The 55831-nt window shown below is 47.4% G+C and carries 66 protein-coding genes and 2 riboswitches (2 of these 68 only partly in view); of the genes, 54 read left to right on the plus strand and 12 right to left on the minus strand.

What is annotated here, in order from left to right; translation table 11 throughout:
* The 9 genes from comGC to gcvPB all read left to right on the plus strand — a co-directional run.
* On the plus strand, nucleotides 1-188 hold the 3' portion of the coding sequence (gene comGC, locus ERX35_RS03735) for a competence type IV pilus major pilin ComGC (protein ID WP_149458576.1). The gene continues 148 nt to the left of window position 1, outside the view; only the last 188 of its 336 coding nucleotides appear in the window; the start codon falls outside the window, past its left edge; it ends in the stop codon at nucleotides 186-188.
* Nucleotides 163-609, plus strand: a complete 447-nt coding sequence (locus ERX35_RS03740) for a hypothetical protein (RefSeq protein ID WP_149458577.1) — start codon at nucleotides 163-165, stop codon at nucleotides 607-609. The genes comGC and ERX35_RS03740 overlap by 26 nt, the downstream gene beginning before the upstream one ends.
* On the plus strand, nucleotides 596-838 hold the full coding sequence (locus ERX35_RS03745; protein ID WP_149458578.1) for a hypothetical protein: 243 nt from the start codon (nucleotides 596-598) through the stop codon (nucleotides 836-838). Before ERX35_RS03740 ends, ERX35_RS03745 begins: the two co-directional genes overlap by 14 nt.
* Complete coding sequence (locus tag ERX35_RS03750; RefSeq protein ID WP_149458579.1) at nucleotides 777-1244, plus strand: ComGF family competence protein; 468 nt, start codon at nucleotides 777-779, stop codon at nucleotides 1242-1244. The genes ERX35_RS03745 and ERX35_RS03750 overlap by 62 nt, the downstream gene beginning before the upstream one ends.
* A complete protein-coding gene (locus tag ERX35_RS11395) occupies nucleotides 1222-1398 on the plus strand; it encodes a hypothetical protein (protein WP_170234528.1) in 177 nt (58 codons plus the stop codon). Before ERX35_RS03750 ends, ERX35_RS11395 begins: the two co-directional genes overlap by 23 nt.
* Before the next feature lies 1 nt (nucleotide 1399).
* Nucleotides 1400-1903, plus strand: a complete 504-nt coding sequence (locus tag ERX35_RS03755) for a shikimate kinase (protein ID WP_246143110.1) — start codon at nucleotides 1400-1402, stop codon at nucleotides 1901-1903.
* Nucleotides 1893-1979, plus strand: a riboswitch (glycine riboswitch). It overlaps the preceding gene by 11 nt.
* 70 nt (nucleotides 1980-2049) lie before the next feature.
* Nucleotides 2050-3132 (plus strand): glycine cleavage system aminomethyltransferase GcvT, encoded by a 1083-nt coding sequence (gene gcvT / locus ERX35_RS03760; RefSeq protein WP_149458580.1) that lies wholly within the window; start codon nucleotides 2050-2052, stop codon nucleotides 3130-3132.
* Nucleotides 3133-3143: 11 nt separating this feature from the next.
* Nucleotides 3144-4487 carry an aminomethyl-transferring glycine dehydrogenase subunit GcvPA gene (gene gcvPA / locus ERX35_RS03765; protein WP_149458581.1) on the plus strand — a complete coding sequence of 448 codons (1344 nt, stop codon included), beginning with the start codon at nucleotides 3144-3146 and terminating at the stop codon, nucleotides 4485-4487.
* The gene (gcvPB, locus tag ERX35_RS03770) at nucleotides 4480-5949 is read left to right on the plus strand and encodes an aminomethyl-transferring glycine dehydrogenase subunit GcvPB (protein ID WP_149458582.1); all 1470 of its coding nucleotides are present in this window, start codon (nucleotides 4480-4482) and stop codon (nucleotides 5947-5949) included. Before gcvPA ends, gcvPB begins: the two co-directional genes overlap by 8 nt.
* 31 nt (nucleotides 5950-5980) lie before the next feature.
* Here gcvPB and ERX35_RS03775 read toward each other — a convergent pair whose 3' ends face one another.
* Complete coding sequence (locus ERX35_RS03775; protein ID WP_149458583.1) at nucleotides 5981-6364, minus strand: rhodanese-like domain-containing protein; 384 nt, start codon at nucleotides 6362-6364, stop codon at nucleotides 5981-5983.
* A 96-nt stretch (nucleotides 6365-6460) separates the two neighbouring features.
* Here ERX35_RS03775 and ERX35_RS03780 point away from each other — a divergent pair, with 96 nt between their 5' ends.
* Entirely contained in the window at nucleotides 6461-7291 is an 831-nt protein-coding gene (locus ERX35_RS03780; protein ID WP_149458584.1) for a lipoate--protein ligase family protein, read from the plus strand.
* Between the two features lie 53 nt (nucleotides 7292-7344).
* On the opposite strand, the gene ERX35_RS03785 is transcribed toward ERX35_RS03780, so the two are convergent.
* A complete protein-coding gene (locus ERX35_RS03785; RefSeq protein ID WP_149458585.1) occupies nucleotides 7345-7935 on the minus strand; it encodes a hypothetical protein in 591 nt (196 codons plus the stop codon).
* An 83-nt stretch (nucleotides 7936-8018) separates the two neighbouring features.
* On the opposite strand from ERX35_RS03785, the gene ERX35_RS03790 reads away from it, so the two are divergent.
* The 15 genes from ERX35_RS03790 (at nucleotide 8019) to ERX35_RS03860 (ending at nucleotide 21280) form a co-directional block, all read left to right on the plus strand.
* Nucleotides 8019-9071 carry a M24 family metallopeptidase gene (locus ERX35_RS03790; RefSeq protein ID WP_149458586.1) on the plus strand — a complete coding sequence of 351 codons (1053 nt, stop codon included), beginning with the start codon at nucleotides 8019-8021 and terminating at the stop codon, nucleotides 9069-9071.
* Nucleotides 9072-9096: 25 nt separating this feature from the next.
* Nucleotides 9097-9654: an elongation factor P gene (gene efp, locus ERX35_RS03795; protein ID WP_149458587.1), complete on the plus strand. Its 558-nt coding sequence runs from the start codon at nucleotides 9097-9099 to the stop codon at nucleotides 9652-9654.
* A gap of 108 nt (nucleotides 9655-9762) precedes the next feature.
* On the plus strand, nucleotides 9763-10203 hold the full coding sequence (gene accB / locus ERX35_RS03800) for an acetyl-CoA carboxylase biotin carboxyl carrier protein (protein ID WP_149458588.1): 441 nt from the start codon (nucleotides 9763-9765) through the stop codon (nucleotides 10201-10203).
* Nucleotides 10203-11552 (plus strand): acetyl-CoA carboxylase biotin carboxylase subunit, encoded by a 1350-nt coding sequence (gene accC / locus ERX35_RS03805; RefSeq protein ID WP_149458589.1) that lies wholly within the window; start codon nucleotides 10203-10205, stop codon nucleotides 11550-11552. Before accB ends, accC begins: the two co-directional genes overlap by 1 nt.
* Nucleotides 11553-11731: 179 nt before the next feature.
* The gene (locus ERX35_RS03810) at nucleotides 11732-12079 is read left to right on the plus strand and encodes an Asp23/Gls24 family envelope stress response protein (protein ID WP_149458590.1); all 348 of its coding nucleotides are present in this window, start codon (nucleotides 11732-11734) and stop codon (nucleotides 12077-12079) included.
* Between the two features lie 41 nt (nucleotides 12080-12120).
* Nucleotides 12121-12513 carry a transcription antitermination factor NusB gene (nusB, locus tag ERX35_RS03815; RefSeq protein WP_149458591.1) on the plus strand — a complete coding sequence of 131 codons (393 nt, stop codon included), beginning with the start codon at nucleotides 12121-12123 and terminating at the stop codon, nucleotides 12511-12513.
* Nucleotides 12510-13841, plus strand: a complete 1332-nt coding sequence (gene xseA, locus ERX35_RS03820; protein WP_149458592.1) for an exodeoxyribonuclease VII large subunit — start codon at nucleotides 12510-12512, stop codon at nucleotides 13839-13841. The genes nusB and xseA overlap by 4 nt, the downstream gene beginning before the upstream one ends.
* Before the next feature lies 1 nt (nucleotide 13842).
* Nucleotides 13843-14043 carry an exodeoxyribonuclease VII small subunit gene (xseB, locus tag ERX35_RS03825; RefSeq protein WP_149458593.1) on the plus strand — a complete coding sequence of 67 codons (201 nt, stop codon included), beginning with the start codon at nucleotides 13843-13845 and terminating at the stop codon, nucleotides 14041-14043.
* Nucleotides 14033-14893, plus strand: a complete 861-nt coding sequence (locus ERX35_RS03830; protein WP_149458594.1) for a polyprenyl synthetase family protein — start codon at nucleotides 14033-14035, stop codon at nucleotides 14891-14893. Before xseB ends, ERX35_RS03830 begins: the two co-directional genes overlap by 11 nt.
* Before the next feature lie 104 nt (nucleotides 14894-14997).
* Complete coding sequence (gene dxs / locus ERX35_RS03835; RefSeq protein ID WP_149458595.1) at nucleotides 14998-16890, plus strand: 1-deoxy-D-xylulose-5-phosphate synthase; 1893 nt, start codon at nucleotides 14998-15000, stop codon at nucleotides 16888-16890.
* A complete protein-coding gene (locus ERX35_RS03840; RefSeq protein ID WP_149458596.1) occupies nucleotides 16871-17659 on the plus strand; it encodes a TlyA family RNA methyltransferase in 789 nt (262 codons plus the stop codon). Before dxs ends, ERX35_RS03840 begins: the two co-directional genes overlap by 20 nt.
* Before the next feature lie 105 nt (nucleotides 17660-17764).
* Entirely contained in the window at nucleotides 17765-18217 is a 453-nt protein-coding gene (gene ahrC / locus ERX35_RS03845; RefSeq protein ID WP_149458597.1) for a transcriptional regulator AhrC/ArgR, read from the plus strand.
* 13 nt (nucleotides 18218-18230) lie between these two features.
* Nucleotides 18231-19901, plus strand: a complete 1671-nt coding sequence (gene recN / locus ERX35_RS03850; RefSeq protein ID WP_149458598.1) for a DNA repair protein RecN — start codon at nucleotides 18231-18233, stop codon at nucleotides 19899-19901.
* A gap of 14 nt (nucleotides 19902-19915) precedes the next feature.
* Complete coding sequence (locus tag ERX35_RS03855) at nucleotides 19916-20566, plus strand: response regulator (RefSeq protein WP_149458599.1); 651 nt, start codon at nucleotides 19916-19918, stop codon at nucleotides 20564-20566.
* Between the two features lie 3 nt (nucleotides 20567-20569).
* The gene (locus ERX35_RS03860) at nucleotides 20570-21280 is read left to right on the plus strand and encodes a glycerophosphodiester phosphodiesterase family protein (protein ID WP_149458600.1); all 711 of its coding nucleotides are present in this window, start codon (nucleotides 20570-20572) and stop codon (nucleotides 21278-21280) included.
* Nucleotides 21281-21286: 6 nt separating this feature from the next.
* Here ERX35_RS03860 and ERX35_RS03865 read toward each other — a convergent pair whose 3' ends face one another.
* Entirely contained in the window at nucleotides 21287-21532 is a 246-nt protein-coding gene (locus ERX35_RS03865; RefSeq protein WP_149458601.1) for a DUF2627 domain-containing protein, read from the minus strand.
* Between the two features lie 101 nt (nucleotides 21533-21633).
* On the opposite strand from ERX35_RS03865, the gene ERX35_RS03870 reads away from it, so the two are divergent.
* From ERX35_RS03870 to ERX35_RS03910, 9 genes are all read left to right on the plus strand, one after another.
* Complete coding sequence (locus tag ERX35_RS03870) at nucleotides 21634-22524, plus strand: bifunctional enoyl-CoA hydratase/phosphate acetyltransferase (RefSeq protein WP_149458602.1); 891 nt, start codon at nucleotides 21634-21636, stop codon at nucleotides 22522-22524.
* A gap of 238 nt (nucleotides 22525-22762) precedes the next feature.
* Nucleotides 22763-23860: a Glu/Leu/Phe/Val dehydrogenase dimerization domain-containing protein gene (locus ERX35_RS03875; protein ID WP_149458603.1), complete on the plus strand. Its 1098-nt coding sequence runs from the start codon at nucleotides 22763-22765 to the stop codon at nucleotides 23858-23860.
* The gene (buk, locus tag ERX35_RS03880; RefSeq protein ID WP_149458604.1) at nucleotides 23860-24915 is read left to right on the plus strand and encodes a butyrate kinase; all 1056 of its coding nucleotides are present in this window, start codon (nucleotides 23860-23862) and stop codon (nucleotides 24913-24915) included. The genes ERX35_RS03875 and buk overlap by 1 nt, the downstream gene beginning before the upstream one ends.
* Before the next feature lie 11 nt (nucleotides 24916-24926).
* On the plus strand, nucleotides 24927-26333 hold the full coding sequence (gene lpdA / locus ERX35_RS03885; protein ID WP_149458605.1) for a dihydrolipoyl dehydrogenase: 1407 nt from the start codon (nucleotides 24927-24929) through the stop codon (nucleotides 26331-26333).
* Between the two features lie 12 nt (nucleotides 26334-26345).
* Nucleotides 26346-27326, plus strand: a complete 981-nt coding sequence (locus ERX35_RS03890) for a thiamine pyrophosphate-dependent dehydrogenase E1 component subunit alpha (protein ID WP_149458606.1) — start codon at nucleotides 26346-26348, stop codon at nucleotides 27324-27326.
* Nucleotides 27327-27328: 2 nt separating this feature from the next.
* Nucleotides 27329-28312, plus strand: coding sequence for an alpha-ketoacid dehydrogenase subunit beta (locus ERX35_RS03895; protein WP_149458607.1), 984 nt, complete (start codon nucleotides 27329-27331; stop codon nucleotides 28310-28312).
* A 12-nt stretch (nucleotides 28313-28324) separates the two neighbouring features.
* Nucleotides 28325-29590: a dihydrolipoamide acetyltransferase family protein gene (locus ERX35_RS03900; RefSeq protein ID WP_149458608.1), complete on the plus strand. Its 1266-nt coding sequence runs from the start codon at nucleotides 28325-28327 to the stop codon at nucleotides 29588-29590.
* Nucleotides 29591-29663: 73 nt separating this feature from the next.
* Complete coding sequence (locus tag ERX35_RS03905) at nucleotides 29664-30101, plus strand: BrxA/BrxB family bacilliredoxin (protein ID WP_149458609.1); 438 nt, start codon at nucleotides 29664-29666, stop codon at nucleotides 30099-30101.
* A 33-nt stretch (nucleotides 30102-30134) separates the two neighbouring features.
* Entirely contained in the window at nucleotides 30135-31112 is a 978-nt protein-coding gene (locus ERX35_RS03910) for an aromatic acid exporter family protein (RefSeq protein WP_149458610.1), read from the plus strand.
* Between the two features lie 23 nt (nucleotides 31113-31135).
* On the opposite strand, the gene prli42 is transcribed toward ERX35_RS03910, so the two are convergent.
* Nucleotides 31136-31237 (minus strand): stressosome-associated protein Prli42, encoded by a 102-nt coding sequence (gene prli42 / locus ERX35_RS03915; RefSeq protein ID WP_149458611.1) that lies wholly within the window; start codon nucleotides 31235-31237, stop codon nucleotides 31136-31138.
* Nucleotides 31238-31302: 65 nt separating this feature from the next.
* On the opposite strand from prli42, the gene ERX35_RS03920 reads away from it, so the two are divergent.
* Nucleotides 31303-32412 (plus strand): M20/M25/M40 family metallo-hydrolase, encoded by a 1110-nt coding sequence (locus ERX35_RS03920; RefSeq protein WP_149458612.1) that lies wholly within the window; start codon nucleotides 31303-31305, stop codon nucleotides 32410-32412.
* A gap of 149 nt (nucleotides 32413-32561) precedes the next feature.
* Nucleotides 32562-33965 (plus strand): NADP-dependent phosphogluconate dehydrogenase, encoded by a 1404-nt coding sequence (gene gndA / locus ERX35_RS03925; protein ID WP_149458613.1) that lies wholly within the window; start codon nucleotides 32562-32564, stop codon nucleotides 33963-33965.
* A gap of 33 nt (nucleotides 33966-33998) precedes the next feature.
* Here the strand turns inward: gndA and ERX35_RS03930 are convergent, their stop codons facing one another.
* From ERX35_RS03930 to zwf, 3 genes are read right to left on the minus strand one after another with little or no spacing between them, the layout of a single operon-like run.
* Complete coding sequence (locus ERX35_RS03930; RefSeq protein WP_149458614.1) at nucleotides 33999-34832, minus strand: helix-turn-helix transcriptional regulator; 834 nt, start codon at nucleotides 34830-34832, stop codon at nucleotides 33999-34001.
* Between the two features lie 23 nt (nucleotides 34833-34855).
* A complete protein-coding gene (locus tag ERX35_RS03935; RefSeq protein WP_149458615.1) occupies nucleotides 34856-35452 on the minus strand; it encodes a hypothetical protein in 597 nt (198 codons plus the stop codon).
* 48 nt (nucleotides 35453-35500) lie between these two features.
* A complete protein-coding gene (zwf, locus tag ERX35_RS03940) occupies nucleotides 35501-36979 on the minus strand; it encodes a glucose-6-phosphate dehydrogenase (protein ID WP_149458616.1) in 1479 nt (492 codons plus the stop codon).
* A gap of 107 nt (nucleotides 36980-37086) precedes the next feature.
* Between zwf and rnz the strand changes: the two genes are divergently transcribed.
* A complete protein-coding gene (gene rnz, locus ERX35_RS03945; RefSeq protein ID WP_149458617.1) occupies nucleotides 37087-38010 on the plus strand; it encodes a ribonuclease Z in 924 nt (307 codons plus the stop codon).
* A 37-nt stretch (nucleotides 38011-38047) separates the two neighbouring features.
* Here rnz and ERX35_RS03950 read toward each other — a convergent pair whose 3' ends face one another.
* The gene (locus ERX35_RS03950; RefSeq protein ID WP_149458618.1) at nucleotides 38048-38395 is read right to left on the minus strand and encodes a pyrroline-5-carboxylate reductase family protein; all 348 of its coding nucleotides are present in this window, start codon (nucleotides 38393-38395) and stop codon (nucleotides 38048-38050) included.
* A gap of 236 nt (nucleotides 38396-38631) precedes the next feature.
* On the opposite strand from ERX35_RS03950, the gene ERX35_RS03955 reads away from it, so the two are divergent.
* Nucleotides 38632-39399, plus strand: coding sequence for an SDR family NAD(P)-dependent oxidoreductase (locus tag ERX35_RS03955; protein WP_149458619.1), 768 nt, complete (start codon nucleotides 38632-38634; stop codon nucleotides 39397-39399).
* A gap of 46 nt (nucleotides 39400-39445) precedes the next feature.
* On the opposite strand, the gene ERX35_RS03960 is transcribed toward ERX35_RS03955, so the two are convergent.
* Nucleotides 39446-40378 (minus strand): alpha/beta hydrolase, encoded by a 933-nt coding sequence (locus ERX35_RS03960; RefSeq protein ID WP_149458620.1) that lies wholly within the window; start codon nucleotides 40376-40378, stop codon nucleotides 39446-39448.
* A complete protein-coding gene (locus ERX35_RS03965) occupies nucleotides 40375-41232 on the minus strand; it encodes an aldo/keto reductase (protein WP_149458846.1) in 858 nt (285 codons plus the stop codon). The genes ERX35_RS03960 and ERX35_RS03965 overlap by 4 nt, the downstream gene beginning before the upstream one ends.
* A gap of 105 nt (nucleotides 41233-41337) precedes the next feature.
* Here ERX35_RS03965 and ERX35_RS03970 point away from each other — a divergent pair, with 105 nt between their 5' ends.
* The 3 genes from ERX35_RS03970 (at nucleotide 41338) to xerD (ending at nucleotide 43358) form a co-directional block, all read left to right on the plus strand.
* The gene (locus tag ERX35_RS03970) at nucleotides 41338-41880 is read left to right on the plus strand and encodes an NUDIX hydrolase (RefSeq protein WP_149458621.1); all 543 of its coding nucleotides are present in this window, start codon (nucleotides 41338-41340) and stop codon (nucleotides 41878-41880) included.
* Nucleotides 41881-41959: 79 nt separating this feature from the next.
* Nucleotides 41960-42397: a ferric iron uptake transcriptional regulator gene (fur, locus tag ERX35_RS03975; RefSeq protein WP_149458622.1), complete on the plus strand. Its 438-nt coding sequence runs from the start codon at nucleotides 41960-41962 to the stop codon at nucleotides 42395-42397.
* A gap of 73 nt (nucleotides 42398-42470) precedes the next feature.
* Complete coding sequence (xerD, locus tag ERX35_RS03980; protein ID WP_149458847.1) at nucleotides 42471-43358, plus strand: site-specific tyrosine recombinase XerD; 888 nt, start codon at nucleotides 42471-42473, stop codon at nucleotides 43356-43358.
* A gap of 49 nt (nucleotides 43359-43407) precedes the next feature.
* Here the strand turns inward: xerD and ERX35_RS03985 are convergent, their stop codons facing one another.
* A complete protein-coding gene (locus ERX35_RS03985; RefSeq protein WP_149458623.1) occupies nucleotides 43408-43923 on the minus strand; it encodes a DUF309 domain-containing protein in 516 nt (171 codons plus the stop codon).
* A gap of 29 nt (nucleotides 43924-43952) precedes the next feature.
* Between ERX35_RS03985 and ERX35_RS03990 the strand changes: the two genes are divergently transcribed.
* The 11 genes from ERX35_RS03990 to ERX35_RS04040 all read left to right on the plus strand — a co-directional run bounded on the left by ERX35_RS03990 (nucleotide 43953) and on the right by ERX35_RS04040 (nucleotide 54093).
* Nucleotides 43953-44663, plus strand: coding sequence for a segregation and condensation protein A (locus tag ERX35_RS03990; protein WP_149458624.1), 711 nt, complete (start codon nucleotides 43953-43955; stop codon nucleotides 44661-44663).
* Nucleotides 44657-45202 (plus strand): SMC-Scp complex subunit ScpB, encoded by a 546-nt coding sequence (scpB, locus tag ERX35_RS03995; RefSeq protein WP_149458625.1) that lies wholly within the window; start codon nucleotides 44657-44659, stop codon nucleotides 45200-45202. The genes ERX35_RS03990 and scpB overlap by 7 nt, the downstream gene beginning before the upstream one ends.
* A complete protein-coding gene (locus tag ERX35_RS04000; protein ID WP_149458626.1) occupies nucleotides 45195-45932 on the plus strand; it encodes a pseudouridine synthase in 738 nt (245 codons plus the stop codon). Before scpB ends, ERX35_RS04000 begins: the two co-directional genes overlap by 8 nt.
* Nucleotides 45933-46009: 77 nt before the next feature.
* Nucleotides 46010-46543, plus strand: coding sequence for a thiol-disulfide oxidoreductase ResA (gene resA / locus ERX35_RS04005; protein WP_149458627.1), 534 nt, complete (start codon nucleotides 46010-46012; stop codon nucleotides 46541-46543).
* 14 nt (nucleotides 46544-46557) lie between these two features.
* Nucleotides 46558-48189 (plus strand): cytochrome c biogenesis protein ResB, encoded by a 1632-nt coding sequence (gene resB, locus ERX35_RS04010; RefSeq protein ID WP_149458628.1) that lies wholly within the window; start codon nucleotides 46558-46560, stop codon nucleotides 48187-48189.
* Nucleotides 48186-49388, plus strand: coding sequence for a c-type cytochrome biogenesis protein CcsB (gene ccsB, locus ERX35_RS04015; RefSeq protein ID WP_149458629.1), 1203 nt, complete (start codon nucleotides 48186-48188; stop codon nucleotides 49386-49388). Before resB ends, ccsB begins: the two co-directional genes overlap by 4 nt.
* A gap of 15 nt (nucleotides 49389-49403) precedes the next feature.
* A complete protein-coding gene (locus ERX35_RS04020; RefSeq protein WP_149458630.1) occupies nucleotides 49404-50114 on the plus strand; it encodes a response regulator transcription factor in 711 nt (236 codons plus the stop codon).
* 50 nt (nucleotides 50115-50164) lie between these two features.
* Nucleotides 50165-51832 carry an ATP-binding protein gene (locus ERX35_RS04025; RefSeq protein WP_246143112.1) on the plus strand — a complete coding sequence of 556 codons (1668 nt, stop codon included), beginning with the start codon at nucleotides 50165-50167 and terminating at the stop codon, nucleotides 51830-51832.
* 56 nt (nucleotides 51833-51888) lie between these two features.
* Nucleotides 51889-52014: riboswitch (FMN riboswitch) on the plus strand.
* Nucleotides 52015-52096: 82 nt separating this feature from the next.
* Complete coding sequence (locus tag ERX35_RS04030; RefSeq protein WP_246143122.1) at nucleotides 52097-52633, plus strand: ECF transporter S component; 537 nt, start codon at nucleotides 52097-52099, stop codon at nucleotides 52631-52633.
* Between the two features lie 143 nt (nucleotides 52634-52776).
* Nucleotides 52777-53850: a YeeE/YedE family protein gene (locus tag ERX35_RS04035; protein ID WP_149458633.1), complete on the plus strand. Its 1074-nt coding sequence runs from the start codon at nucleotides 52777-52779 to the stop codon at nucleotides 53848-53850.
* Nucleotides 53851-53868: 18 nt separating this feature from the next.
* Nucleotides 53869-54093 carry a sulfurtransferase TusA family protein gene (locus ERX35_RS04040; protein WP_149458634.1) on the plus strand — a complete coding sequence of 75 codons (225 nt, stop codon included), beginning with the start codon at nucleotides 53869-53871 and terminating at the stop codon, nucleotides 54091-54093.
* Between the two features lie 64 nt (nucleotides 54094-54157).
* On the opposite strand, the gene ERX35_RS04045 is transcribed toward ERX35_RS04040, so the two are convergent.
* Complete coding sequence (locus tag ERX35_RS04045; RefSeq protein ID WP_149458848.1) at nucleotides 54158-54382, minus strand: ferredoxin; 225 nt, start codon at nucleotides 54380-54382, stop codon at nucleotides 54158-54160.
* Nucleotides 54383-54507: 125 nt separating this feature from the next.
* Between ERX35_RS04045 and ERX35_RS04050 the strand changes: the two genes are divergently transcribed.
* Together ERX35_RS04050 and ERX35_RS04055 are read left to right on the plus strand one after the other, a co-directional pair.
* Nucleotides 54508-55440 (plus strand): helix-turn-helix domain-containing protein, encoded by a 933-nt coding sequence (locus ERX35_RS04050; protein WP_170234529.1) that lies wholly within the window; start codon nucleotides 54508-54510, stop codon nucleotides 55438-55440.
* A protein-coding gene (locus ERX35_RS04055) for a RecQ family ATP-dependent DNA helicase (protein WP_149458636.1) crosses the window boundary here: on the plus strand, nucleotides 55418-55831 show its beginning. The gene runs 948 nt beyond the window's last position; only the first 414 of its 1362 coding nucleotides appear in the window; its start codon is at nucleotides 55418-55420; the stop codon falls past the right edge of the window. Before ERX35_RS04050 ends, ERX35_RS04055 begins: the two co-directional genes overlap by 23 nt.

Genomic DNA, 55831 nt, shown 5'->3' on the forward strand with positions numbered 1-55831 from the left:
AGCAGACAGGCTGTCAGGCCCAGGTGAAGATGGTGCAGGGGCAGATTGAGGCTTATAGACTGCAGAACGGGACAACGCCTGCTTCTATTCAGGAACTGGTACCTGAATTTTTGAAATCCAATCAGACCACATGTAAAAATGGCAGCCAGATTACAATTGTTAATGGCGAAGCGACAGCCGGCAAGTAATTCGGCGTTCAGTTACATTGAAATGCTGCTTGTGATGTTGATGATGCTCATCATGATTCATATGATGAGCTATCATCCGTTTGACTACAAGCAGGCTGACGTAGCTGAAGTCAATAATGAGCTGCTGGCGGTAGTGACTTATTATCAGACACTTGCGCTGTCGACGGGGCAGTCGGTCACGCTCGAGTTTCTGCCTGGTCAGACAGCCATTAATATATCTTCGTCCAAACTCGGCATAAAGACGAGCTATCGTCTTAGGAACGGCTATATATACACAGGTAACAGCCGTAATGCGTCTGCCATCACCTTTTCGGGTGACAGCATCAATCACGGGGCGACAGTGACTTATTTTGTCAATAATAAACGATTTGAACTTATCTTTCAGCTTGTTAGAGGGAGGGTCAGAATTGTACAGGGATGATGCATTTCTGCTTATCGATGCTATACTCAGCCTTTCCATTATTACATTGATCTGTGCAGTGCTGATTCCGCTTCTGCATCAGATGAATAGCACGTATGCGGTATCAATTAAGGAACTGGAAGATTACCGTGAATTTTATGTCTATGTGAAATCGGGAGGAGCCGTTATTGAACAAGGAGGCGCACTATGCCGCAAAGATTCTGAGACAGTGTGCATTCAGAGGAGATGATGCCTTTACACTTCTTGAGATGCTGCTGAATTTCAGTATAGCGCTGGTCATTTGCGCGTTATTTCCGCTGATCATCCAGAATATCAAGATGTTTCAATCGATTGCTTCTGACAACTATGATATTAACTTTGAGCTTTGTCTGAGAGATATACTCAGTGAGATAGAAGGTAAAGAAGTGACTGTCATAGACGGCGATCTTGCGGCAAAAGACACCGCATCAGGGAAGCGCTACAGCTATATGTATCATCAAGGCAGAATCGTCAGGACACTCAATCAGACGGGCTATGTCATCCTGCTTGAACAGGTCAGACAGGCACGCTTCTATGAACAGAGCGGCCATATTTTTTTAGCGGTTAAATGGCATGATGCGAGGAGAGTCAAAAATGAGATCGTTCAAATCACATGAAGGGATGATGTTTCCTTTTGCACTGATCCTGCTGATGATTGTTATTTTTTACGTCAGTAGTTATAGTGTAAGATATATGATCAAACTGAATTCAATCGATAATATCGAAGACTATTACTATAACCGGATTATCCAGGAACTAAAGGAGCATTGACTTGGCGATTACACTAGTAGGTTTTATGGGCGCAGGGAAAACTACATTAGGACAACGACTGGCGGCAGAATTAAATCTGCCGTTTATTGATATTGATACATATATTGAAGACGAGGAGCAGATGGCCATCAGTGAAATTTTCGCACAGCATGGTGAGTCTGCCTTCAGAGCGCTCGAAGCGGCCGCGCTCAAAAAATTTATCGATGGCAATTACATCATCGCGACCGGTGGCGGTATTGTTGAAAATACGAACAATATTGAGACGCTAAATAAAAATAAACTTAATATTTGGGTAGATACGAACATTAATACAATGTATAATAGGATTGTTGGTGATTATGCACGCCCTAATGCAGCTTCCCGATCCTATTCTTCCATTAAACAGTTGTATATCTCACGGTGTTCACGATATAATGAAATCGCATTCATAAAAGTCGATAGTGAAGATACTATAGATGCATGCATCTCATATATTAAACAATATATAACAGCGGAAGAACAGTGATAGAGAGAATGATAATATCATCGCCGAAGGGGCAAACTAACGTGAAACTCTCAGGCAAAAGGATATCACTCGGACGCTTACCTGAAGAAATCGACAGGATAGTCTATCAGCTATCCTGTTTTTTTATATTTTAAATGGAGGTATTAATGATGGAATTAAAGAAGACACCGTTATACGACAGCTATATCGAAGCCGGAGCGAAAGTCATTGATTTTTCCGGCTGGGCGCTGCCTGTCCAGTTTTCGAGCATTAAAGAGGAACACAATGCGGTAAGAGAACATGCAGGGATGTTCGACGTCAGCCATATGGGGGAAATCATCGTCAAAGGTGAGAAAGCTTCGGAATACCTGCAGTCAGTGCTGACTAACGATGTCACGAAAGTGACACAGAATAAGGCGCAGTATTCTATGCTCTGTAATGAGCAGGGCGGCGTCATCGATGATCTGGTCGTCTATCAGCTTGAGGCGGATAAGTATTTGCTTGTAGTCAATGCCGGCAATACGGATATTGATTACAGCTGGCTGAAGCAGCATGAGATCGACGGCGCAGAAGTGATGAACGTCTCTCATGAATACGGCCAGCTTGCTGTGCAGGGTCCTGATTCGGAGAAAATCATGGCATCTTTAGTAGCTGAGGATATCAGCGGGCTGAAACTGTTTGAATATATTCAGGACGTAGAACTGTTCGGTGAAAAGGTGATTCTGTCACAGTCCGGCTATACCGGAGAACATGGCTACGAGATCTACTGCGAGGCACCGGTCACAGAAAAAATCTGGGACGGCCTTCTTGCTGCAGGTGTCACACCATGCGGTCTTGGTGCGCGTGACACACTTCGTCTGGAAGCTGCACTGCCGCTTCACGGACAGGATTTGTCGACCGATATCTCGCCTTACGAAGCAAACATGGGCTTCAGTGTAAAACTGAATAAAGGAGACTTCATCGGGCGTGAAGCACTGGCGGCGCAAAAAGAGCAGGGGCTGTCACGCAAGTCTGCGGGACTTGAGATGCAGGAACGCGGCATTGCCCGGACGGACTACGAAGTCTTCAACAGCAATGACGAAAAAATCGGTTATGTCACAAGCGGCACACAATCACCATCGACTGGCCGCTCCATCGCACTCGCATTAATTGAAACAAGTGAAACAGAGCCCGGTAATGACGTGTACGTGCAGATCAGAAAAAATAAAGTGCCGGCGAAAATCGTTATAACACCATTCCATAAAAATTAAGGGGAGAAATTATGAGCCATCGTTATATTCCATTAACAGAAACTGATAAGCAGGACATGATGAAGACCATCGGGATTCAGTCGATTGATGAATTGTTTGCGGATATACCTGAGAAAGTCCGTTTTGACCGGCCGTTAAACATTAAGGAGCGCAAAGCTGAAACACCGCTGCTGCGTGAACTGGGTCAGATTGCAGCTAAAAATATGACAAGTGACACGCATGTGTCATTTCTTGGGGCAGGCGTCTATGACCACTACATTCCGACCGTTGTGGATCACGTCATCTCAAGGTCTGAGTTCTATACGGCATATACACCGTATCAGCCGGAAATTTCGCAGGGTGAACTGCAGGCTATCTTTGAATTTCAGACGATGATTGCTGAACTGACAGGGATGGATGTAGCGAACTCTTCCATGTATGACGGCGGCACATCATTCGCTGAAGCGGCCATGCTTGCCTGCGGCCACACTAAAAAGAAGAAGATCCTTGTCTCTAAAGCGGTGAACAATGAATCACGCGAAGTGCTGCACATGTACGCAAAAGGTCAGAACTTAGAAGTCGTGGAAATTGACTTAAAAGACACGGTGACAGATCTTGATAAGCTGAAAGCAGCGGTCGATGCTGACACAGCATGTATTATGGTGCAGTATCCTAACTTCTTCGGCAGCATTGAAGATTTAGAAGCGATAAAAGCGATGACAGCAGGGACAAAAGCACTGTTCATCGTCTCAAGCAATCCGATGGCGCTTGGTCTATTGACACCTCCTGGTGAGTTCGGTGCAGATATCGTCGTTGGTGACGCTCAAGTGTTCGGCATCCCGGCGCAGTTCGGTGGACCGCACTGCGGCTACTTCGCGGCGACAAAAGCATTGATGCGCAAAATGCCGGGCCGGCTTGTCGGACAGACGCAGGACGACGAAGGCCAGCGCGGCTTCGTACTGACACTTCAGGCACGTGAACAGCACATCCGACGCGACAAAGCGACATCAAACATCTGTTCCAACCAGGCATTAAATGCACTGGCAGCATCTGTAGCGATGAGCGCACTCGGTAAAAATGGTGTCTATGAAATGGCACAGCAGAACCTTTATAAGACGAACTATATGAAAGACAAAATGACTCAGGAAGGCTTCACGGTGCTTCCGGGCACATCATTCAATGAATTTGTTGTTAAGTTCAATCAGCCGGTCGCTGACATTAATGACAAGCTGCTCACAGATGGCTTTATCGGCGGCTTCGACCTTGGCCGTGTAGACGCTGCATTCAACAATCATATGCTGATTGCGGTGACTGAGCTGAGAACAAAAGAAGAGATTGATACATTTATTGCGAAGGTTGGTGTCTATAATGCTTAAAGGATCAAGCCCGTTAATTTTTGAACGCTCCAAAGAAAACCGCTTTGCATACTCTCTGCCGCCGGTGGAAGTAGATAATCAGAATGTCGAAGATATTCTTGAGGAGAAATTCATCCGCAAACAGTCACCGATGCTGCCTGAAATAGCAGAGCTTGACTTGATGCGTCACTATACAGAGCTTTCCAACAAAAACCACGGTGTCGATTCCGGCTTCTATCCGCTTGGTTCATGTACGATGAAATATAATCCTAAGATCAACGAGAAAGTGGCGCGTATGTCAGGATTTGCTGCTGCGCACCCGCTGCAGGACGAAAAGACCGTTCAAGGGTCACTTGAGGTTATTTATGACCTGCAGGAGCATTTAAAAGAGATTACTGGCATGGACGAAGTGACGCTGCAGCCCGCTGCAGGTGCTCACGGTGAATGGACGGCATTGATGATGATCCGTGCGTATCACGAAGCAAACGGTGACCATGCACGGACGAAAGTCATCGTCCCGGATTCGGCGCACGGCACGAACCCGGCATCTGCAACTGTTGCCGGCTTTGAAACCATCACGGTGAAGTCCAATGAAGAAGGACTGGTAGATATTGACGACTTGAAACGCGTTGTTGGGCCGGATACGGCAGCGATCATGCTGACAAATCCTAACACACTCGGCCTGTTCGAGGAGGATATTCTTGAAATCCGTGAAATCGTCCATGCTGCCGGTGGGAAACTTTATTATGACGGTGCTAACTTGAATGCCATTATGAGTAAAGTCCGTCCGGGAGACATGGGATTTGATGCGGTTCACTTGAACCTTCACAAAACGTTCACCGGTCCTCACGGCGGCGGCGGACCTGGTTCCGGTCCTGTCGGTGTGAAAGCTGACTTAATCCCGTTCCTGCCGAAACCACATATCATTAAAACAGAATCCGGCTATCAGTTTGACCATGATATGCCGCAGTCAATCGGGCGTGTCAAACCATTTTACGGTAACTTCGGCATCTATCTGCGGGCGTATACTTACATTCGGACGATGGGGCCGGACGGGCTGAAGGAAGCTTCTGAGACCGCAGTGCTGAACGCCAACTACATGATGCGTCGTCTCGAACCTTATTTCGAGCTGCCGTACAACAGACATTGTAAGCATGAATTTGTCATCAGTGGTGTGAGACAGAAAAAACTCGGCGTCAGAACGCTGGACATGGCGAAACGACTGCTCGACTTCAATTTCCATCCGCCGACAATCTACTTCCCGCTGAACGTTGAGGAATGTATGATGATTGAACCGACGGAGACGGAATCAAAAGAAACGCTCGACAGCTTCTGTGACACGATGATCCAGATCGCTAAAGAAGCAGAAGAGAATCCGGATATCGTCCTTGAGGCGCCGCATCACACAGTGATCCGTCGACTCGATGAAACGACAGCTGCCAGAAAACCGGTCCTTAAATACGAAGGAACGATTGAAGCATAAAAAAAGAAGCTTGAGGATATCCTCAAGCTTCTTAATGTTTGGCTTTAATTCGGCCCTTCCACTCTTTATAGCCGCCTTTTAGCATGTAAAGGTTGCTGTAACCTTTCTTCTTCAGCATTCTCGCTGCACGGTAGCACTGGATGCCGTTTTTATCAATAAAGTAAATCGGCTGGTCTTTACGTAGTCCAAGCATACGTGTTCTGAATATGCTCATCGGTATATTTCTTGCGCCGACAATATGGCCGTAATCATAATCCGCTTTCTCTCTTAAGTCGATGACCTGTGCACGGCGGAGCCCTGACTGAAAGTCATCTTGACTTAATTCTACGACAGCTTTACGATTAATAAAGTAATTGACTGCAATATAGACAATCAGCGCAAGAAGGATGAGTCCAAGGATGATCCATGTGTTCATTAACTATTCCTCCTAAAATACATATACTTCATTATAATGATTAACGGCATTGATTTCAAAGTAATTTTCACTAAACTCTCTATAAGGATGATCAACATGACAGAACAATGGCTATTTATCAATACGAAAAAACAGAATCCCTACTTTAATATGGCGCTGGACGAAGCACTGATGAACTGGGTATCGGAAGGACAGCTGCAGCCGGTCGTGCGTTTCTACGGCTGGAATCCGAAGACGCTGTCAATCGGCTACTTCCAGCAGCTTGAGAAAGAAATAGATATCGATAAAGTGAAGGAAAACCATATCGGGCTTGTACGCCGTGCAACAGGCGGCCGTGGCGTGCTGCATGACCACGAACTGACCTATTCCGTCATCGTCCCGGAAAGTCATCCGGATATGCCGAAGACTGTGACTGAAGCTTACCGTGTCATCTCCACAGGGCTGCTGGAAGGCTTCAGAAATTTAGGGCTGGACGCTTATTTTGCGATACCGCGGACAGAAGAGCAACGCGCGAAACTGAAAGACCCGAGAAGCTCGGTCTGCTTTGATGCACCGAGCTGGTACGAGCTGGTCGTCGAAGGCAGAAAGATTGCCGGCAGTGCCCAGACAAGACAAAAGGGAGTGATCCTGCAGCACGGCTCTATTCTGCAGAAAATCGATGTGGATGAACTGTTCGGCCTGTTCAAGTTCAAAAATGAGCGGCTGATGACTAAAATGAAGGATGCCTTTCATGACAAAGCAGTAGCGATCAATGAGCTGACCGATAAAGAAGTGACGATTGAGGAGATGGAAGATGCCTTTTACCGCGGCTTCCAGCAGGGGCTTAATATTCAGCTTATTCCTTACGAACTGACAGCCGAGCAGCTGGCTGAAGTGCATGAACTGTCGAAGAAATATATGAGCGATGACTGGACATATAGAAGATAAGCTGGCATATGATCAAGACGCCCGGGTGAAGTTTTTCACCCGGGCGTCTTAATTTATGACTGAAACTGAATGCTGTCTATTTTGTTGATGCCTTCATTCAAGGCGGCGCTGCCTTTATTGAAAGTCTTCCGGTCGGAAGCAGCATAGCCTTTTACGATTTTATTCATTCCAGCTATAAATTCTTTGTTGGCTTCGGTCACCTGACTATGAATATCCTCGTAGGAAGCAGGCAGGCTTTTGCCTTCCAGCTGTGCATTGAAAGCGTCGGTGGAACTTTTAATCTTCGTCTGAATAGCCGACAGCTGCGCCCGGACAGCCGCATCATCTTTTAGGGCGGAGGCTTCACTGTCGATGGCGGAATATTCACTGAAGGCATCAGCCATCGCCTGCGTATATGTGTTGAAATAGCCGGCATAATCTTCACTGGAAATAGTACTGCTTGTATCGTTTGTCAAGTCGAGCTCTTTGTTCAGAGCTGACAGTGTATTGCTATTGGAAATCTTTTTCGTTTTTTCATCGCTTATTTTTTCTTTAAGTGTTTTAATAGATGCTTTCAGCTCAGTCTGTTTGTTCTGCAGCTGCTCTGTTTCGTTGCTGCACGCAGCAAGCAGGAGCGTCGCTGCAATAACTAATTGTTTTTTCATAAACGTTCTCCTTATCCGGTCGTTCTTATTCTATGGTAACATGATAATAGAAGATTTTAAAACAACAAGAGAAGGGGTATACTATGAAATTCGAAAAAATCACGCAACTGCTGGAAGACAAAAATCTTGATGCCATCGTTGTGCTGTCGCCTTACAACCGCCGTTATTTATCGCTGTTCACGGGGTCCAGCGGTGCACTGGTCATCACGAAAGAGCAGCGCTACTTAATCACTGACTTCAGATATACAGCGCAGGCAACTGAACAGGCTGCTGATTTCGAGGTCGTCAAGCAGCCAGGGGGACTGCTGGATTGTGTCGCGGATCTGATTAAAGAGCTGCATGCTGAAACAGTCGGTTTTGAAGGAGATCTGATCACTTATCAGCAGTATGCGAAGCTGAAAGAGACGATGGAACTGGTCGATATCGGAGGTGCCATCGAAAGAATCCGGATGATCAAGGAATCCTATGAAATCCATCTTATTCAGCAGGCCGCAGATATTGCCGACCTTACATATGAGCATATTCTTAAATTCGTGAAACCCGGCATGACTGAGATGGAGGTGAACAATGAGCTTGAAATGTTCATGAGAAAGAACGGCGCATCAAGTTCTTCTTTTGACACGATTGTCGCTTCCGGACATCGGGGTGCCCTGCCGCATGGTGTGGCTTCTGGCAAGGTCATCCAGCAGGGGGAGATGGTCACGCTTGACTACGGTGCCATCTATCAAGGCTATATTTCTGATATCACCCGGACATTTGCAGTCGGAGATCCTGGTGAAGACATGAAGAAGATCTATGACATCGTGCTGAAGGCACAGGTGACAGCGCTGGAAACGATTAAACCGGGCATGACAGGTGCGGAAGCAGATGCGATTGCGCGCCGTATTATTGAGGACGAAGGATACGGCGCGCACTTCGGTCATTCGCTGGGTCACGGCATCGGACTTGAAGTACACGAAGGGCCGGGTCTGTCTGCCGCATCGCACATTGAGCTTGAGCCGAATATGTGTGTGACGCTTGAACCCGGTATTTATGTGGACGGGCTCGGCGGTGTCCGCATTGAAGATGATGTCCTTGTCACTGAAAGTGGGCTAAAGCGCTTTACACATTCTACAAAAGACCTTATTATTTTATAGACAGCAAAATTAGGAGGATTATTAAATGATCTCAGTAAATGATTTTAAGACCGGTTTAACGATTGAAGTAGATAACGGCATCTGGCGTGTTCTGGAATTCCAGCATGTTAAACCTGGTAAAGGGGCAGCATTTGTCCGTTCAAAATTAAGAAACTTAAGAACAGGTGCCATCCAGGAGAAAACGTTCCGTGCGGGTGAAAAAGTAGGCCGTGCGCAGATCGACAACCGTAAAATGCAGTATTTATATGCGAGCGGTGATGTTCATGTCTTCATGGACACTGAAACGTATGATCAGACAGAGATCCCTGAAACAGCATTGACTCATGAACTGAAGTTCCTGAAAGAAAACATGGATGTTCATATTCAAAGCTACCAGGGTGAAACGTTAGGTGTTGAATTACCGAACACGGTCACACTGGAAGTCACTGAAACAGAACCGGGCATTAAAGGCGATACAGCGCAAGGTGCTACTAAGCAGGCGACAGTAGAGACAGGTTACTCATTGAACGTGCCGCTGTTTGTCAACAACGGCGACAAATTGATTATTAACACAACAGACGGCTCATACGTCTCACGTGGTTAATCGGAGACATGCTCAGGCATGTCTTTTTTTAATACTTGAATTGGTCTGACCACTCAAGTAAAATGGGTTAGGTAGCTAGTATGAATATGAAGTATAAAGGAGAACATCATGAATTTTGAAGAACTTAAAGAACTGATCGACTTACTCGATCAGTCATCACTCACAATGATAGAAGTAGAAGAAGATAACCACAAAATCAAACTGAAAAAAGAGACGATTGTACAAGTCGCTCAGACAGCACCTGTTCAGGCGGTGCCGCAAGTTCAGGCACCGGCAGCGGAAGTTGAACGCCCGCAGGAAGAACCAGCAGCTGAGGGCCGTACAATCAATGCCCCGATGGTCGGAACATTCTATAAATCACCGACACCTGAAAGCGGTGCTTATGTTAAAGTCGGTGACCAAGTATCTGCTGAATCGGTTGTATGTATTTTGGAAGCGATGAAACTCTTCAATGAAATTCAGGCTGAACTCTCAGGCGAAATCGTTGAGATTCTTGTTGAAGATGGACAAATGGTGGAATACGGTCAGCCTTTATTCCGGGTGAAGTAATGAAGAAAGTATTGATTGCCAACCGCGGTGAAATTGCTGTGCGTATCATCCGTGCACTGAAAGAACTGAACATCCAGTCAGTCGCTATCTACTCTGAAGCCGACAAAGAAGCATTACATACTCAGCTGGCTGACGAAGCATACTGCGTCGGCCCTAAATATTCCAAAGACTCTTATTTGAACATACCGAACATATTGACGATTGCCAGTGCCACCGGCTGTGAAGGGATTCATCCAGGCTACGGGTTCCTCGCTGAGAACGCAGACTTTGCGGAAATGTGCGAAGCGTGCAACATCAAGTTCATCGGACCGAGTCATGAATCTATCACGAAGATGGGTATTAAAGACCTCGCTAAAAAAGAGATGATCAAAGCGAATGTGCCGGTCGTGCCGGGCAGTGATGGTCTTGTTGAAACGATTGACATCGCGAAGCGGGAAGCCGAAAGAATCGGCTACCCGGTCATCATTAAAGCGACAGCAGGCGGCGGCGGGAAAGGAATCCGTATCGCCCGCAATGAAGAAGAGCTCGTAACCGGCTACCGGATGACTGAGCAGGAAGCAGAAGTGGCATTCGGTAATAAAGGGTTATACATCGAGAAATTCATTGAGAACTTCCGTCATATTGAGATTCAGGTTCTTGCGGATTCTTACGGTCATGTCATTCATCTTGGTGAACGTGACTGCACGATTCAGCGCCGTATGCAGAAGCTTGTCGAAGAATCACCGAGCCCGACTATCAGTGAAGAGACGCGTGCCGCGATGGGACAGGCAGCTGTCAGAGCAGCCGAAACCGTCAACTACGAAGGTGCAGGGACGATTGAATTTATTTATGACTTGAACGAAAATAAATATTACTTCATGGAAATGAATACGCGTATTCAAGTGGAACATCCTGTCACAGAAATGGTGACCGGCATTGACCTCGTGAAGTGGCAGATTAGAATCGCGTCAGGCGAAAGGCTGGATATTCAGCAGGAAGATGTTCAGTTCAATGGCCACGCGCTGGAACTCAGAATCAATGCTGAGAACCCGCTGAAAAACTTCATGCCGTCAGCAGGTCAGATCACGCAGTATTTAGTGCCGGGCGGCTATGGCGTCAGAGTAGACTCTGCATGCTATAACCAGTACACGATTCCGCCGTACTACGATTCTATGGTGGCGAAGCTGATTGTCTTCCAGCCGACACGTGAAGAAGCGATCAGCTGTGCGCAGCGTGCCCTCGATGAATATATTATTCACGGCATCGACACAACGATTCCGTTCCATCAGGCATTACTGAAGCACCCCGTGTTCCTGAGCAAAGAATACAGCACGAATTTCCTGAAAGAAAACACACTGCAGTACGACTGAACGACCGGCCGCGGCATTTAAATGGCAGGGCTTGCGACAGTCGGACAGCTTAAACGGATGGAAGATCACTTCTATCCGTTTTTTGCCTTTTATTTTTGAGCTTGAATTCTATTCAATCTAGTTAATATTACCGCTGAATAATGGTATGATGTAAGTATGATACGATGGGAGGCAATAGCATGGTTGAATCGATGTCTAAAGAGAACTTAGGTACAGTGGAAATTTCGCCTAATGTCATTGAAGTAATCGCGACTATCGCGGTCAGCGAAGTCAAAGGTGTCACTTTACTGCAGAAAAATAAATCCCTCGATAAATTAGGTGTTAAAAATGCCCGGGGCGTCAATGTTGAAATTAAAGAAGATGACATTTATATCGATGCATACTGCACCTTTGAGTACGGCACTAAAATTTCTGCAACTGCTAAGCAAGTTCAACAGAACATTAAATATGCGCTGGAAAATATGACAGCGCTGAACCCTAAACAGGTCAATGTCCATATCATCAATATTAAATTTAAAGATAACTAAGAGGATGCCTGCATCCTCTCACTTTTTGAAGGAGAACAATTATGAGTCGTAGCGAATCGAGAGAACTGGCATTAAAAGTATTATTTCAGATGGAAACGAAGGAACCAATCACATTAACAGAAGCGAAGTCATTTGTTCTGGAACCGAATGAACGCGATGCATTCATGGATACGCTCACTGAAAGTGTCAAAGAACATGAGGAAGCGATTGATAGAGCGATCCGCCCACATCTGAAGCAGTGGACACTGGAGCGTCTGAGCAAAGTCGACCGCATTATTCTGCGCATGTCGGTCTATGAAGTGCTGTACACAGACGTCCCGGAAAAAGTAGCCGTCAATGAAGCGGTAAACCTGGCGAAAACTTATGGAGATGATGACAGCTACAAGTTCATCAATGGTGTGCTGAGCGAAGTCATTAAGCAGAAGCTGCAATGACAGAATATTTGTCCATCAGCGCGCTGACTAAATATATCAAAGTAAAGTTTGAACGGGATCCCTATCTTGAGAATGTCTACATTAAAGGTGAACTTTCTAATGTCAAGCATCATTCAAGCGGTCATCTTTATTTTGCGCTGAAAGACGGCGGAGCGGTATTAAATGGCATGATGTTCAAACGCGACGCGGTAAAGACGACGTTCACTCCGAAAGAAGGAGACCAGGTACTGATTACAGGGCGCGTGTCAGTATATGAAGCCCGCGGGAGCTACCAGCTCTACGTCAATGAGATGTCGCTTGATGGTGTGGGCCAGCTTTATGAGCGGTTTGAAGCATTGAAGAAGGAGCTGGAAGCAAAAGGCTGGTTCAACGCAGCGCATAAGAAGAAGCTGTCGAGATATCCGCAGCGTATCGCTGTCCTTACAGCATCGACCGGTGCTGCTATCCGTGACATCGAGTCGACGCTGACAAGACGCTATCCGCTGGCAGACGTCCATTATATTTCAACGCTAGTCCAGGGGGCAGGGGCAGTTGAAGATATCGTGAAGAATATCAAGCAGGCCGATACACTGGGTGTTGATGTCATGATCGTCGGTCGTGGCGGCGGCTCTATCGAAGATCTCTGGGCATTCAATGAACGGGCTGTCGTGCAGGCGATTTACGAGGCAGAGACGCCTATTATTTCTGCAGTAGGTCATGAGACGGATACGACGCTCAGTGACTTTGCGGCTGATTTAAGGGCGCCGACGCCGACTGCAGCAGCTGTTATGGCGACGCCGGACCAGTCTGAGCTGATGAATCAGCTTAAATCGACGGATGTTTTTCTGCGGCAGCAGCTGACGCAGCGGCTGAAGTATGAGCAGCAGCGCGTCCAGCGGCTGAGCAGTCATCCGGTCTTCCGCAATCCTGATCTGTTGATTGAACAGCAGGTGCAGCGTAAGGATGAACTGGAACAAAAGATGTTCTATCTGCTGAAGGACAAGTTCGCCGGGGCAAAGGAGCGGTTTGTCAGACTGGACAGTAGATTATCCGGTGACCGGCTGCAATCGCATATAGCGCTCAGTCAGCAGCAGCTCTCGCAATATGCACGGCAGCTGGATCAGTCGGTCAATAGGCAGCACGAGTCGCTTGCCAGAGCGCTGGAGTTTCAGCAGAAACTGCTCGCGAGTCTCAACCCGACAGGTATACTGGACAGAGGTTACAGTATTGTCAGGACAGCAGCAGGTATTACCAGCAGCATTCATGACCTGGAAGTTTCGCAGACCATCGATATCCAGATGGCTGACGGTGAAATAAGTGCGGTTGTAGAAGTGGTGAAGGAGGATTAATATGGCTAACAACTTTGAAACGATGATGACGGAACTGGAGAGTATCGTCAATAAGCTCGATAATGACAAAGTATCACTTGAAGAGTCTATACAATTATATGAACAAGGGATTAAATTATCAAAAGCCTGCCAGCAGCAGCTGTCGGAAGCAGAGAAGAAAATCAATCAAGTAAGCGCTGCTGAGGTTAATAATGAAGCATAAATTTATTGAGTTAATCAACGATTATATGAGTCATCTCTATGATGATGCGTTAAGCGCTGAACTCGATGCAGCAATGAACTATTCATTATCAGCCGGCGGAAAACGCATCCGTCCGGTGCTGCTGCTGACGACGCTTGAAATGTGCGGTGAAAAGGCGGCGTCAGGACTGTCAGCGGCAGCGGCCATTGAAATGATTCATACGTATTCATTGATTCATGACGATCTGCCGGCGATGGATGATGACGATTACCGGAGAGGCAAGCTGACTAATCATAGAGTGTACGGTGAGGCGACAGCGATACTGGCCGGAGACGGACTATTGACTGACAGCTTCTACCACGTGATGAGTGATGAGACATTGACGGCTGAAGTGAAGGTTGAGCTGGTCCGCATTATTTCGCGGGCAGCGGGCAGCAGAGGGATGGTCGGCGGCCAGATGCTCGATATGGCTGCGGAACATCGGCAACTCACACGCGCTGAAATGGAGGAAGTTCATCTTCATAAAACAGGTGACCTTATTAGAGCCTGCTTCCTATGTGCAGGTGTGATTGCACGTCTCGATGACACGGCCATGGCGCAGCTGCATGACCTTGGCACTAAAGTCGGACTGCTGTTCCAGATTAAGGACGATATTCTCGATGTGGAAGGCAGTCTTGAGGAGATGGGCAAGACAGCCGGCAGCGATGCCCAGAACGACAAGGCGACTTATGTGACACTGCTTGGTCTGCCGGCTGCAAAACAGGCGATGACGGATGTCTATCATGAGGCAGTCGAGCTGGTCAGTCAATTGACCGAGAACTGCACGTCGATGATGGAACTTCTGGATTATATCGTGGCACGGACTAAATAATCATCTGTATTACTAAAAGCCCTAGCGGCTTTTTTTGTTCATATTATGTTTTGTAATGATATAATAAAACTTAACTAATTATTTAGACTGTAGGTGGAACTCAAATGGATGTTGCAAAAATTAAAAATCCATCAGAAATACAAAGTCTCACAGAAAGTGAACTCGTACAGCTCAGCGAAGACATGAGAACTTTTTTGATTGAAAAGTGTGCGGTCACTGGTGGGCATATCGGTGCCAATTTAGGAGTGGTGGAGCTCACAATTGCGCTGCATAAGCATTTCAACAGCCCTGAGGATAAGATTATATTTGATGTCGGCCATCAGGCCTACATCCATAAAATTCTGACTGGCCGTGGTGACCAGTTTGATCAGCTGCGTCAGCACAAAGGATTAAGCGGATTCCCGAAACGTTCAGAAAGCGTTCATGACGTCTGGGAGGCGGGACACAGTTCAACCTCGCTGTCTGCGGCGATGGGCATGGCAAAAGCACGGGATATCATGGGGGAGCACTATCATATAGTTCCGGTCATCGGAGACGGCGCGCTGACAGGCGGCATGGCGCTTGAAGCTTTAAACCATATCGGTCATGACCGCACGAATATGACGATCATCCTGAATGATAACGAGATGAGCATTGCGCCGAACGTCGGTGCGATGCACAACATGTTCGGCCGGCTGCGCACCAATCAGAACTATAACCGGGCTAAAGTTGATATCGACGGCTTTTTGAGCAAGCTGCCGGGCGGCCTTAAACTCAGAGATTCAGCGGACCGGATTAAAGACAGCCTGAAGTATTTAGTTGTATCCGGTGTGTTCTTTGAGGAACTGGGCATTAAATATGTCGGTCCTGTCGATGGTCATAACTTCCGGGAACTTGGAGAGGCGATTGAGACGTCGAAGCGTATCAGCGGGCCGGTCATCATTCATGTCATCACAAAAAAAGGGAAAGGCTACCGCCATGCTGAAAATGATAAAATCGGCACCTGGCACGGGCTTGGGCCTTACAAATTAGATACAGGGGAACAGCTCGGCGGTAAAGTGTCAGCTCCGTCATGGAGCCAGCTGATGAGCGACGCCGTACTGGAACTTGCGAAGCATGATAAACGCATTGTCGCGATCACGCCTGCGATGCCGGTCGGAAGCAAGCTGACAAAATTTCAGCAGCAGCTTCCGGAACAGTTCTTTGATGTCGGTATTGCTGAGCAGCATGCAGTGACGATGGCGGGCGGACTGGCTGCCAGCGGAATGAAGCCGTATGTCGCGATTTATTCGACATTTTTACAGCGCGCATACGACCAGCTGCTGCACGATATTGACCGCCAGAAGCTGGATGTTGTCTTCGGTATCGACCGTTCAGGCCTTGTCGGCGCTGACGGTGAGACACATCAAGGTGTATTTGATATTCCGTTCCTGAGCCATCTGCCGCACATGACGGTCATGATGCCGAAAGATGAAGATGAAGCAGGAAAGATGGTCTACAGCGCATTTACTGATTATTCAGGACCGATTGCCATCAGATATCCGCGCGGCAATGGACTCGGCGTCAAAGTGACCGATCCCGCTGCCGGTATTCCTTACGGCAAGTGGGAAGTGCTGAGAGCAGGTGAAGATGCGGCAGTATTATCATTCGGCCCGACGCTTCAGCTGCTGCTGAAAGCGCAGGAGCTGCTTCTTAAAGAAGGGATTAATATAGAAGTCGTGAATGCACGCTTCATTAAACCGCTGGATACAGACTATCTGGACGAACTCGCGGCAAGAAACATTCCGGTGCTCACGGTGGAAGAATCCATGCTGACCGGCGGCTTCGGTTCACTGGTCGTCAATTATTTCAATGACCAGAAACAGCAGGTCGCAGTGAAGCGGCTTGGCATCGATAATGAATATATTGAACAGGGCGATGTCGACCTGCTGCTGCAGGACATCGGTCTGACGACTGCGCATATCGTCGACGAAATTAAACAGCTGACAGGTAAAACGGATGAAGAAGCAGCGCATTGATGACTGGCTTGTCAGCCATGAATATTTTGATTCAGTGGACGAAGCCAAAAGATTCATTATGGCAGGTAAAGTATTCAACGAACATGAACGCATTCACTCAGCCGCTGAAAAAATCACACCGGAGACGGTCAAGATCCGGGTGAAGGGTCTGAACAAAAAATATGTCAGCCGCGGCGGCTATAAGCTTGAGAAGGCACTGGCTGCATTTAACCTCGATATCCAGCATAAAGTTCATGTGGATATCGGCTCATCGACCGGCGGCTTTACAGACTGCGCCCTGCAAAACGGCGCATTGCAAAGCTATGCCATCGATGTCGGGACAAATCAATTGGCCTATGAGCTGCGCATCGATCCCCGTGTCACCGTGATGGAGCAGACAAACTTCCGCTATGTGACACCTGAGCAGTTTGATCCGCGGCCGAATTTCGCGACGATTGACGTGAGCTTTATTTCTTTAGGACTGATTTTCAAGACATTGAAGACGATACTTGCTGAGCAGGCAGAAGTGGTCGCACTCATTAAGCCGCAGTTTGAAGCGGAGCGTCATGAAGTCGGTGATAAAGGAATCGTCACGGATCCTGCTGTTCATTATAAAGTCATCCAGAAAGTACTGGCCCTGGCACAGCACGACCAGTTCTTTCCACTGGCGCTGACGACCTCCCCGATCAAAGGGGCAGCCGGTAACACAGAATATTTAGTTTATTTATCAAATACACCAAGTGATACAGAAATAACGTCTGATATGATTGCTGACGTCATCGCTGGATAGATATGAAAAAAGCCGTGTAATTAACGAATTAAACGGTTTTTTTGTTAGGAAATTATTTGTTTTTATGCTACGATTAGTGAATAAATATACAATTGGGGGATGCATATGGCAAATAAGACAATGCGGCAGATAAAAATAAGGGAAATCATTTCCAGTCAGCAAATTGAAACTCAGGAGGAACTGGTTGAAAAACTGAATGAATTCAATTTGAATGTCACTCAGGCAACAATCTCCCGTGACATAAAAGAACTGCAGCTCATTAAAGTTCCGACGCCGAGCGGCCAATATATTTACAGTCTGCCGAGAGACCGCAAATATCATCCGCTTGATAAACTCGGGCGCTACTTGATGGATTCTTTCGTGAAGCTGGAAGGGACGGGCAACCTGCTTGTGCTGAAGACTCTGCCCGGGAATGCACAGTCTATCGGTGCTATTTTAGACCAGCTGGAATGGGATGAGATTTTAGGGACGATCTGCGGTGACGACACGTGTCTGATCATCTGCAGAGATGCCGATTCAGGCAAAGTGGTGACGGAGCGCTTATTTAATATGCTTTAGGTGGAGGCAGAATATGTTACAGACATTGTCTATAAGACAGTTTGCAATCATTGAACAACTTGAAATTGAACTGAAACAAGGACTGACCGTTCTGTCCGGTGAGACAGGGGCAGGTAAGTCCATTATCATCGATGCGATTTCGCAGCTGATCGGTGCACGCGCCAGCCAGAATCTTGTACGTCACGGTGAGAATAAGGCGGTTGTTGAAGGGGTATTCGACATCGATCATAATCCGGTCGTGCAGCAGATGCTTGACGCTAAAGGAATTGACCGGGACGACTTCATGCTTGTTAAGCGCGAAATCATGAAGTCAGGGAAAAGTATATGCAGAATCAATAATCAGACCGTGACATTGAACGAGCTGCGGACCATCATGCAGGAGCTGCTCGATATTCACGGGCAGCATGAAACGCAGCACCTGCTCAAACCGAAATATCATCTGTCACTGCTCGATGAGTATTCAAAAGGGAGATATGCTGCTGTCAAGCAGCAGTATCAGACCATTTACGGCAAATACCGGAAGAAGCAGGATGAGCTGAAAAGACTGGAACGGCAGGATGATTCATTGCTGCAGCGGCTGGACCTCATTAAATTCCAGCATCATGAACTCTCTCAGGCAAAGCTGGTCACAGGAGAAAAAACAGTGATGACTGAAGACATCAACCGGCTGCGGAACTTTGAGAAGCTGAATATTGAGCTCACTAAAGCAGTCGGCTGTTTATCAAATGAGGACAACATTCTGGATAAGCTGTTTGATTTCACGGAGTCACTGAAGGAAGTCGATGACATTCTGTCCGGCCAGTATACGCAGCTCGTGGAAGAAACGCAGAACACTTATTATCTGCTCGAGGATGCCAAGCACCGGCTCCATGATGAAATGACCGGTAATGACTACGATGAGCAGACGCTGAACGAACTGGAAGAGCGCATGAATCTCATTCAGCAGCTGGAGCGTAAATACGGCGTGGATCATGACGGACTGATTCACTTGATCGGCAGGCTGGAGACAGAGATCAATCAAATTGAAAATCTTGAGGAAAGCACTTCTCACTTGAAAGAAGAAATAGATGCACTGTATGAGCAGCTGCTGTCAGCAGGGAGCATTCTGTCGAAAGAAAGAAGAAAAGATGCGCATCAGCTGAGAAATGATATATTGCAAGAGATTCATCATCTTGAAATGAAAAGCGCTAACATTGAACTGGCATTTACAAAGACGGAACCAAGTATGGATGGGCTGGAAGTGATGGAGTTCATGATCAGCCCGAATAAAGGGGAGCCGCTTAAGTCGCTGTATAAGATCGCTTCAGGCGGTGAGCTGTCACGGATTATGCTGGCGCTTAAAAGCATATTCGCTGAGAACAAAGGGCAGACCGCTATTCTCTTTGACGAAGTGGATACGGGCGTCTCCGGCCGGGTGGCGCAGAAGATGGCAGAGAAGATGAAAGCAATCGCAAAGCATATGCAGGTCATCTGTATCTCCCATCTGCCGCAGGTTGCAGCGATCAGCGATCACCATCTCTATATTGAGAAGCATGAGCGTGATGAAAGAACGGTGACTTCTGTGACAGAACTGACAGGAGCGGCAAAAGTCAATGAAGTGGCGCGGATGATATCGGGGGTGGAAGTGACGCCGCTCACTTTAGAGCACGCGGCAGAACTGATCGCCCAGAACAAAAAGGAATAGGTGGAGGTGACTGGATGTTAAGAGTTGCTATCATCGAAGATTCAAAAGAACTGGCGGTAACTATAAAAGCGCATCTGACGAAGCAAGGCATAATTGTTACAGATATCGCTAATAACGGCATGGACGGACGGCAGCTGATCGAAAAACGGAACTTCGATGTTCTGCTGCTGGATTTGGTGCTGCCAAATATCGATGGTCTGACACTTGTGAAAAATTACATGCCGAGAGAACGGGACTATAAAGTCATCTGTTTCTCTGCATTCGGCAAAGAATCGGTGCTGATTGAAGCGACGGCACTCGGCGTGGATTACTTTCTGCTTAAACCAGTCGATCTTGATGTGATTGAACAGACTATCAGACGGCTGTGTGAGCATATGGCTGAACCGGCACTTGATGAGCTGTTCTCTGAAAAATTGAAAGGCACGCAGTACATCAATGACGCTATGGCGATTCTTCAACAGACGCCGGAAAAAATCGAGCAGTTGACCCGGTCGCTGTATCCGGAAATCGCGCAGCTGAATGATGTCAATACGGCAAGTGTTGAACGAGCGATCCGGCATTCCATTGATAAAGCATGGAAGCAGGGATTTGAACAGAAATGGCAGGCAGAAGGCAAATATACAAAGCCGACAGTCGGTGAACTGCTCGACTACTTAATGAGGTAGCTTATGGTTAAAATTTTTGCGCATAGAGGGTATAAGAAGAAGTTTCCGGAAAACAGCATGCTTGCTTTTCGGAAGGCCATTGAGTACGGAGCAGACGGCATAGAGCTTGATGTCCATCTGACTGCGGATGAGCAGCTCGTCGTCATTCATGATGACACGCTGGACCGGACGACGAATCGGAGCGGCACTGTGAAAGACCTGACCTTTGCTGAACTGCGGAAGGCGAAAATCAGAACGGGACGCTTCACATACGAACGCATCCCGCTGCTGAAAGATGTTCTCGACCTGCTGAAGGATACGCCCCTTGAACTCAACATTGAAATCAAAGGTAAGACCGGCGGGGTGCTTGAAGCACGGCTTATTGAACTGCTTGCCCGGTATTCGATGGATGAGCGGCTCATTATTTCGAGCTTCCAGCTGGAGTCAGTGCGGCGCATCAAGCAGCTGCAGCCGGCGCTTGAGACAGCTTATCTTTATTCCAGATATGTCGATAGACCATGGCAGCTGAAGTCCGTCTACTTGTTTGACGGCATACATACGAATACATTCTATACGTCTGAAGATTTTGCCGCTAAGATTGCCGCTGAGCAGCTGAACGTGCGTCTGTATACAGTGAATCGAGCGGTAGATATAGCATACTGGCTGAAGACAGATGTCGATGCCATTATTACAGATGACGTCGAGCTGGCGGTGAACACAAAAAAATTCATCTGACAGAGATTAGTGTTTGCTCTTGTCGATGAATTTTTTTTGTACCCGTTCGGTTCTTTTTTCCATATGAAGGATATAGCCGCCGACGAACGCAATGCCTGCTACTGCAAGGATTAACCCTAACAGAAACTGCAGCCATATAAAGTGGAGTTCCGGCACTAAAACACCGAATACGGCGTCGCGCATCCATTTAACACCGAGACCGGCGAAGTAGATGGGAACGACGAGCACGAGCAGCGCTATTATTTTCTGCATGATCATCACCCGGAATCATTATACTTAATCCGGAGAGGTTTGACAAATTAAATTGCTAACTGCTGTAAATCAGCTACAATGAAAGGGAAAGGGTGAATGACATGCAATTCAATGATATATTAACAGCAGGAAAATCAGTAAAAAAAGTAGTCGCTGTCTGTCAGGCGGCAGATACGGACGTCATTAAGGCAGTCTGCAGGGCGCTCAAGGAGACAGAAGCTACTTTCAGGCTGTACGGAGATGAACGGAAAATAAAAGCACTGCTTGAACAGGAGCAGCAGCAGCAGACAGCGCGGCTTGAGATACGCCATACGCTATCAGAACAGCAGTCAGTAGAGCGGTCTGTCCGCTCTGTCGCGCGCGGCGAGGCCCATGTGCTCATGAAAGGACTTGTCGCCACGCCTGTCATCCTGAAGGAAGTGCTGAAGAAAGAACATCAGCTGACGACCGGCAGAAAACTCAGTCATCTCGCATTCTTCAATGTGCCGCTTTATCATAAAATGCTGATGGTGACAGATGCAGGAATGAATATCAGTCCGACGCTCGATGAAAAAGTCGATATTATCAACAATGCGCTGATCACTGCAAAACAGCTCGGCTATTCGGAGCCGAAAGTCGCCCTGATTTCTGCTATCGAGCTCATCAATCCGAAGATGCCGTCAACCGTTGATGCCGCATTGATCGCTCAGATGAGCCAGCGAAAACAGATCAAAGGCGGTATCATTGATGGTCCATTTGCACTTGATAATGCCATCAGTAAGGACGCGGCGCTTCATAAAGGGATGGATTCAGTCGTCGCCGGCGATGCTGATATTTTGGTCATGCCTCAGATTGAGTCAGGCAATGTCCTCTATAAATCATTGACCTATCTCGCCGGCGCAGATGTAGCGAGCATGGTCGTCGGAGCGAAAGTGCCGGTCATTCTATCATCACGTGCAGACAAATTCAGCGATAAATATAATTCCATCGTACTGGCTTTAAGTACGTTATAATTATTATTATAATATAATGTATAGAAATTAAAAAACGCATGAATGAATTATAGTGACAGCTTTTGTAAGCGCTTTATCAAATAAAAGTGTTAAAATTTGACGTATTCCTTAATAATAAATTAACATTTACTTAATCATGTAAACTGTAAGTTTTATAATTTATATTTGATTAGTAAAGTTTTTAATGTAAAATTAAAGAAGTAATGAGCTTAATATAATCATGAAAAGGGGTATCCGAATGATTTTCGAACGATTAGAACAATATGATTATGAGCAGGTAGTGTTCTGTTATGATGAAGCGAGTGGACTGAAAGCGATCATCGCCATTCATGATACAACACTTGGCCCGGCTCTTGGCGGCTGCAGAATGTGGCCGTATGCAAGTGAGGAAGAAGCGATTGATGATGCACTGCGTCTTGCGCGCGGTATGACTTATAAAAATGCAGCAGCAGGTTTAAATCTCGGCGGCGGTAAAACCGTGGTCATCGGCGATCCTAAAAAAGATAAATCAGAAGCGCTGTTCCGCGCATTAGGACGCTATGTCCAAAGCTTGAACGGCCGCTATATCACTGCGGAAGATGTCGGTACGACAGTGACAGATATGGATACAATTCACGAGGAGACAGATTATGTCGTAGGACTGTCTGAGAGCTTCGGTTCTTCAGGTAATCCAAGTCCGATGACTGCACTCGGTGTATACAAAGCGATGAAACGGACTGCAAAGGAAGCGTTCGGTTCTGACTCGCTCGAAGGAAAAACGGTTTCTGTGCAAGGGGTCGGCAACGTCTCATACAGCCTATGTGAATATCTGCATGAAGAAGGCGCTCATTTGATCGTCACAGATATTAACCAGGATTCCATCGACCGTGCGGTTAAAGCGTTTGGCGCTAAAGCAGTGGCACCTGATGAAATTTATGCAGTGGAAGCTGATATTTTTGCACCATGTGCACTGGGCGGCATCTTAAATGATGACAACATTCCACAGCTGAAAGTCAAAGCAGTGTGCGGCAGTGCCAACAACCAGCTGAGAGAAACTGAGAAGCACGCAGCGATGCTTGCAGAACGCAGCATCATTTACGCTCCGGACTTCGTGGTCAATTCAGGCGGTGTGATCAATGTGGCTGATGAACTGCATGGTTACAATGAAGGTCGTGCAACGAAGAAAATCGAAGAGATTTATGACCAGATGGATAAAGTGTTTGCAATCGCAGCGCGTGATAATATCTCTACTGCACTGGCAGCAGACCGTATGGCAGAAGAAAGAATCAACCAGATGATGCGCGTCCGCAGCACGTTCAGCATTAACGAACACTCGCTCATCTCAAGAAGAAAATAATGGCACATATATTGACACTCAATCTTGGTAGTACATCTTCCAAGATTGCTTTATTTGATGACCATACGTGTGTAATTACGGAGACATTGAGACATACAGTCGAAGAAGTCAGTGGAACAGTGGAGGAACAGACGGCCTTTCGTCTGCAGGTCGTCAATAATTTTCTGCAGAACCATCATATCGAGACATTCGATGCTATAGCGGCGCGCGGGGGACTGCTGAAGCCGATTTCGGGCGGCACTTATTTGATCAATGAGGCGATGACAAAAGACCTGCTGGCTTCTAAATATGGCAGTCACGCGTCAAATATCAGTACATTACTTGGCGGACAGCTGAGTAAGGCATACAATAAACCTGCATACATTGTTGATCCGGTCGTCGTTGATGAAATGTCTCCGATGGCGAAGATGACAGGACTGAAATTCATGGAACGCCGCAGCATATTTCATGCACTGAATCAGAAGGCTGTGGCAAGAAACTACGCCGAGCGGATCAATCGCAGCTACGAAGAGCTGAACTTGATTGTCGCCCATCTCGGCGGGGGAATTACGGTCGGGACACATGCAGGAGGACGGGTCGTCGATGTTAATGATGGATTATCCGGTGAGGGACCATTCAGTCCCGAACGTGCAGGCTCTCTGCCTGCGAATCAGCTGGCGCGCCACGTCATCGAAAGCCAGCTGACTATCGATGACGTGGCAAAGCTGCTGTCGAAGCGGGGCGGGTTTGTCTCTCACTTCGGTACGACAGATGCCATTGCTGTTGAACAGCGTGCACTGCAGGGTGACGCGGCAGCGGTTCTTGCCTATGAAGCGATGGCCTATCAGATTTCAAAATCCATTGCCGCGGCAAGCGTCTACTTTAACGGCAGTGCCGATCAAATTATTATGACCGGGGGACTTGCCTACAGCAATCGTCTCGTCAATATGATCACAGAGCGCGTGCAGTTTATTGCGGGTGTCACAGTGATGCCCGGTGAAAAAGAAATGGAGGCATTGACTGCAGGTGTCCTGCGCGTCCTGAACAAGGAAGAACAGCCTAAAGTCTATGCATAAAGGAGATTAGTATGGCAAATGAATATGATTTAGTAGTGCTCGGCGGCGGTACGGCAGGCTATGTGTCTGCCATCCGTGCGTCACAGCTGGGAATGAAAGTAGCGATTGTCGAGAAAGAGAAGCTCGGCGGCACATGTCTGCATAAAGGCTGTATTCCGACGAAAAGTCTGCTGAAGTCTGCTGAAGTGTTTTCTTATATCAAGCAGGCGGCGAAGTACGGCATTCAGGCACAGACGCCTGCCTATGATTTCAAAGATATCAGGAACCGTAAAGATGAAGTCGTAGCGAAAATGTACGGCGGCGTCCAGCATTTGATGAAGGCCAACCATATCGATGTCTACTCTGGGACAGGCAGAATTCTAGGGCCGTCTATCTTCTCACCACAGGCGGGTACCGTTTCTGTTGAGAACAGCAGCGGAGAATCAGAGCTGCTGGTCAATAAGCACGTGCTGATCTGCACGGGAAGCACACCGCGGGAACTGCCGTTTCTGCCCTTTGACCATAAGACAGTATTATCAAGTGATGATATGATGACGCTTGAAACATTGCCGAAATCGATGGCCATTGTCGGCGGTGGTGTCATCGGCCTTGAATTCGCCTCGCTGCTTGCTGATCTGGAAGTGGAAGTGACTGTTATCGAAGCAGGTTCTTCGATCATCCCGGCTGAAGAGAAGAAAATCAGCCGTATTCTGCAGAAGGAGCTTGAGAAAAAAGGCATCAAGTTTCTGACTGGCGAAAGCCTGTCAGCGGAGACGATTGTACAGGATGAGCAGGGAATCACATTCACGCTGTCTGAAGTGGTTAATGCCGAGCAGGTGCTGGTCGCTATCGGCAGAAGGCCGAACAGCGATGACATCGGTCTGAATAACACTAAGATCAAAGCGACAAACGGCTTTATCGAAGTCAATGAATTCTATCAGACTGAAGATAAGCATATTTATGCGGTCGGCGATGTCATCGGCAATCTGCAGCTGGCACACGTTGCAACGAAGGAAGGTGTCATTGCAGTCGAGCATATGAACGATGCGGCACCGATCACGCTTGATTACGACACCGTGCCGAAATGTATTTATACAAACCCGGAAGTAGCGAGCATCGGTATGACCGAAGCAGCTGCTAAGGACGCAGGCTTTGACACAGTGACAAAAGCTGTGCCGTTTGCAGCGATCGGCAAGGCAGTCATCAATGGTGATACGAGCGGGCAGGCCATACTGATCAAAGATAAAAAGAGTGATGAAGTGCTTGGATTGTCTATGATCGGCCCGAATGTCACCGAGATCATCAATGAAGTGGCACTGGCAAAATTTATGAATGCGTCGACACTTGAACTCGGACTGACGGTCCATGCTCATCCGTCTGTATCGGAAGTACTGATGGAACTCGGGCTTGCAGGTGAAGGCCGTGCCATTCATATATAGGAGGAAGTAGTAATGATGGATCACAAAGAAGCCGGACTCACACCGGATGATTTAAAAGCAATGTACCGCTCAATGCTGCTCGGCAGAAAACTGGACGAGCGCATGTGGCTGCTGAACCGCGCCGGTAAACTACCGTTCGTCATCAGCTGTCAGGGGCAGGAAGCCACGCAGATCGGCGCGGCTTATGCACTGGAATCAGGAGATATCACGTCACCGTACTACCGTGACCTTGCGCTCGTGACCCATATGGGGATGACCCCTGAAGAGACGATGCTTTCAGCATTCGCAAAGTCAGGAGATGTCTCAAGCGGCGGCAAGCAGATGCCGTCACATTTCAGTAAGAAGTCATGCGGTATTTTAACACAGGGCTCATGTGTCGCGACACAAGTGCTGCATGCAGTCGGCGCCGCGCTTGCCTTCAAGATGGACGGCGAGAAAAAAATCGCATTGACAACACTGGGCGAAGGGTCAAGCAACCAGGGTGATTTTCATGAGGGACTGAATTTTGCAGGCGTGCATGACCTGCCGTTCATCTGTATCATTGAAAACAATAAATATGCGATCAGTGTGCCGCATACACTGCAGTACGGGGCTGACAAACTGTCGGACCGTGCCATCGGTTACGGCATGCACGGCGAACATATCGACGGCAATGACCCGATTGCTGTCTACAAAGCGGTAAAAGAGGCAAGAGAACGTGCAGTGAATGGTGACGGTGCAACGCTGATCGAAGCGATGTCGACGAGACTGACGGCCCATTCGTCAGATGATGATGACAGCTACCGGACACTCGATGAACGTAATTCCAATAAAGAGCTGGACTGCAACATCAGATTCAAGGCATATATTCTGGAACACGGGGCAGCAGACGAGGCGTGGTTTGAAGAGCTGGACAAAGAACTCACTACTATCGTCAACGATGCCACGAAGAAAGCAGAGCAGGCACCTTACCCGGCACCTGAAGAAGCGCTGCTGCATGTTTATGGAGGTTAATCATGGCTAAACTATCTTATTTAGAAGCGATTCACCAGGCGATGGCTGAAGAAATGGAACGCGATGACAGTGTCTTTGTCATCGGTGAGGACGTCGGTAAAAAAGGCGGTGTCTTCGGTGTGACAAAAGGGCTGCAGGAGAAGTTCGGTGAATACCGGAGCATCGATGCGCCGCTTGCGGAATCAAATATTGTCGGCGCGTCTATCGGTGCCGCAATGGTCGGCAAGCGTCCGGTCGCAGAAATCCAGTTCGCTGAATATATACTGCCGGCGACCAACCAGATCTTAAATGAGGCGGCGAAAATCAGGTACCGTTCAAACAACGACTGGCACTGCCCGCTGACTATCCGTGCACCGTTCGGCGGCGGTATTCACGGGGCGCTGTATCATTCACAGTCCATCGAGACGATTTTTGCGTCGACACCCGGCTTGAAAGTAGTCATTCCGTCAACACCATATGACGCGAAAGGGCTGCTGAAGGCGGCGATTCGTGATGACGACCCTGTGCTCTACTTCGAACACAAAAAAGCTTATCGCCTGCTCAAGCAGGAAGTGCCAGAAGAGGATTACATCGTACCGATCGGCAAGGCAGACTCTAAACGTGAAGGCGATGACATCACAGTCATCACTTACGGCCTGTGCGTCAACTATGCACTGCAGGCAGCTGAGAAGCTCGCTGCAGAAGGCATTGAGACAGAAGTCGTGGATTTAAGAACCGTCTATCCGATCGATAAAGAGTATGTCATCAATGCGGCTAAGAAAACCGGGAAAGTGCTGCTCGTCACTGAAGATAATCTTGAAGGCAGCATCATGAGTGAAGTATCAGCCATCATCGCTGAGAACTGTCTGTTCGACCTGGACGCGCCGATCAGACGGCTGGCTGGACCGGATGTTCCATCGATGCCTTATTCACCGCCGATGGAAGATTTCTTCATGGTGAATCCGGAAAAAATTGAAAATGCAATGCGCGAGCTTGCAAACTTTTAATGGAGGTTAATCATGGATATAACAATGCCGAAACTCGGTGAAAGTGTACATGAAGGAACAATAGAGAACTGGCTCGTCAAAGTCGGAGATACAATCAATGAGTACGAGCCGTTATGTGAAGTGATCACAGATAAAGTGACAGCAGAAGTCCCTTCTGTAGTGACTGGAACCATCAGTGAGATTGTTGTTGAAGCAGGAGAGACCGTGGATATCGGAACAGTCATCTGCCGCATTGCGACCGATGGCGAAGGTGAAGTGCCGGCAGCGGCTGAAGTGAAAACACCAAACGAAGAGAAGGCAGAAGTGAAAGAGTCAGTGAAGCCTGCCGCACAGTCAGCCGGCCGCAAGAACAACGGCAAGTTTTCGCCGGTCGTCTTCAAGCTTGCCGGCGAACACGGTATTGATCTTGAGCAGGTCACTGGAACGGGGTTTGAAGGCCGCGTCACAAAGAAAGACATCATGAATGCGATAGAGAACGGTGTGCCTGAAGCACCGGCAGCACGTGAAGACAGCACGATGCCTGAACGAGCAGCAGCTCCATCTTCGGCACCATCATCCGCCCCAGCTCCCGCACCTGCTGCAGGCGAAACAATTCCTGTCAACGGTGTGAGACGAGCGATTGCGAATAAAATGGTGCAGAGTGTCACAGAAATTCCTCATGCCTGGATGATGATTGAAGTGGACGTCACTGAGCTTGTGACAACGCGCAACAAACATAAGAATCAGTTCAAGCAGCAGGAAGGCTATAATCTGACATTTTTCAGCTTCTTCGCCAAAGCAGTGGCTGAAGCGCTGAAAGCATTCCCGATGCTGAACAGTTCATGGCAGGGCGACCAGATCGTCATCAATAAGGACATCAATTTGTCGATTGCTGTCGCAAGTGACGATAAACTGTATGTGCCGGTTATCCATCATGCCGATGACCTGTCCATCAAAGGAATCGCGAAGCGCATCAGTGAACTGGCTGACAAAGGACGCAGCCATCAGCTGAGCAGTGCCGATATGCAGGGCGGCACATTTACACTGAACAACACCGGTTCTTTCGGCTCTGTTCAGTCCATGGGCATCATCAATCATCCGCAGGCCGCGATTCTGCAGGTTGAAACCATCGTTAAACGTCCGGTCATCATTGACGGCATGATCGCCGTGCGCGATAGGTGCAACCTCTGTCTGTCGATAGACCATAGAATTCTTGATGGACTTGTCGCCGGTCAGTTCCTGCAGCACGTCAAAAAGAACCTGGAACAGATGACGGTTGACAACACATCGATTTATTAGTCAAACAACTCTCTAGATTATTCATGTTGATTTATGTAATATAATAATATGACTAACTGAAGAGGTGTAAGTAATGGAAATGGATTTTAATCTTTATATGAACCAGGTCGTTGATACTGCGCGGCAGGAAATTGAAAGCGCAGGCTACGAACAGCTGCGTACAGCAGAAGCCGTACAGGCGACACTTGACAAACCGGGTACAACATTTGTCATGGTCAACTCAGTCTGCGGCTGTGCAGGCGGTATTGCACGTCCTGCTGCTGCGCATGCGCTGCATTATGATAAACTGCCTGACCGTCTGGTGACTGTCTTTGCAGGACAGGATAAAGAAGCGACAGCAAAAGCAAGAGAATACTTTGAAGGTTATCCGCCGTCAAGCCCGTCATTCGCCTTAGTGAAAGATGGTAAAGTCGTGACGATGATTGAACGCCATGAAATTGAAGGCCATGATCCGATGAGCGTCATTACAAGTATTCAAGCCCTGTTCGAAGAACACGGGGAGGAGAGATAAGCCTGGGGATTTCCCCCGGCTTTATTTTCATTGATGAAGAATTTTTCCTTGAAACCTTATCGGATCGGCTACAGAACAATAAAGACGGCGTTCGGTATGGCGCTCGGCGTCCTGATTGCAAAGCTGCTCGGTCTTGAGAATTTCTCGTCAGCGGCCATTCTAGTCGTGCTGTGCGTCAAAAACACAAAAATCAAATCGATGGAAGCGGCGCTGTCGCGTCTCGTGTCATGTATGATTGCCATCTTGTTCTCATATATTTTCTTTGAATTTCTTGGGTACAATCCGGTCGTCCTCGGTTTACTTGTGCTGTTGTTTATTCCGGTGACCGTCATGCTCGGCGCTCAGGAAGGCGTGGTGACCGCCTGTGTCATCATGCTGCACTGCTTCAACTCCGGCCATGTCACACCGGCTCTTATGGTCAACGAAATGATCCTGCTCGTCGTCGGCCTCGGCATCGCCCTTATCTTAAACAGCTATATGCCTGACCGCCAGGCAGAGCTTGAGCAGTATAAAAAGCGTATAGAAGGCGACTTCCAGCAAATACTGTCCCAGTTCAGCGATGCCTTGAGATACGTTGACATTAAACTGGAGACAGGCGTACTTGATCAGTTGAACCATACGATAGAAAAAGCGAAATCTGTGGCTTTCATGGATGTCGAGAACCACTTCGTCAGAAATGAGAACTCCTATTATTACTACTTTGATATGCGGGGCGAGCAGGTGGAGCTGATGTACCGCATGGCTGACTTGATCAATGAGATGGACCGTGCAGATCAGATCCACAGCAGATGCAGTGACATTTTAGCGGACATGAGCCGCGGCGTGTCCAGCAATGACTATACGGCGATACGGCTGCATGATCTGTATGAAGTCAGGCTCGATATGAAAGCGCATGAGCTGCCGAAGAACTACCAGGAACTGCATTCAAGGGCAGCCGCCATGCAGCTGCTCAAAGAAATAGAATCCTACTTGACGATCAAGTCGAAGTTCGGGTCTTTGAAAAATTACTAAAAAAAGTCTACGATGAAGTAGACTTAGTTTGCAAGCAATGGAATTAAGCTTGAGAGTATAAGTGACGCCACGATAGCAATCAGCATCAGATAGATGAAAATTTGTCTGAAACGTTTGTTGTTCAAGTGATATCTTCCTTTCAAGTTTTATTCTATTATAGCAAATTTAATTATTCGTGAGGAGTGAACGTATGATCAACCAGCAGAGATTAGTAGAAACATTTGTCGAACTTGTCACAATAGACAGTGAAACAGGCCAGGAACGAGCGATTGCAGACCATCTGAAAGCGCTGTTTACAAGTCTCGGCCTTGACGTCACAGAAGACGACAGCCAGGAGAGAACAGGATTCGGTGCAGGTAATCTCATCATCAACATGAAGGGGACGACCGACCAGACGCCGATATATTTCTCATGTCATATGGATACCGTCACACCCGGCAGGAACATCAAACCGGTTATTGCGGACGGCATCATTGCCTCAGACGGCACAACGATTCTTGGCGCAGACGACAAAGCAGGGATCGCAGCATTGATTGAAAGCATACGGGTGATTCAGGAGGAGCAACTGCCGCACGGCGATCTGCAGTTTGTGATTTCAGTCGGGGAAGAAAGCCAGCTCGTCGGCGCTAAAGCGTTCGATAAGAAGTATTTGACATCTGACTTTGGTTTTGCGCTTGATTCAGGTAACACTGTCGGAACGATTGTTACTGCAGCACCTTCTCAGGCGAAAGTAGAGACAGTGATCACAGGTGTGACGGCCCATGCAGGCGTCGCGCCGGAGCAAGGCGTGAGTGCCATCAATATCGCTGCAAAAGCCGTGAGCCGTATGACACTCGGCCGCATAGACCACGAGACAACAGCGAACATCGGCCGCTTTGAAGGTGGTACAGTAACGAATATCGTCGCAGACAGCTGCTACCTGCTCAGTGAGGCGAGAAGTATCAATCAGAACAAATTGGAGCAGCAGACCGCTCATATGAAAGAGACATTTGAACGGACCGCTGAAGAGATGGGCGGCCAGGCAGACGTCAAGATCATCCCTGCCTATCCGAGCTTTAATGTCGCAGAAGAGGCGAAAGTCGTGCAGGTTGCAAAGCAGGCGGCAGAAAATATCGGTGTCACACCGGAGCTTATCCACAGCGGCGGCGGCAGCGATGCGAACATCTTCAACAGTCTGGGCGTACCGACGATTGTGCTGGCTGTCGGTTATCAGGAAATCCATACGAAGAACGAAAAAATGCCGATTGACCAGCTGAAGAAACTGACAGCGCAAGTGCTCGAAATCATTAAACTTGTTTAATCCGGACCAGGGCTACAGCCCTGGTTTTGTTATGGCACAGCGCCGGTCCATTCAAGAAGCAGTCATGATTTTCTTCAGTCTTTCTTTTAGTGACGGTACTTGGACTGTGTTATAATGATTGAGTAAAATACTAGGAAAGAGGTATGTACATGACTAAACAGCAAATCGGTGTCGTAGGTCTTGCCGTAATGGGTAAGAACCTGGCATGGAATATTGAATCAAGAGGCTATTCTGTGGCGGTGTTCAACCGTTCTCCCCAGAAGACAGATGAAATGGTCCAGGAATCTGAAGGGAGAAACATCTTCCCGACATACTCTCTTGAAGAGTTCGTAGCAAGTCTTGAAGTTCCAAGACGAATTCTGATGATGGTCAAAGCAGGCGAAGCGACTGATCATACGATTGAAAGTCTGATTCCGCTGCTTGACGCAGGCGATATTCTGATTGACGGTGGTAACACGAATTATCTGGATACGATCCGCCGCAGCAAATACTTGTCAGAAAAAGGTCTCAACTTCATCGGTACCGGTGTATCCGGCGGTGAAGAAGGCGCGCTTCACGGACCGTCAATTATGCCGGGTGGCCAGAAAGCGGCCTATGAATTAGTGAAGCCGATCTTGGAGGCTATCTCTGCCAAAGCAAGCGACGGCAAGCCATGTGTTGCATACATCGGTCCGGACGGGGCAGGTCATTATGTCAAGATGGTGCATAACGGCATTGAATATGCGGATATGCAGCTGATCGCAGAAAGCTACGACTTGATGAAGAATGTATTGAAGATGGACCATCATGACATCGCTGATACGTTCGCGGAATGGAATAACGGTGAACTGGATTCGTACTTGATTGAAATCACAGCGGATGTCTTCCGTAAACTTGACGAAGACGGCACGCCGCTCGTTGAGAAAGTGATGGATAAAGCGGGACAGAAAGGCACAGGCAAATGGACATCCATCAATGCACTTGAACTGGGTATTCCACTTACGATCATCACGGAATCCGTATTTGCGCGCTTCATCTCCGCACAGAAAGACGAACGCAGAATCGCCGCGAAGGAATTCGTCGGTCAGGAATATTCATTCAAAGGCGATAAGGAGGAGTTTCTTGAGCAGATCCGTCAGGCGTTGTATATGAGCAAGATCTGCAGCTATGCCCAAGGGTTCAGCCAGATGAAAGTCGCCAGTGAAACGAACAACTGGGATCTTAAACTCGGCGATCTTGCGATGATCTGGCGTGAAGGATGTATCATCCGTGCGCAGTTCCTGCAGAAGATCAAAGAGGCTTATGATAACAATGCGGAGCTGCAGAACTTGCTGCTTGATCCTTACTTCAAGGATGTCGTCTCCAAATATAACGGTTCACTGCGCAAAGTGACTGGAACTGCCATCGAAGCAGGATTCCCGGTGCCGTCATTTGCAGCTGCCATCACTTATTTTGACAGCTACCGAGCAGAAAACCTGCCGGCCAACTTAATTCAGGCGCAGCGTGACTACTTCGGTGCCCATACTTATGAACGTAAAGATAAAGAAGGCATCTTCCATACAGACTGGAAATAACAATAAAACCATGATGACTCAGTCATCATGGTTTTATTTAATCGGCAGGACAAAAGTCATCCGTGTATAATCGCTGTCAAAATCAAGCTGAAGCGGCAGCAGGGAGACGTAGTAATCATTTTTCTTGTATTCCAGTGTCATGAGCTGCTGCTCTACCGACTGCCAGAGCTTGTTATAAAGAAAATCGATATGGCCCTGCTGCTGGAAGACAGCGCTTTTCGTCTCTTTCATATATTCAATGTCAAGTGTCGTATGCGCGTCGTATGGAACCCCGTAGAAGATTTCGGTCCCGTCCTTCGTCGGATGAACGACTACATGAAGCTGTTGAGCGGCAGTCAGGCTGCGCAAAACATCAAAATGGCCGCTTTCCTTCGCTTCATATAAGAGGTCGGGAATGAGAAAATGATTGAATAATTCCTGATGGTCAACCATCGTCCGGTAGCCGGCGAGCCGGACTTCATGAAAATCCTGAATGCTGAATGACAGAGGCGGCTGTTCAGTCACTCCGAGTCTCACATACAGTCGGTTGAATACTTTCAAGGATTCCTTAGTCGTTCTTGCCAGCATCGGGGAGATGCCGTGGTAGTCACTGAAGTCATCAGAGAAACTATGCGCGTCGTTATAGCCGTAGTATTCAGCGACATCTATAAGTCGGCGGTCACCAGTCATAAGTTCCTGTGCCGCTTCTGATAACCGGCGGCGGTGCACATACTCTTCAGGGTTCATGCCGCAGATCATCGTGAAGGTCTGATTCAGATGATAGGCAGTCTCACCGATGTAGTCCGCCATTTCTGTTAAGTCGATGTGATCCAGCAGATGGTCCTCTAGATAGACGATGGTCTGCTGCACCAGTTGTAAAGCTTCCATTAAATCACACTTCCATTATTTTTTCATGAGCCGAACTGATAAATGATCATCAAGTCATTCTCATCATCAGGATAACCGCTGAGCGGGATACGGCTGATCTCAGTGAACAGATTGAGCTGGTTGATGACATCGATATAGTCACCCTTTGCATAATATAATATCACTAAAACGCGTGTGTTGTAAGCAGCATGGGTCAGGAACTGATGCAGCACAGACTTGAATATATCCGCTGAAAAAGGATTGAAGAAAAAGAGGATCGTCTCGCGGCCGGTGAAGCGGTAATCCGTCACATTCTGATTGAAGGCATGGACGCGACCGGCTGCCTGATGATGCATTTCATAGGAGCGGATATTTTTCATCCCATCCATGTACAGTGCTTTATTCAGTTCAATACCCGCTGTATTGATATCAAATCTGTAGTTCATAAAGATAGGCACACGCATCAGTCCTGAGCCGAAATCAACGAGTCTGTCATTTTTCCGGATGAAAGGCTGTAACTGACTGCTTAATGTCAACAGGTCGTCATAACTCGTCGGTTCGTAGCGGTGATAGTGCCTGATGGTCGGAAACTGGTGGTTCGTGCCATTGGTCTCAATGTGGAGTAAAGTATCATAATCCATTAGTGCGCCTCCTGTAAAAGACCTCTTCCACTACGGAAGAGGTCTCTATTAAAATTCCCACCAGTGCAGGTTATCCCGGCTGAGTAACAGCTGGCTTTTGACCGGTCCGTTTGAACCGGCCGGATAGTTCGGGAAAGGCGCTGGATTATCATTCCAGTACTGGTCGACTGTATCGACATAAGCCCAGGTCGCCTTCAGTTCCTCCCAGTGCGTGAAGTTCGTTGAATCGCCTCGCAGACAGTCATAGATCAGTCCTTCATAGGCATCGACTGTGTTCATCTTATCCTGAGTCGTCAGGGCGTAGGACAGCTTCACCGGCTCTGTATCAATGCCTTCGATATACTTACGGGCATTCAGGTGAAGCTCTATGCCTTCGTTCGGCTGGATATTGATGACCAGTAGATTGGAATCCAGATGCTGGTCTTTCTTATAGTAAAGGTTCATCGGCACTTCTTTGAATTCAACAACGACGCGGATTTCCTTCTTCTTCATGCGTTTCCCGGTCCGGATATAAAATGGCACACCTGCCCAGCGGAAGTTGTCGATCATTACTTTGGCAGCGACGAATGTCGGCGTATTGGACATAGGGTCTACATGTTCTTCATCGCGGTATTTAGGCACTTCTTCTTCATTGACGATCCCTTTATCATACTGACCGCGGACGAAGTAGTTTCTCACTTCAGACGCACTCACGTGACGGATGGAGCGCAGCGCTTTGACTTTCTCGTTCCGTATATCTTCTGACTGAAGAGAAATAGGGGGCTCCATCGCAAGCAGTGATACAATCTGCAGCATGTGGTTCTGCACCATATCTTTCAGCGCGCCGGAATTGTCATAATATCCGCCGCGGTCTTCAACACCGAGCGTCTCAGATGAAGTAATCTGGATGTTCGAGATGTATTTGTTGTTCCATAATGGTTCGAACATCGCGTTGCTGAAGCGGATGATCTCAATGTTCTGCACCATATCTTTCCCTAAGTAATGGTCAATACGGAAGATTTCTTCTTCCTTGAAAGATTTAGTGATCTGTTTATTCAGTGCTTCCGCTGTCTTCAAGTTAGTACCGAACGGTTTCTCGATGATCAATCGCTTGAAACCTTTCGTCTTAGTCAGTCCGCTTGATTTCAAAGCATCAGTTACAATGCCGAAAAACTCAGGTGCCATCGCCAGATAGAACAGCCGGTTACCTTCAAGCTTGAACTGCTGGTCGAGCTCATCAGACAAAGTCATGAGCGCTTTGTAACTGTTCAGGTCATTGACATCGTTGGGCTGATAGAACACATGCGTCATAAACTCATCGATGCGATGCGTATCCTTCACGTGCTCACCGATGGAAGCCTTAATTTCTTCGCGGAACTTTTCGTTGGTCCAGTCACGTCGGCCGACGCCGATAATTGCGACATGTTCATTAAGATTATTCTGTTGAAATAGATGGAACAGCGATGGGAACAGCTTTCGATGGCTCAAGTCGCCGGTCGCTCCAAAAATTGTGATTAAACATGGTATATTTTGTTTTTCGATATCCAACTGAGTAACCTCGATTCGTTAAAAGTCCTTTTTATTTTTTCATACAATCTCTGAAAACACAAATAAAACATGCTATAATGACTTGATTAATTAAGAAGGTGAAATGAATGAAAATTACTTTTTTAGGCACAAGCGCGGGCCTGCCGACTAAAGAGCGGAATACGCAGACGACAGTGCTGGATTTAAACCCGGTTTATAACGAATACTGGCTCATCGATGTCGGTGAGGCCGCTCAGCACCGTATATTAAATACGAACATCAAGCTCGGCAAACTGACGACCATATTGATCACGCATCTTCACGGGGACCATATATTCGGTCTGCCGGGGCTGTTGACATCACGAAGTTTCCAGGGCGGTGAAGGGAAACCCCTGCAGGTCATCGGACCGAAGGGGATTAAGCAGTATATAGAAACGACGCTTGCTGTATCGGCCTCTCATCTGAACTATCCGCTTGACATCATTGAACTGGAAGGTGACGAAAACCAGCTGCTGATTCATGACATCACAGTTTCGGTTCGCCTGCTGGAGCATGGCATCCCTTCATACGGCTACAGGCTGCAGTTTCCGGATAAGGAAGGAAGCCTGAAGCAGCAGTCGCTGCAGGAAGCAGGGATAGAACCGGGACCTATCTATAAAGCCTTTAAGACGCAGGACGTTGTCGACTATAACGGGGTGATATATACGACGGCTCACTTCAAGGAGCCGGCAGAACGCGGTAAAGTCATCACGTTCTTCGGGGATACGATGCCTGCCGCAAGTGAAGCTCAGCTGGCTGACCAGGCGGATGTCATCGTTCATGAGTGCACTTATCTGGAAGGTGACCATGAACTGAGCCATAAATATTACCACAGCCATATCGCAGATGTCATGCAGCTGGCAGTATCAAGCAGTGTCAAGATGACACTGCTCAATCATGTGAGCAACCGCTACACGAAGGAAGATATTGAAGTGCTCATGCGCCGGCTGCAGGACGAGCATCCTGAATTCACTTTCCGGATAGCAGAAGACTATATGTGTTATGAACTGTAGTTCATTACAATAGAAGCCCTCAATCAATTGAGGGCTTCTATTTATTCGGATAATTCCTTGCTGCGTTTGAGCCCTTCCTGCAGGCAGTCACCTGCTGCATGTCTTCTGCCACTTCAAGCGCCGAATTCTCAGCCTTATGACGCTCAGCGAATGACTCAGAGAATGTAATGCCGGTCATGGAGTGCTGCAGCCGGTCATTGGTGTTCGGCATAAGTCGTGCGACAGGATTTGCAGTGTTAAGCATGGTTTTGATCTGATGGATCGATATGCCTGCCATAATAGAGGTGAAATGATTTTCGGGTCTGATTTTATCTTTAATACGCTGTGCGAGCGACTGAACATCGTAATACCTGGCCGCTAAAAACACTTGGTCAGCAGTTCCCATTATAGCCGCAGTTAATATTGAATTTCTCCTGACAGCCTTTCAGCATGGCTTCACTTAAACGGTTCGTCAAATATCGTGGCTGTGAAGGACGCTGCAGTCCATCAGTCTTTCACAGCCATATTACTGCACCGCAGAAGATTATTTTCATCTTTGACACCTGTGCTGTTTAATTAATATCAGTATTAGTGTACCATAACACTGTAAGTTGCTACTATGACACAAGGAGGGATGAAGTCATGCTTGGTAAAAAGTTTTTACTGACCGGTGGAACTGGCGGACTAGGGGAAGCGATACTTGAAGAACTGATTAGAAACGGGGCATTCGTCACGGTCATCGGCAGGAATGAAGAGAAGCTGGCTGGGTTGACGGCCAAATATCCGGCACAAGTGGACGTGTTCAAGGCGGATTTGAACGAACGGGAAGCGGTCGACCGGCTCGGAGATTTTCTGCGCAGCGGGCAAACGGTTTATGACGGACTGATCAACAATGCGGGGTTCGGTTACTTCAAATCATTTATGGACCACACGCCTGAAGAGATTCATGATGTATTGAATGTCAATCTAACGCAGACGATACTGCTGACTCATCTGGTGATCCCTTATATAAGAGCAGAGGGATCGATCGTCAACATCTCCTCACAGGCAGCGAGAGTGACGACGCCTTACAGCTCCATCTACGCTGCTTCCAAAGCAGGATTATCAGCATTCACCAATGCGCTGCGCATGGAAGAGCCGCTGCATGTGATGACCGTGCAGACAGGACCCATCGGCACTGCGTTTTTTACGCGTGCAGACAGCAGCGGGAAGTATGACGCGATGACGAAGCGGCTGCAGCTGGACCGCCATAAGCTCGCCCGCGAAATTGTCGACGGGATAGTGATAAAGAAAACAGAGATCAACCGCCCGCAGTGGATGCATTATGGATTGACGCTCTACAATTTGTTCCCACGCTTCATCGAGCGGAAACTTGAACGGCCGTTTCTGTCCAAGAGCAGGCTGGATTAATCTTAATGATAAAAGAAGTGATGCCCGGCCGAAAAATGGCCGGGCATTACTTCTGCTGTTCAGGCAGCAGATGATAGGATTCAAGAAACTCAGTGACTTTTTTGCGGTAAGTAACTGGATTGACGTTGTAGCTTGCGGCATGGCCGCCGTACTCCGGATACCACTTCATCTTCGGGCCTCTCTTCTTGTTGTACAAGTCCACTGAATGCGTATACGGGATGAACGTATCGGGCTTCGAGTGGATGAATAGCACCGGCTGCTCAATGTTCTCGACAATCTTGATCGGTGACACGGCATATAATGAGAACTTGGAGCGCATGCGTAGGAAAATGTTGATGATATACAGCAGAAAGCCGGAGCCGATTTTAAGGCGCGCTCCGATAATGTGTGTCAGCACCCGCTCGAAAGAAGAGAAGGAGCAGTCAGAAATATAGAACTCAGCCTCACTGGCCAGCTCGCCGGCGTAGAGCAGCATCGTCGCGGCACCCATAGATTCTCCGTGAATACCGAATTCCACATCATAGCCGTAATGCTCTTTCAAATGGAGAATGACGGCTTCAAGGTCAAACTTCTCGTAGTAGCCGTAAGTCGAATAGACACCGCCGCTTGAGCCGTGTCTTCGATGGTCGAAGATGATCGCATTGAAGCCGAGCTCAAGAAATAAGTTCATGTATTTAATAGATGTAATTCGATTTTCAGTCACTCCGTGGCAGAAGATCATCCATTTTTTGTGGGGGTATTTCTTGATGACTTCCGCTTCGATGTTATAGCCGTTTTTCGATGAGATGGTCACCTGTTTCGGCTTCAGGGCATAGTAGGCTTTCTCGTCGAGCCGTTTCGCCTTGATCTCCCGGCGGCGGATGACTTCAACGTCCCGCAGCTTGAAGTTGAGAATATAGTTGCTTGCGAGTAGACCGGTTGTTACAAGTGCACCCGTTGTCGCCAGGGAAGTGACAAGCGCTGCCTGCTTCCAGTTCATGATAAATGGTCCTTGTAGTCAAGGTCCTTGAAGTGATCGCGTGTTGTCGTCTTGGAATTGCTCACCTGCTCGTAATGAGCAAGGTTAGTCGTGAGCTGGTCCACACTGCTTGCACCGGAGACGATCGATGCGACCGGCTGATTGAGCAGGTAACGGATGGCGCTTTCAGTGAGCGGCGCATCTTGAGCGGCTTTTGTGAGCGTCTCTGTCAGTTCTTCACGACTGTAATCCATGACGCCGTCTTTGAATTTTCTGTCGATGACTTCTGCATAGTTGTCAGTCAGCAGGCCTTTCATGACCGGGCCGCGTGCAAGTATTTTGACATCGTGGGCCGCAATGGCTTCCGTCAGCATTTCCGGACGGTTATCAATCATATTGAACTGCATCATCACAACATCGATGTCACTGTGGTTTAAATAATAGTCGATGACATTCGGCCGGATGGAACTGATGCCATACGTTCTAATCAGGCCATCACGTTTCAATGTATTGAAGGCATCGATTGTTTCATCTTTATTATCTTCAATCATGCCGCCGTGCAGCATATATAAATCGAGATAGTCTGTGCCGAGCCTTCTCAGACTCTCTTTGACGCTTGACAATATATGTGCCCTTGATGGGTCCCACTTTACGTCATCATCCTCATAGTTGAACGCATTGCCGACTTTTGACGCGATGATGATATCACTGCGTTTGTTATGCTCCTTCAGAAACTTGCCGATCAGTTCTTCATTCTTCCCTTTATCGTATAAATCAGCTGTGTCAAAATAATTGATGCCCTGATCGATAGCTGTGTTCATAATCAGAGCGGCATCGTTATAGCGATGGGGTAAGTTCATACAGCCGAGCCCCATCTCTGATAGTTCCAGTCCGCCTCTTGTACGTCTATAATTCACAAATGTTCCCTCCTAGTGGTATGATAATCATAGTTTAACACGTTGAGAAATGAGGGCAAAATAATGACATTTGAAGAACGTACATTGCAGAAAGAAGAGATTTACAGCGGCCGCATCATTACGGTGGAGAAACATGATGTAGAACTGCCGAACGGTCATAGAACAACAAGAGAAATCGTCAAGCATCCGGGTGCCGTCGCTGTCCTTGCGGTCCATGAAGGTAAAGTGCTGCTCATTAAACAGTTCCGTCAAGCGATGGAGGAAGTGCTGATTGAAGTGCCGGCCGGCAAGGTCGAACAGGGAGAGACCCGTGATTACACAGCGCTGCGTGAACTGGAGGAGGAGACCGGCTATACGACGGATGATATCACACATCTCTATGATTTTTATGTCTCGCCGGGGTTTTGTGACGAATTGATTTCGCTGTATTACACGGACCAGCTCATTCCATCCGACGAACTGACAGCAGACGATGATGAATTTGTCGAAAAAATGTGGGTGCCGGTGGATAAAGTGAAACAGCTGCTGCAGTCAAATCAAGTCAGAGATGCCAAGACGATGCTGGCACTCCAGTATTTACTGCTAAATTGTAATCATTCTAATTAAATGACCATTTGTAGTTGCAAAGTACGTGAATTACTGCTATTTTATTAATATATTATCAGGGTGCTAGGGTAGGTGACACATGCAGGAACGAATTCAGAAAATTAAAGACCAGCTGCACGCAGCTTCCTATAAATTGACCCCCCAGAGAGAAGCGACTGTCATCGTCTTGCTTGAGAATGAAGCAGATCACCTCAGTGCTGAGGATGTCTATTTAAAGGTCAAAGAAAAGGCGCCGGAAATAGGACTTGCGACGGTATACCGGACATTGGAACTTCTTGCTGAACTTAAAGTGGTCGATAAGATCAATTTCGGAGACGGTGTGGCAAGATTTGACTTAAGAAAAGAAGGGGCAGAGCATTTCCATCATCATCTTGTGTGCATGGAATGTGGTGCCGTCGATGAAATAGAGGAAGACCTTCTCGGAGAAGTAGAACTGAAAGTGGAAAGAGACTACAACTTTAAAATTATGGACCATCGTCTGACTTTCCACGGAATATGTCACCGGTGCCAGCGCTAACCGCAGTCGTCAAGAATGCGGTTTTTTCTATGATTATAAAAAGATTATGGTAAACTTAATGAGAGGTGAGAAGATGCGTGATATAGTAGAAGAGTTTCTGCATTTCATTATGATTGAAAAAGGGCTGAGCGAGAATACGATTGCTGCCTACAGAAGAGATTTAACAGGTTATATCAACTTTCTTGAGCGAGAGAAAATCGGCCATCTGGATAACGTCGACCGCTTTACCATTACATTGTATTTAGGTCAGCTGAAAGAAGAGAACAAGTCTCAGAAGACCATCGCAAGAAACACAGCATCCATCAGAGGATTTCACCAGTTTGCCCTCCGGGAGAAATACGCGGTGAAAGACCCGTCAGTCATGCTCGAACCGCCGAAAGTGGCGAAACATCTGCCGGACGTCCTGTCTATTGCCGAAGTCGATGTTTTTCTTGAAGCGCCTGACACATCCAAACTGTTCGGCAGAAGAGATCAGGCGATGCTTGAACTGTTATATGCGACGGGCATGCGGGTCAGCGAGCTGATCAATCTTGATTTGGAGGATATTAATCTGATCATGGGCTATGTCCGGGTGTTCGGTAAAGGCAACAAGGAACGGATCATTCCGCTCGGCTCCAAATCGATGACCGTGCTCGCTGATTATATTAAGCATACGCGTCCGAAAATGCTCAAAAAAGAAGTCACCGACAGCCTGTTCCTCAATTTTCACGGCCGCCGGATGACACGCCAGGGCTTCTGGAAAATTATTAAGCAGCTGAAGGAAGAAGTAGGCATCAAGAAAAAACTGACGCCGCATACACTGCGGCATTCATTTGCGACCCATCTGCTTGAAAACGGGGCGGACCTGCGTGCGGTCCAGGAGATGCTGGGCCATGCGGACATCAGCACGACGCAGCTGTATACCCATATATCGAAGAAACAAATACGGGATGTCTATAAGAAGACACATCCAAGAGCATAAGGAGGCTATTATGAATCAGGAAAAGAATAAGTACATCACATTGATTGTTTTACTGGCCATTGCCCTTGGCTGGGGGATCTACTACTGGATGTTTATTGCCCATTAACTGACGTTCACGCTCAGCGATCACTGCACTGCGGTCTCTTGTCGCATGGAAATTAATCCAGGCGTCATCGGCCGGACGCTCGGAATCAAAGTCCGGATAGAGCGCTTTAAGCTGACGGAGACATGAAGCGGTCAGCGGCAGCTGCAGCGGCGTGTATGGGCCGGCTGTTCCAAGCCGTTTCTCCAGTATAGGAATAAGGGCTGGTTCAACACCGTATTCAGTCAGCAGCTGGGCATGCCGCCGGAAGCCGTCCACTGCTTTTCGCAGACAGCGTGCAGCGCCGGCCGTATTACCGCGCCGGTGATGATACTGACTGGTCGCAAGCATAATAAACGCGACTTCAATGTCTTCCTTGCTATAGGAGGGTCTGGCTTTCCAGACGTCCTCCAGCAGTTCATGGCATTCAAAGTAGTGACGTTCATGTAAAAACTGATAGTAGTAATTCAACATTATATTCATTAGAAAACTCCTGACTGTGAGGTGACGTTATGTACGAAGTAAGACTCGATGCCTTTCAAGGTCCGTTAGACCTGCTGCTGCATCTCATCAAAAAATTTGAAATCGATATTTATGACATCTCGATGAAACATCTGACTGAACAGTACTTTCATTATATCAATTCAATGACTGAACTGGATATCAATGTGCAAAGTGAATATTTGGTCATGGCGTCAGAACTGCTGCGCATTAAAAGTAAAATGCTCCTCCCTGTGCCGCATGAAGCCAGTGAAGACGATCCCCGGGATGAGCTGGTATCTCAGTTGATTGAATATCAGAATTATAAATACTATGCAGAACTGCTGGAAGAGAAGCGGCACGAACGGGACCAGTTCTTCATTAAAGCACCGGCAGACTTGTCTCAGTACGAGCGCCCTGTCAATGAAGCGCTGGAACTGTCTGTGATTGACCTCATGGCGGCCTATCAGAAGGCACGGGCCAGAAAGAAAGTGCAGGTGCCTGAAGTGACACTTGCCCGTGAATCCTATACGATACAGCAGGGTACAGACTTAATCAGGCAGCGCTTGAGTGCGGATGGTCATATCCGCTTTACGGACTTATTTACGTTCAATGAATCCCGGCATCGGCTCGTGACCATTTTTATCGCGATGCTTGAGATGATCAAGCATCAGGAAATTGCCGTCAGCCAGGAGACATTGTTCGGCGAAATCGAAATTAGAAGAGGGAAGTTAGCATGTTAAGCAATCAGGATATATTAACAGGTCTCCTTTATACCGTAGGAGACGAAGGCATTGAACAGCTGACGCTTTGTGAGCTGCTTGATGTCACCGCAGATGAAATCACTGAACTCGTCGCGCACTTCGACTCGCGGGTCATGCGCATCCAAAAATACGGCAGCCGTTATTTTTTAGGCGTTATGCCGGAACTGAATCCTTATATCGACCGGCTGGTGACACAGGAAGTCGGACGTAAGTTGACACAGGCCTCAATGGAAACATTGGCCATCATCGCTTATAATCAACCCGTAACGAGAAGTGATATTGAAGCGATGCGGGGCGTGAGTTCCGACGGTCCTGTCAAGACGCTGCTCGACAAAGGTCTGGTCATCACTAAGCAGGAGGAGACACGAAGTCAGCAGCTTTATACCTCTGATTATTTCCTGCAGGTGTTCGGCATTGAATCACTTGCTGAACTGCCTGCGGACAGCACGACAGAACATGAACTTGAGATGGAACAGTTCTTTAAATCTATGAACGACAAAGGAGACTCATATGAGTGAACAATTTGAAAGACTGCAGAAAGTCATTGCACAAAGCGGTGTAACATCACGCCGAAAAGCGGAAGTCCTCATTACAGAAGGTAAAGTGACTGTGAACGGTGAAGTCGTCAAGACACTGGGCACGAAGGTGAAACCGACCGACAAGATAGAAGTGGAGGGGATACCGCTTGAGAATCCGGATAAGCTGTATATTTTATTCCATAAACCGACGAAAGTCATTACAAGTGTATCCGATGATAAAGGGAGAACCGTCGTCACTGATTTCTTTCCGCAGCTGCAGGAACGGATATTCCCGGTCGGCCGGCTGGACTACGAGACGTCAGGGTTACTGCTGCTGACGAATGACGGCGAATTTGCGAACCACATGACACATCCGCGATATAAAGTGAAGAAGAAATACGTGGCGAAGCTGAAAGGCTATCTGCTGCGTGAACAAGTGAGACAGCTGGAGCAAGGCATCATGCTTGAAGACGGCAAAACGGCACCAGCTGTGGTCAAAGTGAAATCACAGGACCGGGAGAAGAATACAACGCTCGTTGAGATCACTATATCTGAAGGCAGAAACCGGCAGGTCCGCCGTATGTTTGCGCATTTCGGTCATGAAGTGGTGAAGTTATCACGCATTGAATACGGTAATCTGACGCTGAAAAGTCTGAATGCCGGAGATGCGCGCGAACTCTCGCCGCATGAAGTGAAGACGCTGCGTCAGATGGCACAGTTTAAAGGCTAAAATTCACATTGTTGCCACTAAATCAATTTTGTTGAATGCTATAATAGACATAATCATGTTTAAGTAAGGAGTATGTTATGTCCAGACAAGCGAAGAAAATCACTCAATATATCGTTATGCTGCTGATTATCGCGGCGATCGGGTTCATCATCTACATCACGATGACAAAAGACAACAAAGGTATTGTGAAAGTTGGAGAGCAGGCACCTGCCTTTCAGCTGAAGACAATAGACGGCAGAACAGTCAACTTGAGTGACTATAAAGGTAAAGGGCTCATCCTGAACTTCTGGGGAACATGGTGTAAGCCGTGCCGCAAGGAGATGCCTGCGCTGAATAAGAACTACGAGAAGTATAAGAAGCAAGGTGTCGAAGTACTTGCCATCCATATTAAGAAGACGCCGCAGCAGGTGACTCAGTTCTTTAAAGGACTGGATGAACCGGTCCAGCTGCCCATTGCTTTTGATAACAACAATGAAGTGAGCGATGCCTTTGGTATCGATCCGCTGCCGACGACTGTGGTCATTGATAAGAACGGCACAGTCAAAGCGGTCCATGAAGGCGAAATGAACAGCGGGACTATCGAAAAATACATGAAAAGCATTACACCGTAAGTGAGGGCCGGTCAATGAATGAAAAACAAATAGTCTGCACATGCGGACACGTCAATCCTCCGGGGACACAGCTGTGCCAGAACTGCGGACGATTGATCAACAATGATTATGATAAGAAGAAAACGACAGATATTATGCGTTACGATGGTTCTGCCGTGCGCAGTAAGACGAAAAACAGAACGTTGATCGATAAAATATGGATCTTCTTCAGCTCGGTCAAAACAGGAGTGACACTTCTTGTGCTGACCGTCATCGGAGCGGCTATCGGTTCTATACTGCCGCAGCAGTACTTCATCCCATTGAATGAAGATCCCGCAACATTCTACAGTGAGAAGTACGGCTCTATCGGCTATCTCTACTACAAGCTCGGGTTTGATAACCTTTATACATCATGGTGGTTTTTGATTTTGCTGGCACTGGTTGCCTTCTCAATCATTGCAGCGAGTATTGACCGCGGTGTGCCGCTCTTTAAGTCGCTGCGCAGCCAGACAGTCAAAAAGCATCCGTCTTTCCTGAAAAGACAGCGGCTGACATTGACTGATTCTAAAACAGTGGCGCTTGAAGACGTCAAAGCGACGCTTGAGAAAAAACGCTATAAAGTGAAAATAGAAGGCAGCTCACTGCTTGCTGAAAAAGGAAGGATCAGCCGTTACGGTCCTTATATCAACCATCTCGGGCTGATTATTCTGCTTGCCGGCAGTATGCTGCGTTTTATTCCGGCGTTTTATTACGACGGCTCGATCGCGCTGAAGGAAGGGGATACGAAAAGTGTTCCCGGCACAAACAAGCATTACTACATCAGACACGACAAGTTTATTTTTGAGCAGTATGATCAGACGGCGAAGTCCAATACTGTTTCGATGAAAGCAGATGCGTCAGAGAATATGATAGCAAAGAACTACGAAACGAAACTGACACTCTTTACCAATGGCAATAAGAACATCCCGGGTGCAGAACCTGCTCTCAATGAACTGAGAAAAGGCAGTATCCGCGTCAATCACCCGTTTAAGTTTGACCATTTCGAGCTTTATCAGAACAGCTTTGATCAGAGCCAGCTGAAGGAAATGACCTTTAAACTCATCAATAACAAGACAGGGCAGGAGACAGGGAAACAGTTCACGGTGAACCTGGATGAACCCGCGTCCGATTATAAAATCGCGAATAACTTATCGATTCATTTAAGGAACTATGCCCCTGATTTTGATAAGGTCGAGGCAAATGGTACACTGTCTACAAAGTCACCGAATACGATCAACCCGGCCTTCGTCTTTGAAGTTGCGGAGAAAGGCCGGAAACCTGAATTCAGTATGCTGAAAATCCGTTCATCTCAAGACATTTCACAGGGGAACGACTATTCCATCAAGTTTGTCAGTGCGACTAATCATATACTGACTTTCCTGACAGTGAAAAAAGACTTGACGCTGCCTATTTTATTCGCCGGTTTCACTATCTTCCTGCTCGGGCTGTTCATCGGCTCCTATATCAATCACCGCAGAATATGGATCAATCAGGAGAACGGCTTTAAACTGGCAGCACATACGAACAAAAACTATTTCGGTCTGAAAAATGAAATCAACAGTTTATTAGAAACTTATCATCTACCTGAAGTTAAGGACAAAAATGATGAATCGGAGGATCAGTCATGAATCATGATACACTATTGAATATCAGCAGCACGGCGTTATACGCTGCATTCATTCTTTATTTAATAGCAATCGTTCCTTTTTCTGCAAGCATTAAAGCAAAAAGAAAAGGAAGCGAACGCATCGCTGTCATACTGACAGCTGTCGGCTTTATTATGCAGCTTGTCTACTTTGTCACACGATGGCTTGCTGCCGGTCATGCGCCGGTCAGCAACATGTATGAATTTTTAACGATGTTCGGGATTATGATGGTCGGCGGCTTCCTCGTCATCAACGCCATCTATCATACACCGATTCTTGCCTTATTTTCACTGCCGGTAGCGATGCTGGTCATCGTTTATGCAAGTATGTTTTCGCACGATGTCTCACCGCTGATTCCGGCGCTGCAGAGTAACTGGCTGGCTATTCACGTCATTACAGTGACATTATCCTATGGTATTTTATCGGTCAGTTCTGTAGCCGGCCTCATCTATTTGCTTCGCTATGTTGACAGCAGCAAGAAATCAAAAGATGCATTCTGGCTTGAAGTCGTCATGTATTTCATCGTCCTTGTCATCGCCTTTATTTTGACGACGATTGTGATGAAAGGCATTGTCCATTATGAGGACAACTTCTTCTATACGGATAAAAATGGCCGTGATGCGGTCGCAAGCTATCACCTCCCTGCGCTGATCACATTTAAGGATGCGATTCCTGTCAATCCGAATGGTGATAATCAGTGGAAAGAAACGAAACATTTTATGACCGGTATTGAAGTCCCGCCGGTATTGAACGCACAGAAATTAACGACTGTGCTCTGGTCGATTATTATCGGTTCGATTCTTTACGCGCTGATTCGCCTGATTGCAAGAAGGACGATCTTTTCGATGGTCAAACCACTGACGACCAAAGTTTCACTGCCGATGATGGATGAAATCGGCTACCGCTCAGTCATTATCGGCTTCCCGCTGTTTGCGCTAGGCGGCATATTATTTGCAAGCATCTGGGCTCAGATCGCCTGGAGCAGATTCTGGGGCTGGGACCCGAAAGAAGTATGGGCACTGATTACGTTCCTGTTCTATGCCATTTTCCTGCATTTAAGATTAGGACGCGGCTGGGAAGGCAAGAAATCAGCATGGCTTGCAGTAGTCGGTATGGGGATCATCTTATTTAACGTCATTGCGGTAAACTTAATTATTGCAGGGCTGCATTCATACGCCTAGAAAAGGATGTGTCATATGAAAGAGAGAATTCTGATTGTAGATGATGAAGATAGAATTAGAAAACTTGCTAAGATGTATCTGGAACGGGAAGGCTTTGAAACCGTGGAAGCAGCAGATGGTGAACAGGCACTTGAGCTGGCACTGGCGAGCAACTTCCACTGTATTTTACTGGATATCATGCTGCCCGGTATGGACGGCATGGCAGTCTGCCGCAAAATCCGGGAGGAGAAGTCGACGCCGATTATTATACTGACGGCTAAAGGCGAGGAGAACAACCGGGTGGAAGGCTTTGAGATCGGCGCTGATGATTATATCGTCAAACCGTTTTCGCCCCGCGAAGTAGTGCTGCGTGTCAAAGCGATTTTAAGACGCTCACAAAGTTCCCTGTTCTTTCAGCATGACAGTCATGCCAAAGATTTAATAGTATTCGACTCCCTCGTCATCGATAATGATGCCCACCGGGTGAGCGCAGAAAACAAGGAAGTCAATCTGACACCGAAGGAATATGAACTGCTGCTCTTTCTGGCAAAGTCACCGGACAAAGTCTTTGACCGTGAACAGCTGCTGAAAGAAGTATGGCACTATGAGTTTTATGGTGACTTACGCACAGTGGATACGCACGTCAAGCGACTGCGTGAGAAGCTGAATAAAGTATCCCCGCGGACAGCCGAGATGATTCATACGGTATGGGGCGTGGGCTACAAATTTGAGGTCAAAGACCAATGAAGTATTTAAATAGTGTCGTCATTAAACTGTGGTTAACTATCATTTTGATAGTGACTACAGTTTTAATTATATTGTCGATAGCACTCGTCAGTTTCTTCAACGCTTATTTCATTTCTGAGACGGGCAACAACCTCTATCAGAATGCCACTAAAATAGAACAGGTGCTGATGAGCCGGCACAATCAGCAGGATTCACTGGACTATGCCAAGGAGCTGATTGAGAACCCGGCCGGACTGATCATCATTAAAAGTAAGGCTGCACTGACGAAACCGTTTGATGACCCGCTCAAACAAATGATGGTTGATCAAGTGCGGACGAACAAAGATTACAAGAAGGTGTTTGAGCAGGAGCAGCACGTGACAAAGACTATCAATGTCCAGTATCAAGGAGAGCTGCACCGCTATATTCTGCTCGGTTTTCCTTCCCAGGCTTTTAATACGAACGGTGCGATCATCCTCTATCAGGATATCAACTCCATCTCGGACACCATCCAGTACATCTGCCTGATTATCCTCATCGTCACACTGCTGCTTATTATTTTGACGACGATCTTTGCCTTCTTTCTGTCGACAAGAATCACGAAGCCGCTGCTGCTGCTGAAAGACTCGGCCTTCAAAGTGGCACGCGGTGAACAGACCGGCAGACTGGATACGCAGTCGAGGGATGAGATCGGTGAACTGACGGTCGCTTTCAACAAGATGGAACAGGACATACGCCGCAACATCAGTTCCATCAAAGCAGAACGGAACGTGCGGGACAAACTGATTGACGCGATGGCAGACGGGGTGCTCAGCTACAATCTCGATATTGAAGCACAGCTTAAAAATCCGATGGCCGACCGGTTTCTCGCCTTGATAGACGACGAAGCGAAAGCAGTGCTCACTGAACGGTTTAATGCAGTGACGACACTTGAACAGACGGAGACTTATTCAGTCACCGCGCACCATCATCACTTTGTCATCATCATCTCACCGGTGAAGACCAACCAGAAAATCGGAGCCGTTGCTCTCATCCGTGACATGACTGAGGAATATCAGAATGATGAGATGAAGAAGCGGTTTATCGCGAATGTCTCCCATGAACTGAGAACACCGATTCAGATGCTGCAGGGCTATACAGAAGCACTGCTCGACGGAATCGGTGAGACAAAGGAAGAACGCGATGAATTTCTCTATATTATTCTCGATGAGAGCAAACGGCTGAACCGGATGGTCAACGAGCTGCTCAACGTAGCCCGCTATGATGCCGGCAGCAATGAAATGCTGCTGGAGGATGTGCAGGTGAAGTCATTGTTTGACAAAGTTGCGACGAACTTCAACCAGCGCTTGAGCGACAACGGTGTCCAGCTGACTGTTGAAGTGGATGATGAGCTGCACTGGAGGATGGACTATGACAAGATGATCCAGGTGCTGACCAACTTAATAGATAACGCCATCAGGTACACGCATGCCGGTGACAAAGTTATGCTTCAGGCAGCCGGGGATGATGTGCTTGAGATGATTGTCATGGACACAGGTGTAGGTATAGCGGCGTCGCATCTTCCTCATATTTTTGACCGGTTCTACAAAGTGGATGCCGCAAGAACGCGAGGGAATCACGGGACAGGGCTCGGCTTGTTCATCGTGCAGGCCATCGTGCAGTCTCACGGCGGGACGATTACTGTGGCCAGTGAAGCAGGGCAGGGGACAAAATTCATGATTTCAATACCAAAACATTGATTTTTTATTGGTTTTTGATATGATTAGTGATGGACTTAAGTCCAAAATAATTAAATATTCATCTTCGGGGACGGTGAAATTCCGTACCGGCGGTTATAGCCCGCGACCTGTCATCGTATGATGATGGCTGACTTGGTGGAACTCCAGGGCCGACAGTAAAGTCTGGATGGGAGAAGATGGAGGGAACACATGAATATCGTCATGTTTATTTGTGATGCCACCTCCTCATTCTCGGATGAATGTAAGGAGTTTACCATGGCAAATATTCATAAGACAAAACGGCTGATCTTGATCAGTCTATTAAGCGCAATCAGTTTCATCTTGATGTTCATCAAATTTCCACTGCCGTTTCTACCGCCTTATTTAACGATTGATTTCAGTGATATTCCGGCACTGCTGGCATTATTCACTGTAGGACCCGCTGGTGCACTGGCTGTAGAAGCGATTAAAAATATTCTTAACTTCCTGTTCACTCCGGCCGATCCTGTCGGTCCGGTAGCGAACTTTTTAGCAGGTGCATCTTTCCTGCTGAGCATCTACTTTGTGTCAGGACGGCATCATCTCGTACCTGCTTTTTTAGTGGCGACACTTGTCATGGCAGCTGTGATGAGCATTTTGAACTACTTTGTGCTGCTGCCGCTTTACGGCATGATCATGAATCTTGAGGATATCGCGGCGAACTTAAAAGTTATCGTGTCTGCAGGAATTATCCCGTTCAATGTCGTTAAAGGGTTAGTTGTCTCAGTCATTTTCATGCTCATCGCACGACCGCTGCTGCCACTGCTGCGCAGACGTTTTTAACATCATACTTGATAACAAACTAACATGACATAACAGAGCCGGCATTTGCCGGTTCTTTTTATGGAAACAAACACTTGCAATTGAATCGCCTATTGATTATGATATATCTTATTAAATATATCGGAATTGTAGGAGGTAAACAATTGATCTGGACAATTATTAGTGGTTTAATCGTAGGTGCACTTCTCGGTTTTGTCATGCAGCGGACAAGATTCTGTCTGACAGGCGGCTTCAGAGATATGTACGTGCAAAAAAGCAACAAAATGTTTTATGCGTTACTGATCGCCATTACCATTCAGAGCATCGGGCTGCTGATCTTATCAGCGGCAGGTGTCTATCAGCTGAGCTATGAAGCATTTCCGGTCGTCGGAACCATCATCGGCTCGTTTGTTTTTGGTGTTGGTATTATTCTTGCAGGCGGCTGTGCCACAGGAACATGGTACCGTGCAGGTGAAGGGCTGATCGGCAGCTGGATTGCCCTCTTCATGTATGCTCTCAGTGCATCAGCGACGAAATTCGGATTCCTGAAACCGGTCCTCGACAAAATCAACAGCAAAACAGTCGTCAGCTCTAGTATGACGGAAACGACAGGCATTCCATTCTGGGTGTTCGTTGTAGTGCTGGCAGCCGTCACGTTATTCTTTGTGAACCGTTCACTGAGTAAAAAGTCAGCCGCTGTTCCTCAATTGAAACAGCGCTACACAGGTATAAGACATTACTTGTTCGAGAAGCGTTATCATACATTTACAGCAGCGGTCGTCATCGGTTTGATTGCACTACTTGCCTGGCCGATGAGCATATCGACTGGTAGGGTCGGCGGTCTCGGCATCACGACACCATCAGCTAAACTGGTTCAGTTTATTACGACAGGTAATGTGTCACTGCTTGACTGGGGCGTATTCCTTGTTCTTGGGATTGTCGCCGGCTCATACATCGCTGCTAAAGGGTCACGCGAATTCAGATGGAGACTGCCGGACATTAAGACGATCAGAAACAGCGTCATCGGTGGTGTGATGATGGGATTCGGCGCATCTATGGCAGGCGGCTGTTCTATCGGTAACGGTATGGTGGCAACAGCAACGATGTCATGGCAGGGCTGGCTGTCCTTAGTCTTTATGATCCTTGGCACCTGGTTTATGAGTTACTTTGTATTTGTCAGACCGATGCAGCAGTATAAGAAATCAGCAAAAACTAAAGCGGTCGCGCAGACTGCCTAATAGACAGGAGAAGTTATTATGGTACACGAATTAGGGACGGTTGGGATGGTCTGTCCATTCCCGTTAATCGAAGCTCAGAAAAAAATGGAGACACTAGCAGTAGGTGAAGAACTTAAAATAGATTTCGACTGCACGCAGGCAACAGAAGCCATTCCGAACTGGGCAGCGGACAACAACTACCCGGTGACGAACTATGAGCAGCTGGATGATGCGTCATGGACCATCACCGTGCAGAAAGCTTAGTTTAAGAAAGTGATTGTCATAAAAAAACGGATGGAATAATAGATTCCATCCGTTTTTTATGTGGTTATTCGAATTTAAGTGCATCTCCGTCGAATGATTCATCTGCTACTTTAATAGAATCGGTCGGACATCCTTCAAACGCATCGATCATGTCTTCTTCCAGTTCCTCAGGAACTTCTTGAGTCCCTTTGTTGTCATCGAGGATTACAAATGCAATGCCTTCATCATCATAGTCATATATATCGGGCGCAGCGGCACCACAAGCACCACATGCGATACATGTATCCATATCGACAATCGTATATTTACCTGCCAAACTATTCGCCTCCTTACATAAAAGTGCTACACTATCAGTACATACTTATTTTAGAGATTCATTCCTTATTTTTCAACCTATATTATTCGGAGGAACCAATGAATTCTGTACTAGCACTGGCGGCAAAAAAGAAGTTTCAGTCAAAAACGGATAAAAGTTTCATTAATATATTGACCGGCTATAAATCCCACCAGACGTATTTCGATGCTTTAATGCAGGGGATGATGCCGTTCTATCATGCTTTTCCTGAGCTTAAAGCACTATTGACTGAACAGGATGGGGCGGTGGAAGATTATATTTTCTATCCTTATTTCTATGATTCCGCTGCACTGACCTTCCAGAGTTTGAGGCTGCTGACACAGTCGTTGTCCGCCTATGCCGGGAAGTTGACGATGTTTTATCCGGTCACCAATCATCTTTATGTGCAGCAGCAGGTCAAGCACTGTTTTGCTTACTACAAAAATCATCCTGATGAATTTAAAGCGGAACTTATCAGTCTATACGAACAGGTCGAACAGCAGCTCGGCGCATGCTGCAGCTTCCTGCTGCTGCCGGACGGATGCGGACAGCATAGCAGCAGGTCCGAACTGACGACCCGGTTTCAGCTGCCTGCAGACGCACTGGAGCTTGTACTGCTGAAGGAGTTCAATCTGCTGACCGAGCTCATCCGACAGCATCCGGTGCTGTCTCCTCTCTACATCCGGCTGCCGCTTCACAGTGCCACTGAGAAAACAGCAGCACTGCTCAGCGGGCGGCTCACCATTCAGCAGATGGCTGCTGCCCGCGGGGTTAAACATCACACTATAGAAGATCACCTCATAGAGATGATGATTAAAGATTATCCGTTTGACTGGCAGCGCTTCATCAGGCCGGCAGAGGTCGGTGAAATTCGGGCGCTGTACGACAAGCATGCTTTTGAACGGCTGAAGCCTTACTTCGAAAACTCAAGTATCGATGATTACTTCAAGATTAAGCTTGCCATCTGTCTTGTAATTAAGGGGGAATATAATGGACCAGAAGCAGATTCTTAAGCAAATATACGGCTTCCAGACGCTCCGTCCCGGGCAGGAGGCTATTGTTGAGGCAGCGAACCGCGGCGAGGATATTCTCGCGCTGCTGCCGACAGGTGGCGGCAAGTCACTCTGCTATCAGCTTCCTGTCCTGACTGTCAACGGCAGGGCGCTGGTCATTACACCGCTCGTTTCATTGATGGAGGACCAGGTCGCAGAGCTTAAACGGCTGAAAATCAAAGCGGTGTGCATTCACAGCCATCTTGATATCCGGGAGAAGCGGATGATTCTTGATCGGCTCCAGCAGTATCACTTCATCTTCTGCTCTCCTGAATGGCTTGCGACTGATAGAGCGCGCGCCTTTATCTCTGCTGTTGATTTCACCCATATCATCATTGATGAAGCGCACTGT

This window comes from Macrococcus equipercicus (genome assembly GCF_004359525.2).
GTDB classification, from domain to species: Bacteria; Bacillota; Bacilli; order Staphylococcales; family Staphylococcaceae; genus Macrococcus; species Macrococcus equipercicus.

Coding starts and splice junctions, on each gene's coding strand:
- ERX35_RS03865 (WP_149458601.1), bottom strand. CDS start 21,532: ATGCAGAAAATAATAGCGCTGCTCGTGCTCGTCGTTCCCATCTACTTC.
- ERX35_RS03780 (WP_149458584.1), top strand. CDS start 6,461: ATGACAGAACAATGGCTATTTATCAATACGAAAAAACAGAATCCCTAC.
- gcvPB (WP_149458582.1), top strand. CDS start 4,480: ATGCTTAAAGGATCAAGCCCGTTAATTTTTGAACGCTCCAAAGAAAAC.
- ERX35_RS03855 (WP_149458599.1), top strand. CDS start 19,916: ATGTTAAGAGTTGCTATCATCGAAGATTCAAAAGAACTGGCGGTAACT.
- ERX35_RS03990 (WP_149458624.1), top strand. CDS start 43,953: ATGTACGAAGTAAGACTCGATGCCTTTCAAGGTCCGTTAGACCTGCTG.
- ERX35_RS03935 (WP_149458615.1), bottom strand. CDS start 35,452: ATGGATTATGATACTTTACTCCACATTGAGACCAATGGCACGAACCAC.
- ERX35_RS03930 (WP_149458614.1), bottom strand. CDS start 34,832: ATGGAAGCTTTACAACTGGTGCAGCAGACCATCGTCTATCTAGAGGAC.
- ERX35_RS03960 (WP_149458620.1), bottom strand. CDS start 40,378: ATGAACTGGAAGCAGGCAGCGCTTGTCACTTCCCTGGCGACAACGGGT.
- xseA (WP_149458592.1), top strand. CDS start 12,510: ATGACAGAATATTTGTCCATCAGCGCGCTGACTAAATATATCAAAGTA.
- resB (WP_149458628.1), top strand. CDS start 46,558: ATGAATGAAAAACAAATAGTCTGCACATGCGGACACGTCAATCCTCCG.
- buk (WP_149458604.1), top strand. CDS start 23,860: ATGGCACATATATTGACACTCAATCTTGGTAGTACATCTTCCAAGATT.
- ERX35_RS03905 (WP_149458609.1), top strand. CDS start 29,664: ATGGAAATGGATTTTAATCTTTATATGAACCAGGTCGTTGATACTGCG.
- ERX35_RS03965 (WP_149458846.1), bottom strand. CDS start 41,232: ATGGGGCTCGGCTGTATGAACTTACCCCATCGCTATAACGATGCCGCT.
- dxs (WP_149458595.1), top strand. CDS start 14,998: ATGGATGTTGCAAAAATTAAAAATCCATCAGAAATACAAAGTCTCACA.
- gcvT (WP_149458580.1), top strand. CDS start 2,050: ATGATGGAATTAAAGAAGACACCGTTATACGACAGCTATATCGAAGCC.
- ERX35_RS03895 (WP_149458607.1), top strand. CDS start 27,329: ATGGCTAAACTATCTTATTTAGAAGCGATTCACCAGGCGATGGCTGAA.
- ERX35_RS04000 (WP_149458626.1), top strand. CDS start 45,195: ATGAGTGAACAATTTGAAAGACTGCAGAAAGTCATTGCACAAAGCGGT.
- ERX35_RS03785 (WP_149458585.1), bottom strand. CDS start 7,935: ATGAAAAAACAATTAGTTATTGCAGCGACGCTCCTGCTTGCTGCGTGC.
- fur (WP_149458622.1), top strand. CDS start 41,960: ATGCAGGAACGAATTCAGAAAATTAAAGACCAGCTGCACGCAGCTTCC.
- efp (WP_149458587.1), top strand. CDS start 9,097: ATGATCTCAGTAAATGATTTTAAGACCGGTTTAACGATTGAAGTAGAT.
- ERX35_RS04020 (WP_149458630.1), top strand. CDS start 49,404: ATGAAAGAGAGAATTCTGATTGTAGATGATGAAGATAGAATTAGAAAA.
- ERX35_RS03790 (WP_149458586.1), top strand. CDS start 8,019: ATGAAATTCGAAAAAATCACGCAACTGCTGGAAGACAAAAATCTTGAT.
- ERX35_RS04045 (WP_149458848.1), bottom strand. CDS start 54,382: ATGGATACATGTATCGCATGTGGTGCTTGTGGTGCCGCTGCGCCCGAT.
- ERX35_RS03810 (WP_149458590.1), top strand. CDS start 11,732: ATGGTTGAATCGATGTCTAAAGAGAACTTAGGTACAGTGGAAATTTCG.
- ERX35_RS04050 (WP_170234529.1), top strand. CDS start 54,508: ATGAATTCTGTACTAGCACTGGCGGCAAAAAAGAAGTTTCAGTCAAAA.
- ERX35_RS03955 (WP_149458619.1), top strand. CDS start 38,632: ATGCTTGGTAAAAAGTTTTTACTGACCGGTGGAACTGGCGGACTAGGG.
- ERX35_RS03840 (WP_149458596.1), top strand. CDS start 16,871: ATGAAGAAGCAGCGCATTGATGACTGGCTTGTCAGCCATGAATATTTT.
- lpdA (WP_149458605.1), top strand. CDS start 24,927: ATGGCAAATGAATATGATTTAGTAGTGCTCGGCGGCGGTACGGCAGGC.
- scpB (WP_149458625.1), top strand. CDS start 44,657: ATGTTAAGCAATCAGGATATATTAACAGGTCTCCTTTATACCGTAGGA.
- accC (WP_149458589.1), top strand. CDS start 10,203: ATGAAGAAAGTATTGATTGCCAACCGCGGTGAAATTGCTGTGCGTATC.
- ERX35_RS03985 (WP_149458623.1), bottom strand. CDS start 43,923: ATGAATATAATGTTGAATTACTACTATCAGTTTTTACATGAACGTCAC.
- ERX35_RS03775 (WP_149458583.1), bottom strand. CDS start 6,364: ATGAACACATGGATCATCCTTGGACTCATCCTTCTTGCGCTGATTGTC.
- ERX35_RS04040 (WP_149458634.1), top strand. CDS start 53,869: ATGGTACACGAATTAGGGACGGTTGGGATGGTCTGTCCATTCCCGTTA.
- resA (WP_149458627.1), top strand. CDS start 46,010: ATGTCCAGACAAGCGAAGAAAATCACTCAATATATCGTTATGCTGCTG.
- ERX35_RS03910 (WP_149458610.1), top strand. CDS start 30,135: ATGAAGAATTTTTCCTTGAAACCTTATCGGATCGGCTACAGAACAATA.
- rnz (WP_149458617.1), top strand. CDS start 37,087: ATGAAAATTACTTTTTTAGGCACAAGCGCGGGCCTGCCGACTAAAGAG.
- ccsB (WP_149458629.1), top strand. CDS start 48,186: ATGAATCATGATACACTATTGAATATCAGCAGCACGGCGTTATACGCT.
- gcvPA (WP_149458581.1), top strand. CDS start 3,144: ATGAGCCATCGTTATATTCCATTAACAGAAACTGATAAGCAGGACATG.
- accB (WP_149458588.1), top strand. CDS start 9,763: ATGAATTTTGAAGAACTTAAAGAACTGATCGACTTACTCGATCAGTCA.
- ERX35_RS03970 (WP_149458621.1), top strand. CDS start 41,338: ATGACATTTGAAGAACGTACATTGCAGAAAGAAGAGATTTACAGCGGC.
- ERX35_RS03890 (WP_149458606.1), top strand. CDS start 26,346: ATGATGGATCACAAAGAAGCCGGACTCACACCGGATGATTTAAAAGCA.
- nusB (WP_149458591.1), top strand. CDS start 12,121: ATGAGTCGTAGCGAATCGAGAGAACTGGCATTAAAAGTATTATTTCAG.
- ERX35_RS03900 (WP_149458608.1), top strand. CDS start 28,325: ATGGATATAACAATGCCGAAACTCGGTGAAAGTGTACATGAAGGAACA.
- ERX35_RS03920 (WP_149458612.1), top strand. CDS start 31,303: ATGATCAACCAGCAGAGATTAGTAGAAACATTTGTCGAACTTGTCACA.
- xerD (WP_149458847.1), top strand. CDS start 42,471: ATGCGTGATATAGTAGAAGAGTTTCTGCATTTCATTATGATTGAAAAA.
- ahrC (WP_149458597.1), top strand. CDS start 17,765: ATGGCAAATAAGACAATGCGGCAGATAAAAATAAGGGAAATCATTTCC.
- ERX35_RS03950 (WP_149458618.1), bottom strand. CDS start 38,395: ATGGGAACTGCTGACCAAGTGTTTTTAGCGGCCAGGTATTACGATGTT.
- recN (WP_149458598.1), top strand. CDS start 18,231: ATGTTACAGACATTGTCTATAAGACAGTTTGCAATCATTGAACAACTT.
- xseB (WP_149458593.1), top strand. CDS start 13,843: ATGGCTAACAACTTTGAAACGATGATGACGGAACTGGAGAGTATCGTC.
- ERX35_RS03870 (WP_149458602.1), top strand. CDS start 21,634: ATGCAATTCAATGATATATTAACAGCAGGAAAATCAGTAAAAAAAGTA.
- ERX35_RS03830 (WP_149458594.1), top strand. CDS start 14,033: ATGAAGCATAAATTTATTGAGTTAATCAACGATTATATGAGTCATCTC.
- ERX35_RS03875 (WP_149458603.1), top strand. CDS start 22,763: ATGATTTTCGAACGATTAGAACAATATGATTATGAGCAGGTAGTGTTC.
- ERX35_RS03860 (WP_149458600.1), top strand. CDS start 20,570: ATGGTTAAAATTTTTGCGCATAGAGGGTATAAGAAGAAGTTTCCGGAA.
- ERX35_RS03740 (WP_149458577.1), top strand. CDS start 163: ATGGCGAAGCGACAGCCGGCAAGTAATTCGGCGTTCAGTTACATTGAA.
- ERX35_RS11395 (WP_170234528.1), top strand. CDS start 1,222: ATGAGATCGTTCAAATCACATGAAGGGATGATGTTTCCTTTTGCACTG.
- gndA (WP_149458613.1), top strand. CDS start 32,562: ATGACTAAACAGCAAATCGGTGTCGTAGGTCTTGCCGTAATGGGTAAG.